The sequence below is a fragment of the Methanoculleus nereidis genome (assembly GCF_032944295.1).
GTDB classification, from domain to species: Archaea; Halobacteriota; Methanomicrobia; order Methanomicrobiales; family Methanoculleaceae; genus Methanoculleus; species Methanoculleus nereidis.
The window spans coordinates 57481-113013 of the sequence record NZ_JABFFQ010000009.1; the positions used below are offsets into that span (position 1 = coordinate 57481).

Below are 55533 nucleotides of genomic sequence, written 5' to 3' on the forward strand. Positions count from 1 at the left end.
CCGGTCCATCAGTTTCGTCACCGATGCGGGGTTGATGTCGACGCAGACGGTCTTGACGTATGACGGAAGGCAATTTCCGACGGCGATCGAGTGGAGGAGGGTTCCCACCATCACCACCATCCCGAGATCGTGGATATGCCGGCGCATGACTTCCTGTGCCTCGACGACATCCGTGATCGTGTCGGGGAGCGGTCCGTCGTCGCGGATGGAGCCGGCGAGCACGAACGGGATGCCCTTCTTCACGCACTCGTACATGATCCCGCCGGTGACAATCCCCTGGTCGACCGCGTTCTTGATGGAGCCCGCCCGCATGATCTCGCTGATGGCGCGGATGTGGTGCTTGTGCCCGCCGGTGACGAGCGTGCCCGTCTTGACGTCCATCCCGAGCGACGTGCCGTAGAGGTTGGACTCGATATCGTGGGTGGCGAGCGCGTTCCCCGCAAAGAGCACGTCGATACAGCCCGCACGGATCATCCGCGCAAGAGCGTCGGCCGCTCCGGTATGGACGATGGCTGGGCCGCCGACGAGCGCGATCTTCTCGCCTTTCTGCTTCGACTTCAGGATCTCGCGGGCAATCTTTGCGATGATCGCCTCGCTCGGCCGCTCAGACGAGACGGTTCCGTGCATGAACTCAAACGTGCTGACCTTTCGCGGCCGCTCGGGGTAGACCACCCGGACGCCGGCCTCGCTGACGACGACTGCATCGCCAGCCTTGATCTTTGAGATCGGGGTGCAGATCGCCCGTTTTTCCTTCTCTTCGACCACGATGTGGCAGTCCATCTCGATGCGCTCGACGGGCAGCCACTCGTCCCGGTATTTCACGAAGGTCGGGTGGTTGGTGGTCGAGTAGAACCCCTTCGGGAGGATCCGGTCGCCCTCTGCCGGTACGAGGGTGACGTCGTCGATCTCGGGGGCCCGCGCGCCGAGCCGGTGCAGCTCAGAGAGGATGGCGTCAAGCTGGTGATCGCTGGGCGCCGTCACGCGCAGCCGTGCGTAACTGGTGTCCGTCTTCAGTCTTCCGACGTTGAACGTGAGGATCTCGAATTCTCCCCCCATATCCATGACTCTGTCAAACACCAGGGTCATGACGCCTGAATCGATGATATGGCCCTCTAGTTCGATTTCCCGGCAGGAATCCATATACAAGAGTGGGTGATAGTTCGATAATACAGTTTCCCCGCGTGCATGTCCCCCAGAACACCGCCCCTGCCGCCGGCCTGTGACGCTACGCTCCCGGATGAGGGGGACGCGCACGGGTTCCGCCCCCGCCCTACTCGCCCCGCTTCCGGCAGAGATACCCCTGCACCAGCGCCAGTTCCTCGCGCGTGTTGATGTTGAAGACGAGCCGTCTGTCGTGCAGGAGGAGTCGCAGTTCCTCCTGGGGTTCGTCGGAACCGCCCGCTGTCAGGATGTTGATTCCGGCGGGGCAGGCCGGCGTGCCATCGATCTCTTCCGTGTACTGTGTGCGGCAACCGTGCTCCTCGCAGAGGTCGCGAGGCACCCACGTCGAACATGCCGGCGCTCCCGCCCGGCGCCAGGCGTCCTCGATGCCGGTGATGATATCGGGTGCAAGGCAGGGGAGGTCGGATACGCAGGTGAAGAAGGGCGTTCCCGCTTCCTCCAGGTCTGCCGCAGCGGCGTTGATATCCTCGACATAGCCGAGCCCTTCCGCTTCGTACAGGACGACGCCCTGCGCCCGGCACCAGTTTTTGGTGAACGGTGTTTTGTGGGAGGCGACCACGACCACCTCGTGCCCCGCAGCCGAAAAAGCATCGATGACGTAGGAGAGCATCGATCGTCCGCAGATGGTGACCAGGGGCTTTTCGCCCATCCGGAGGCGGGACCCCTCCCCCCCGGCCATGATCAGGGCAAGCATGCTTCGAGCGCCTCGATGAGTTGCCTGTTCTCCTCCCGGGTCCGGACGGCCACGCGGATATGGCGGGGAAGCCCGAACGACCGGCAGTCCCGGACCAGGACGCCGCGGGAGAGGAGCCGCTCGACCAGGACCTCCGCCTCCATCGGGACTTCAATAAGGATATAGTTCGCAGACGGGGGCGCATAATCGAGTCCAAGACCGTCCAGGCGGCTGCAGAGCCAGGTCCGCTCCCGGGCAATCCGCTGCCGCGACTCCTCGAGCAGGTCGTAGTGCCGGAAGGCCTCGATCGCGAAGGACTCGGCGAACGTGTTCACGGTCCAGGGGAGGCGCACCGTCTCCACCTTCTCGATGAGTTCGGGCGTGCCGAAGGCGTAGCCGAACCTGATGCCCGGCACGGCGAAGCTCTTTGTGAGGGAGCGCAGCACGAAGAGGTTCTCGTCCGAGACGTCGGCGACGCTCTGGGCCGGGTCGGAGAGTTCGATGAACGCTTCGTCGAGGAAGAGGTACGCTCCCTGCCCGGCGGCCTCACCAAGCAGCCGGAGGATCTCCGGGCGGGAGTGGAGCTTCCCGGTGGGGTTGTTCGGGTTGCAGAGGAACCGAACGGCAGCCCCGCTCTCATCGGCGGTGCACCGGGCGCCGGCAAGCCGGACCGCCATCTCGTACTCGGCAAACGTGGGCGCGGCGATACAGGCAGTATCGCCGGGCCCAAGCAGGGTATAGCAGAACGCGCGGATCAGTTCGACGGATCCGTTGCCGACGGCGACCTCTGCCGCATCGCGCCCGAATGTTCGGCCTATTGTTTCTTTAAGGGCTTCATACCGGTCGTCCGGGTAATCTTTCAGCGCTGAGGGGTCCGGACACCAGGGGATTGCCGGAGGATACGGATTCACGTTCGCACTGAAATCAAGCAGTTCGCCCTTCTCCCGGGTGCGGTGCCAGCGCACCCGGCCGCCATGTTCCGCCCTTTCGGGGAGATTATCTCTCATATTCGTGGCAACTCTTTGAGGATACGTTGTCGGCCGCTATCCATAAAACCGTTATGTCAGACATAGACCTGTTTCGAAAAATATTTATATAATACAATTATTATTATGGCTTATCTGATGCAGTCAGACGAAAAGATTACGCTTGTCTGACAAATGGCAGACAATTGGCTGCTAAATGTCAGATATGAGTGATTGAAATGATGGATCGGATCACAATCAGATTGCCCCGGCAGCAGGTTGAGATGCTCGAGAAGCTGGTGGAGGCTGGCGAGTTCCCCACAGTATCGGAGGCTGTGCGGTACTCAGTCAGAGCGCTTCTTGAGAGGCATGGAAACCGTGTTCTACGCGAGGCCGACCAGGTTTCATTCAACGTTTAGGAGGTATTTAATGCAGACGATCATCAACGAGGCGTTAAAACACGCGGAACGCGAAAAGTATTTGAAGACAGACTCAGCAGAGGACGCAGACGACATCCTCGGCCAGCCACGTATCGTCATCGTAGGATGCGGCGGTGCGGGCAACAACACCGTCAACCGGCTGTACCACATGCAGGTCAGCGGCGCAGAGACGATTGCGGTCAACACGGACAAGCAGCACCTGGACATGATCCAGGCCGACAAGAGGGTGCTTGTCGGCAAGTCGCTCACCAAGGGCCTTGGTGCCGGCGGGTTTCCGGACGTCGGCAGGCGTGCGGCCGAGATGGCCCGGCCGACCCTGGAGACCCTCCTCTGCGACGCGGACCTGGTCTTCATCACCGCCGGTATGGGTGGAGGTACCGGTACGGGGACAGCCCCCGTTGTCGCGCAGATAGCCAAGGAGCAGGGCGCGATCGTCGTCGGGATGGTCAGTTACCCCTTCCAGGTCGAGAAGGCCCGGCTTCTCCGTGCGGAAGAAGGGCTTGAACAACTCTCGGCCGCTGCCGACTCGGTGATCGTGCTCGACAACAACCGCCTCATCAAATACGTGCCGAACCTCCCGCTCGGCCAGGCGTTCTCGGTCATGGACCAGCTCATCGCGGAGACCGTCAAGGGCATCAGCGAGACGATCACGGAGCCTTCCCTCATCAACATCGACTACGCAGACGTGCGTGCCATCATGAGCAAAGGAGGCGTCGCCGTGATGCTCGTCGGCGAGAGCAAGCAGCAGAACAAGGCCGAGAGCGTTGTCCACGAGTGCTTGAACCACCCCTTGCTCGACATCGACTACCGCGGAGCAACAGGGAGCCTCATCCACATCACGGGCGGCAACGACCTGACCCTCCAGGACGCCGAAGAGATTGCAAGTTCCCTGACCTACGAACTCGACTCCCACGCGGACGTCATCTGGGGAGCGAGGGTGAACAGCGATTACGAAGGAAGAGTCCGGGTCATGGCGGTCATGACCGGTGTGAAAAGCGCACAGATCCTCGGAAGCCACCGTGCCTACGAACCGACAACGCAGCGGTCCAGTGCACAGCCCAGCAGGCGCATGGCAAGGGACGAGAGGAGCGGTGGATCCGTCATCGACTTCCTCTAAAACTCCATACCCTCTATCCCCACCTCTTTGGCCGGAATCGGTTGGCGGCGACGCGCCTTCCGGCCCCCCTACGAAATACTTAATAGTACAGATGACGTTTAAAATATAGACGTTCTTGTATAATCCCTCCAGCACGGGGCGTATTGTGCAGGGCGCAGATCTTGTGGGTCTGCGGTTGCCAAGTACCGGGGTTGAACACATGAGCAGACAGGTGAACGACGGTCTCGAGCACGAGTCCGGAAGACGTCTTTTCTTGTGGTGTAGCCGCTCCATAAGCCTCCGGCATCTCCCTGCGGCGCATGGGAGCGGCCTTCTGCTGGCGGGGATATGAGACAGGTACCGAATGTCGAGGATTGGTAGAGAATGCTGAACGATCTGATTGAGAAAAGAAAAAAAGTCCTTGCGGAGTCTGAACAGCACAAAGACCGGCGCAACGAGTTGAACGCACTTGCCAGCAAAAACGCCCGCGAGCGCAACACCTTAAACACGCAGACCCGCGAATTCGTCGAGGAGGCGCAGCAGCACAAGGAGCAGCGGGATAAGATCAACGAGGAAGTCCAGGCGCTGAAAGACCAGAGGAACGAGTACAACGACAAGGCCAACGCGCTCTTTGAGGAGATTGAGTCCTTCAAGAAAGAGCACGGCAACCTCCAGAACCGGGGCATCAAGGAACTGCAGAAGCAGATCGAGCACCTGGAGTTCAAGCAGCAGACCGAGGTCTACAGCACCGACAAAGAGCGTGAACTGATCGAGAAGATCAAGCACCTCAAAGCGACGGCGAAGGACCAGGAAGCCGAACTCGAGCAGAACAAGGAGATGCGGACGAAACTCACCGATGCCCGTGAGTTCCGCAGACTGGCCTCGGAGATCCACAAGGAGGTCACCGAGAAGGCCGAGGCTGCGCAGCAGCACCACGACCTGATGGTGGAGTCATACCGCAAGGCCGACAAGTCCCGCGAAGAAGCCGACCACGCCCACCAGCAGTTCGTTGAGGCCCAGGAGGCTGCGGACGAGGAGCACAAGCAGTTCATCTCCTGCCAGAAGGAGCTCCGTGACTACGATAAGGTGATCTCGGGCCTTCGGAAGAAGACCAGGAAGACCAAAGTCACCAAAGAGCAGAAAGCCGTCCGGAAAGAGGCGGAACGCGTTTTCCAGCAGTTCCGTGACGGTGAGAAGATCACGACCGACGACCTGCTCCTGCTTCAGCGCGCAAAACTCATTTAATACTTTTTTACCCGCCTCTGCAAATTATTTAATAGATTCGGGGCGATGTTCTATTGCATGGCAAAAGAGCGGACGCTCGTCCTCTGTGTCGATCGCGATGATGATCTCGGGTTCAAAGCCCGGATCGATGGTCCCATCGTGGGCAGAGAGGCATGCCTCCATGCAGCGACTTCTCTTGCCCTGATCGACCCCGAGGATTCCGACGTCAACGCGATCTTCGAGACGATCAAACTCTACGACGAACTTACCGGGCGGGGGGAAGAGGTTGCCGTCGCCGTCATCTGCGGCAACCATATGAACCTGCTCGAGGGCGATCGGCGGGTGGCGTCCAGCCTCGATACGATCCTCTCCGTGACGGACTCCACTTCCTGCATCGTGGTGACCGACGGTGCCGAGGACGAGTACGTCATGCCGATCATCCAGTCCCGGGTGCCGGTCAGCAGCGTGCGGAGGGTCGTGGTCAACCAGATGCCGAACCTCGAGGGGACGTATTATATCCTGAGACGCCTCCTCGACGACCCGAAGGTCTCAAAGATCGTGCTCGTTCCGCTCGGCCTCGCCATGCTCCTCTATGCCGTGGGCTACCTGCTCGGATACCCCGAAGGGGCGACCATCGTCGTCGTCGGTGTCATCGGCACCTACCTGCTCTTCAAGGGTGTGGGCATAGACGAGATCTTCGGCTACCTGATCACCTCGCTGAAGACGTCGCTCCACGGCGGCAGGTTCACCTTCGTCTCCTATATCGCTGCAATACTGCTCGGTATCGTCGGGGTCATCCTCGGGCTCATAAGCCTCCTCGACTACTATACTTCCGCCGGCATCTTCTTCCAGATACTCGCGTTCATCTACGGCTCGATCGCATGGTTCACCGCCGCCGGCCTCGTGGCGTCGGTAGGAAAGATCATCGACGTCTTCTTAAACGAGCGAGAGACGATCCAGCGGGTGGTCGCTTTGCCGTTCTTCGTGCTGGCGATCGGGGCCATCGCCTACGGAGCAAGCACCTACATCCTCTCGACGATCAGCGACATCTCCGGGTTCCCCATAACGACCGATGTCGGGGTGATGTACATCATCTTCGCCACCATCGGGGGCCTCTTCTGCGCCTTCTTCGGCGTCTACCTCCAGTCGTTCCTCGGGCGGTGGGCGGACGAACGCGAGCCGGTCATGCTGAAGAGAGAGGCGTGAGCACAGGCCGGCCCTTACATATCGACGACATAGCGGATGAAGCGTTTCGGCCTGATGCCGGCCAGATTGAGGAGCATCACCAGGATGTAGACGGCGGTCAGCCGGTACTTCCCCTTCAGGAGATACCGCCGCGGCGATACGATGATAGGACGGCCGACCTGGACAAGCCTCCCGTGCCGGCGTGCCGCCCGGGAGAACTCCACGTCCTCCAGGTAGGGAAGCGGTTCGTAGCCGCCGATCGCAAAGAACGCCTCTTTGTCTACGAAGATCCCGAAGTCCCCGAAGAAGGTCTGCGTCCGTGCCGCCAGCAGGTTCCCGAACCAGTCCGTCAGGCAGAGCAGGGGGTCGCGGTTCGCGAACGTGTGGAAAAACCCCCCGCCGATCACCCCCTCACGCTCCAGCGCCCGGCCGATCACGTCCGGAGCGTCCGGCGGTATCCTGCAGTCGACGTGGAGGAAGAGCACGGCGGTCCCCGCGGCGTGCCGGGCTCCGGCGTTCATCTGGACGCCCCGTCCTCGCGGGGAGGAGACCACGACGATTCTATGGGGGAACGATCCCGCCGCCGCTTCGAGTGCCCGGCACGTACCGTCCGTGCTCCCGCCGTCGACGACGATCAGCTCGAGCGGGCCCGGGAGACTCCCGACATGGGCCAGAAACCCGGGAATGTTCCCCTCTTCGTTGAGCACCGGCGTGATGATCGAGAGCATACGCGACGCCCTGTAGCCGTCACCCACTTATATCATGATGCTCATGGTTGGGTGTGTTCTGCAATAGCGTTGCCATGGATGCGGGAGGACAGAATGTCGATACGGCCGATACAGCCATCACCCGCGGCTGCCTTCATCCCGCTACGGGCGAGGCGATGCGATATTTCGAAGAAGGGCGGGTTTACTCCCTGCAGATCGAGTCGACCCTCGCCTGCCCGCAGGGCTGCCGCTACTGCTACGCTCCGGCCGATGCTTCCCGGACCACCGGGCTCTCCACCGGCGACATCACCGCCGTCCTCGCCTCGGCGGCGGCGATGGACGTGAAAGCCGTCGACTGGCTGGGGGGCGACCCGCTGGTCCGCGAGGATTGGTACAATCTCGCACTCCACGCCCGCGACCTCGGGTTTGTCAACAACATCTGGTCGAGCGGCATTCCGCTCGCCGACCCGGAGGTTGCCGGGCGTGCTGTCGATGCAACGGCAGGCGGCTTCATCTCCGTGCACCTGGACACCCTCGATCCGGCCATCTACGCCCTGCTCCATGACGGGGACGCGGGGGAGAAGATCCGGGCAATCCTCCGCGGCATCGAGAACCTTATCGACTGCGGCAAACCTGCGGACGAACTCGTCAACTGCATCACGTTCACGCGGCCGCTCGCCGGGGACGACCTTACGCAGACGATGCGGTACTTCTCCGAGGAGGTCGGGACGGCGATCTGCCTGACGCAGATGTGCACGGTCGGCCGGGCATGCCGCCACCCGGAGTGGGCGCCGACGCCCGGGGAGGTCCGGGACGCCTGCCGGGCACGGGACGCGATCTGCTACCCGGACTCGTCCCACTCGTTCGGGACGATGGACGTCAACAAGTTCTACTGCGGGAGCATGGTCTGCGTCACGGTGGACGGCGACGTGACACCCTGTTCGGTCATCAGGAAGGGGTTTGGGAACATCAGGGACCAGCCGCTCTATAAGATCGTTGAAGACCACCGTGGCGAACTGCTCTTCTTCGGGATGAGGGAGCCGGGCCCGAACGCTTCCCCCTGCACCCGGTGCGACCAGAGCGCCGTCTGCTGGGGATGCCGGGCGATGGCATACTACGAGACCGGCGACCTCTGTGGGCCCGACCCGAAGTGCTGGCGAGCGGTGTCCGGGAGGTGAAGTTGCTCGATATCACCATCGCCGACGTCACGGCCGCCTACGAGGGAGCGGTCGGCATCATCTGGGAGATGCTGATGGGCGAGCAGATCCATGTCGGCGGCGGAGAAGAGACCGATCTCCTTGCGAGGAGGGCGGGGGTGCATGCCGGCACGCGGGTGCTGGACGTCCTCTCCGGTCTCGGAGGACCGGCCCGGCACCTGGCACGCACCTACGGCGCGACGGTGACCGGCCTTGATGCAACGGGGCGGATGGTGAGCGAGGCGGTTTTACGCACGAAGAACGCCGGTCTCGGCGACCGCGTCGCCTTCCGGCTCGGGAACGCCCTCGATATACCCTTTACGTCGGAGACCTTTGATGTCGTCTGGGGGCAGGACTCCTGGTGCTACGTCACCGACAAGGACCGGCTGATCCGCGAGTGCCGCCGCGTGGCAGTCCCCGGCGGCACGATCGCCTTCACCGACTGGATACAGGCCGGGCCCATGCGCGATGACGAACGGCGCAGCCTCAACGCCTTCATGCTCTTCCCGTACATGGAGACCCTCGCGGGGTACGAGAGACTGCTCCGGCGGCACGGGTTTGCCGTGACGGAATGCGAAGACCTCAGCGAGGACTTTGCGTCGCACATGCACCGTTACCGAAATGCCCTCACCGGCGACCTGAAGGACCGGATCGTCGAACGCTTCGGGACAGACGCCTTCCGGGAGATGGAGCACGGCATCGCGCTCTGGGTGGACGCCGCCGACGAGGGGAAGGTCGGAAGGGGCCGGTTCGTGGGCCGGAAAGCGTGATGCAGGCGGCTGCCATCATGGCCCGGATGCCGGTTCCCGGGCAGGTGAAGACGCGGCTCGTCCCGCCGCTCACGCCTTTTGCGGCAGCGCGGCTGTACGCCGGGTTCCTGCAGGACTCGATCGACCGGCTCGCCCGCATCGACGGCATCCGTCCGTTCGTGGCCTACACCCCTTCCGGTGCGGGCGAATTCTTTTCCGGGATCGTTCCCCCGGAGTTCTCCACCGTCCCCCAGACCAACGGAGACCTGGGTGAACGCCTGGCCGCCGTTTCAGAAACGCTCTTTTCCCGGGGGGCGACAGCGGCCGTGCTCTGCGACAGCGACAGCCCGACCCTTCCCGGCCGGTATATCAGGGAGGCGTTCCAGAGACTCGATGAGGCCGACGTCGTCATCGGTCCGTGCAACGACGGCGGCTACTACCTGATCGGGATGCGCAGGCACATCCCCCGCCTCTTTGCCGGCATCCCCTGGAGCTCGGCCCGCGTGACGCAGCGGACGATCGAAGCCGCCGAACGGCTCGACCTTGGGGTCTCCCTGCTCGAGCCCTGGCACGACGTCGACACGGGTGCCGACCTGGACCGCCTCTGTCATGAGGTCAGGGCGGCGGCGCCGGGCGATGAGACCTTCGCCCGCCACACCCGCCGTGCCCTGGCAGAGCTCGGGCTGCTGATGTAAAGCCGGACTATCCCGGCCGTTACGCAAAATAGCCGAGACCGTCAGAGAACTCGCTGACGTTCTCGAAGTGTTTGATGCCCTGCGGGGTGACGACGGTGAGTGAGGGCACGACCACGCCGAACCTGTGCGCGGGGAACCAGTATGACCCCTGCCCGTAATCGTTCGCCGCGTTATGGACGCGCACCTCGATGCGGTCGAGGTCGAGGTGCTGAACTTTTGTGTCGTTGAAGTTCAGGATATCGAGCGCCTTCTGCTTCAGGTCGGACTTTCCAATGAGGAGAACGAGGAACCCGATGCCGTCATCTATCGTGTAGTTCATGGTGACGACGGCATCCGCTTTCTCGAACGTTACAGTGACATCTTTGACCGTGATGTAGCCGTACCGCTCCTCATCCGCCGCCAGCGCGGGAAGAACGAGAGCAGATACCAGCATCAGCACTATCCCGACTGTCACCCACTTCATCCTACAATGATTGCAGTGGTGATCATAAAGCCTTTATGGTCGACTACAGGGCAAAACGACCGCATATCAGACCGTCTGACAGATGGCATCCGCATGGCCGGATTTTTTAATGCTTCGGAAACCCACACCGCAACGTGCCTTGAGTACCGGCACAACAGGAGCCCTCCCGTTCGAGAGGGGTCCGCATTACCCCCACCCGCGGTGCTTCTCCAGAGAGTATCAAAAAGAAGTGCTTTGGGATTTACTTTGCCTGCATAAGGACGATCTCGATGCTCGATACGTTTGTCTTCCCCGTGTCGGTGTCGATCATCTCGGTCGATGTGAAGATCTCTTTCTTGTCCACGTTTGCCAGGAATCGGTTGAGGGCGATCTCCGCCGTATCGACCGCGCGCGAAATAGCCTTCCCCCGGGCCTTGATTGCAACCTCCTCCGCTCCATTGTTGAACTGGGTGACCACCGCGAGCACATAGTTCATGACCGGCTTGTTCCCCACGAATACTGTGTTGTCTTTTATCATTAGCCCACCTCGTCTAAAGGTACTTCCTCGAGTAGATCAGTTCTGCGTTGAGAACGGATGCGCCGGCAGCCCCACGAATGGTGTTGTGACCGAGCGCAACGAACCGCAACCCTTCGCGGATTCTCCCGACAGACACCGTCATGCCCCGCCCCCGGTTACGGTCGAGCCGTGGCTGCGGACGGTCAGACTGGTCGAAGAGCTCAACGGCCTTTTCCGGCTGTAAGGGTAGATTGCTTAAAGGTGACTTAAAGTTTGCGTAAGCTTTTTTCACTTCGGCAACCGGTTCCTTCACGTCGACCCAGACCGCAATGGTGTGCCCGTCGATGACGGGAACACGATGACAGCTGGTACTCACCTTGAACGGAGCCGGGATTACCTCAGAGCCGTTGAACTCCCCCATGATCTTCAACGTCTCGGACTCCATCTTCTCCTCTTCGCCGCCGATGTAGGGGACGACGTTGTCGTAGATATCCATGGCGGGGACCCCGGCAAACCCACCTCCCGAGATCGCCTGCATGGTCGCCGCACGCACATCATGGAACTCAAACGACCGCAGGGGTGCAAGGGCCAGCACAAGGACAATCGTCGAGCAATTCGGGTTGGTTACAATAAATCCCTCGCTCCCGCGGTCCCGCTGGACATCGATCAGGCCCAGATGGTCCGGATTGACCTCCGGGATCACCAGCGGCACATCGGGGTCCATGCGGTGCGACCGGGCGTTGCTGCAGACGGCGATGCCCGCGCCGGCGATCTCCTTCTCAAGGGACGTCGCCACATCGGCAGGCAGCGCCGAGAAGACCAGGTCGCAGTCCTTCAGGCTCTCGACGGTTGTGGGAGTGACGACGATATCGCTGACGTTGTCCGGGTACGGCGCATCGAGGCGCCAGTTGACCACGTTACCATACGGTTTTCCTGCACTCCGCTCAGATGCGGTCAGGGTCTGGAGATGAAACCAGGGATGATCCGCCAAAAGCTGAACGAAGCGCTGTCCCACCGCTCCTGTGGCACCAAGCACTCCTACATTTATCATAGACAAAAGTATCTCTAGTGCAGATGGTATTAAAAGAGTTGGTTTTTTATTCCATTGAGATCGCTTCAGACGGGCATTCGTCGACGCAGGTCTCGCAATCAACGCAGAGATCGGCGTCGACCTTTGCTTTTCCGTCCTCCATGCTTATGGCGGCAGCCGGGCAGACATCCACACAGGTCTCACAGGCGGTACACTTCTCAATATCAACAACTGCTGGCAATTTTGTTCCTCCGAACGTACATAGTTTATGAATGCATCAAAGATAAACTTCGCTTCTCCTTTCACAGCCCGAGGACTTCCTGCATGGAGTAGATGCGCGGCTCTCTCCCCTTGACCCAGCCTGCGGCCCGGACCGCGCCCTGGGCGAAGATCGCCCGGTCGTAGGCCCGGTGGGAGACTTCGATGCACTCGAAGTTCCCCGCGAAAAGAACGGAATGGTCGCCGACGATATCGCCCCCGCGGACGACGTGAACGCCGATCTCATTCTTCCGTTCGGTCTCGCCGACGCGGCCGTAGGCCTTCTCGCGGCCCCCGAGTTCCTGGTCCAGGATCTCGAGGATGGTCTTTGCCGTGCCGCTCGGGGCATCCTTCTTATAGCGGTGGTGGGCTTCGGTGACCTCGATGTCGTAGTCACCGAGCTCGCGGGCGGCTTCCCGGACGAGTTTCCAGAAGATGTTGACCCCGACCGAGAAGTTGCTCGATATCACCGCAGGGACATGCCCCTCGACGGCGCCCCGGATCACTTCCCGCTGTTCGGGGGAGAACCCGGTCGTCCCGACAATGAGCGCCACGTTGTTTGCGGCGGCCGCCCTGACGTTCTCGACTGCAGCGGCCGCAACGGTAAAGTCGATCAGGACGTCGGGCTTCTTCTCTTTCAGGAACGCATCGATCCCGGCCGCAGGGACCACTTCCGTCCCGAACAGCGTTCCTTCCCGTATATCGATGCCGCCGACCAGTTCCATGTCGGGAGCCTCGTTGACGATCCGGCCGATGGTGGTACCCATTCTGCCCAGGGCGCCGGATACGGCTACCTTAACCATGGTTCACCAGCACCTGCCGAAGTTGTTGCGTCTTTGCTTCATCCAGCTCGTCGAGCGGCAGCCGGACCGGCCCCGCAGCCATCCCGAGGATCTCCACCGCCTTCTTCACGGGGATGGGGTTTGTGTCGATAAACATCGCCCGCATGACCGCCCCGAGTTCATGGTGGAGATCCTGTGCGCGGGCAAGGTCGCCTGCACGGAAGGCCTCGTACATCTGCACCATCCGCCCGGGGTCGACGTTTGCCGCCACCGATATCACGCCGGCGCCCCCTACGGCGAGGACGGGGAGCGTCATTGCGTCGTCGCCGGAGAGCACGATGAAGTCCTCATCCTGCGTCCCCTCGATGATGCGGGAGATCTGGGTGATATCGCCGCTTGCCTCTTTGATCCCGACGATGTTCGGGTGCCTCGCCAGTTCGATCACCAGGTCGGGCTGGAGGTTCTGCCCCGTCCGGCCGGGGACGTTGTAGAGGATGACCGGGAGATCGAGGTCGGCGAGCTTCGTGAAGTGCTTGATGAGCCCCGCGCGGTTCGGCTTGTTGTAGTACGGACTGATGATGAGCGCGCCGTCGGCGCCCGTGTCCTTCGCCGAACGGGTCAGGCGAACCGCTTCTGCGGTGTTGTTCGACCCTGTCCCTGCGAGCACCGGCACCCGCCCGTTGACGACATCGATGGCCTCACCGATCACCTGCTCGTGCTCCTCGAACGTGAGCGTCGCGGATTCCCCGGTCGACCCGCAGGGCACGATACCGTGGACTCCCTGTTGGAGCAGCGATTCTATGTTGGACCGTAATCCTTCAATATCGAGGCTCGCGTCGGAGTCCCGATGAAAAGGGGTAATGATTGCCGGAAGGATTCCCTCAAACATATAGTGAGGTTTACCGCTTCCTTGTATTTATCTTTCTTGAGATGTACCCGGCAACCCTGTTCCGGACACCCTTGCTGTCAATCACGGCGACTTCGGCGACGGCATGCTTATTCTCCTCGAAATCTCCGCTGAATCGGTCACGGTGCTTGACGAGGAGTTCTTCACCGAGGTTCTTGATATATGATGGTTTTATTCCCATGTGGACCTTCCCTTATAATTGTGCATACGTAATGCGATTTGACAGCTTAAGAATATTGTGTGCGACCATGACCGGATCCTCCCCTAACACCCGGATCATCGGCTCTTTTCCCACGGCCCCACGGTCGTAGATGATGTCGGGCACGCTCTCCCTGCAGCATGAAGCGACGCCCCAGTCCATTGTCTGCACGCCCGGAGGTTCTTTCTCCCGGTCGAACGAGCAGACCTCGAAGAGGAGGTTCTCGAGTTCCGGCAGGATTGTTTCCGCAAAGCGGATGTTTGCCGCGCTCCGGATAGATGGGTCAAAACGCATGGTCGTAATGACGATCCGGGCCATGTGGTCACTCGCCCCGAACGCGATCTCCCCGACGGGGTGGACCGCCTCACCGAGCCTGACGATCCGGCCAAGGACTCCCGCCACGTCGGCCTTGCTCCGCGCGTCGGGCAGGGCGTAGACGATGTTCATCCCGACCTCCGGGATGAGCCGGGCGTCCATCCGCTCGGTGAGAAGCGTTACGGCCTCATTCAGGCGGCCGATCACCGCCCCACGGTCTAGTGTCATGCAGTACCCCTCATTCCGGGTGCCATATATCGGTTGCGCTCAGGTAAGGCCGATATCGCCGCGAACCTCCTTGAGCCCCTCGATCGCGAGGCGATAGAACGTCTCGAGGTCCATGAGGGATTCGATCATCCGGATGCGCTCCCGCTCGCAGCCGGCGGCGAACGCCTTCTCTTTGAACTTCTTCTTCACCGTCCGCGGCGTGACCTCGTCGATCGCCCCGCCCTTCACCAGGGCGCAGGCGATGATCAGGCCTGATACGCTGTCCGCCGCCTGGAGCGCAACCTCGACCGGGCGCTCGTAGCCGGACGTGAGCAGGTGGTTGTGGCGCCTGACGATATCCGCGATCTCCTCGGAAACACCGTTATCGATCAGGATGCGGCATCCCTCAACGCCGTGCCGCTCCATGTCTCCCCCGACGATATCGTAGTCGATGTCGTGCAGAAGGCCGATGACCTCCCACGTTCCTGCATCCTCGCCGAGGTGCTCTGCGACCTTCCTCATGATTGCCGCCGTGGCGTGGCTGTGCGCGATGTGGGACGGCGACGCCACGCAGCGCCGGAGCAGCGCCAGTGCCTCGTCTCTCTCCATGCGAGAGGGGTTGTCAATCGCCCCTGATAAGCGTGTGGGTCACCCGTCCCGGGGATAGAGATATACCTGCACCAATCCCACTCCTGTACATGAATCTACGGGTTCTTGAGGTGCTGGTCGCATTCGGGTGCCTCGCACTGTTCATCGTGCTCCTGGTGATGCTGCCCACGCTGATGGCGGGGATGGAGGGGCTTGCATACATCGTCGCGCTGGTCGTATTCATCGCCGTGCTCAGTACAGCGGGCTATACGATCGATAAAATGGCGGCTTAGCCCCGCTTTTTCTTTATATTCTTCTTAAGCCGGTAGTAACTCAGGGGATGGCTGACCCGGTCGCAGTCCTTATCGCGGTTGGCGCAGAGCCCGAAGGTGCGCATGGTGGCGCACGACGGCGGAGTGTACTCGGTCCCGCCCCGGCCGGAGATGTGCTCCACCTGGTACATCGTCATGTCCGGGTCGAAATCGGGCGCCCGCGCGAATACATCCGCTATCTGGGCGACGTTCATCCCGATGGTATGGAGGAACGACGTGATGGCGAACCGGCCCATGTGCGTCAGGTTCGTTCCCGCGGTGATCGCCTGGATGAGCGCGCTGATGCAGGGCGGGAACGCCTCCTCCTTGATCTCGCCGAACTGCTCGAGGACCTGCTGCTGCCGCAGCGCGACGATCTCACCTGTCACCGGCCCAAAGCGCTCGCAGATCCCGGGCGGAACCCGGAGCGGGAGCTGGTCGACCAGAATGGCCCGGATCCGTTCCCGGATGAGTTCGTCGATCTCCCCCGGCTCAAGGGCCACGCTTCCCCGCTGCACGTCCCTGTTGACGAGCCGCCAGCGCTTATCGCGCAGGTGGGGCACCAGCTCCACGTAGCCGGTGACCGGCAGGGTGACGGTCCCGGTGTTGATGCCGATACTCCAGGCAACGAACCGGCGTATCTCCGGGTCTTCGGCCGCGAGGAAGAAGGATGCGCGTTCCGCCTCGTAGCGTGCAAGGCGGTCGATGAGCGACCGGTCATTGATGCAGGAGACCAGCATCCGGGCAAGCGCATAACTCGCGATCTCGAGCTCGGGTTTGAGGTTCTGCGTAGTTTCGTCGCCGAACTCTTTCTTGAACGTGAGCGCAGCGATGACCCGCTCCTTTGCCCGCGCGAGCGCCACGGCCCCGGGACTGCTCTCGAGGAATTCTTCAAGCGACTCAACGTGCCGGCGGGCCAGCTCCTGCGATTCTTTCAAAAATGGATATTTTATGAGTTCTTTACGGTCGAGTACAATATCCATCAATCGGCCTCGATCCGGGGAGCAAGGAGATACTCCACGCGGCCGTTGCCGTTCGCAATCTCAAAGGCAAACCGTACCGGGTGGTCGATACCGAGGTAGACTTCCACCTCATCCGCGCGTGCCATGACCCGGCCCATGTCCTTTAAGTAATCGATCGAGAAGAGGGAGCGGGCCCGCACCGGGTTTAAGGCGACGAGTTCGTCCTCGCCGAGCGCGAGTTTGATATGGTCGGTGTCTCCCTCCGCCTCCATGTAGAACGTCATGGCATCGGGGTCGATCCCGAGCGCTATCTTATCGGAGATGACGGCTGCTGCTTTGATGGCGTTATTCAGCGCGTCTCCCGGGATGACCGCCTTGCCGGGCAGGTCGATCCCCGGGGGGTTCGGGTCCTTCCGGATGGTGTTGACGTCAAGGAGCGTGATCGAGTAGCGGTAGCCGCCGAAACTCAGTTCCAGTTTCCGCTCTTCGTCGAGCAGGTTCAAGGTCAGCGCGTCGCCTTTTCCCATCATCCCGATGATATTCTTCATCTTTGCGATATCCAGGCCCAGTTCCCCTGCCGTAGCCGAAAAGGAGTTGAACGCCGTGCTCTGGAGTTCCAGGGAGACCATGGCTACGTTTGCGGTATCGACAGAACGCGTCCGGATCTGGTCTTCGGCTGTGTGGAGACGGCATTCCGTCACCAGTGCGGCGATCGCATCGATGGATTCCCGAAATATTTCTGCGTCAATCGTTGCCTTTAACATTGTGACCCCTTATTAAACTCTCGTTGAAAGTATATAATCACCCTATTCGTTATAGTGCTTTACGATCAAACCTGCCGGAATGCCATGGCGCCGGCCGGGGAAGCGGTCACGAACGAAGGCGATCACCCGTACTCCGGAACCGTATCATTCATGTTTAACTGCACCGAATACTATACATAATCTTCTTGATTGTGCCGGCGGTGCAGGCAGTCAGCCGTCGACCTCAGGTGGAGGGTAATCTCCCAATGGGTTCTCAATGGACAAAGGATAGCGTCTATCGAAAGGCGATGAAGGCAGGGTATCGGGCACGCGCCGCCTACAAACTACTGGAGATCCAGCAGAGGAACGGTATCATCAGGCCCGACGACAACGTCGTCGACCTCGGGGCGGCGCCGGGCAGCTGGCTGCAGGTGCTCCGCGACCTGACCGATGGGAAGGTCATCGGCGTGGATCTCAATCCGATCGCGCCTATGGAAGGTGTCACCACCATGGTCGGGGACTTCACCGATCCTCTTGTCCAGGAGCGTATCCGCGAGGAGGCCGGCGGCGTCATCAGCGTCGTGGTCTCCGACGCCTCGCCGAAACTCTCCGGCCAGAAGAGCTACGACCAGGCCCGTGCCATCGGGCTCGGCGAGGATGCCCTGGCATTCGCGTGCACGATCTTAAAACCCGGCGGTAACATGGTGATCAAGTCGTTCCAGGGCGAACTCTTCGGGGAACTGATCGCTGAGGTAAGAAAACACTTCTATTCCGTCCGGGGATACAGGACGAAGGCGTCGCGGAAAGGAAGTGCCGAGACATACATTATTGCAAAAAATTTCAAAGGAACATGCGATGGTGCTGAAAGACCCCTATAACCGGACCGTGACCAACCTTCGAATCAGCCTGACCTCCCGGTGCAACCTGCGGTGCATCTACTGCCACGCAGAGGGTGAGGTGAACCCGAAGGAGCAGATGAGCGCGGAGGATATTGCTGAGTTGATGCAGGTGGGCGTGCAGTTCGGCATCAGGAGCATTAAGTTCACCGGCGGAGAGCCTCTGCTCCGCCGCGATCTTGCCGACATCGTCCGCTCGGTGCCGCCGGGCGTCGAGGCTTCCCTGACGACGAACGGGACGCTGCTTGCAGCGCAGGCCGCGGAACTCAAAGAGGCCGGGCTTGCCCGGGTGAACGTCAGCCTCGACAGTCTCCGGCCCGAGCGCTACCGCGAGATCACGGGCAAAGACTGCCTCGCGGATGTCCTCGCGGGGATCGATGCGGCGATCGAGGTGGGGCTGACCCCGGTCAAACTTAACATGGTCCTCCTCGACGGCATCAACGAGGACGAACTGGACGACTTCATGGCGTTCGTCCGGAACAAACAGGACCTCATCCTCCAGGTCATCGAGCTGATGGAGTTCAACGAGTGCAAGTTCCACGGTGACGTGGACAGCGTCGAGCAGGAACTGGACGAGCGGGCAACCCGGGTCGTCACCCGCAGGATGCACCACCGCAAGAAATACTGCCTCGACGGCGCCGAGGTTGAGGTGGTCCGCCCCCTCCACAATACGGAGTTCTGCGCATTCTGCAACCGCCTGCGCGTGACCTCGGACGGGAAACTCAAGCCCTGCCTGCTCCGGAGCGACAACCTGGTCGATACCCAGGGCAAGCACGGCAAGGAACTCGAGGACGCCTTCCGCGAAGCCGTCAGCAGGCGCAAGCCGTTCTTTGATTGAAGCGATGTTCAGCCCGCAGGGCTGAACGGAGCTCGAGCACCGAAGGTGCGAGCAGCGACGCGTGCCCCGTTAGGGTGTGACGGACGGAACGTCCGGAGCATGAGCACCATCAGGTGCGAAGGCAGGCGGAGCTTGAGAAACCATCAGGCTTCGAAGGCGACGTGTGCCTTGAAGAGGCAACCAAAGCCCGTCCGCGCCCCGTATCGCCGCCACTGTTGCGCGGAAGGAATACTTTTTGTACCTCCCTTCCCAATAGGAGAGAGTATGCTGGAAACAAACGAGTACGTTCGCGTCATGCACAAATTGTATGGCAAATCGCTTATTCTGGAGAGCCCATCCGAGTTCCACCCGGTCCTGCACTTTTACTTCACCGACGCCCTCGCCCACATCGACTACACCGTCAGCACCCTGGCTTACAACTACATGTCGCCCCGGAACATCTTGAGCATGGAGTATATGCGGTGGCGCCTGGACGAGGAGAAGGTCGGCGACCGGGTGCACTTCCCCGGGTTCATGAACTGGCTCAAAGAGAAGGCCCCGGAGAAGTACGAGGAACTCCCGATGCTCTGGGCCGGCGTCTACGACAGCGACGACCCCGCCCAGTACCGGAGTTTCCGGATCGTGCTCAACCCCGACGACAAAAAGGCGATCCCGGCCGAGTACCTCTCGACGTTCATCGACGAGTTCTTCGACCCGAAGTTCGTCAAACAGCTCTATAAAACCTCGTCGCTCGCCCGGCTCTTCGACGAGTACGTCCAGGGCAGGTCGGCATAAGGGGACCACGTTATGGATGTCGCCCAACTCACGTCATCGCTTATCCGGATCAGGAGCGAGAACCCGCCGGGGAGCACGGCCGATGTCGTCGCGTTCATCGAGGAGTTCCTCGACTCCCTCGGGGTGAAGAGCCGCATCGTCTCCCACCCGGGCGGGCGGGACAACCTCGTCACGACCGGGGCCGGTTCCCGGCTCCTCCTCTGCGGCCACGTCGACGTGGTCCCGGCCATCCCCGACGACTGGACGCACGACCCCTATAGCGCGGAGGTTGCCGACGGCTACGTCTGGGGGAGAGGCGCCACCGATATGAAAGGGGGGTGCGCCGCCCTCCTTATCGCCTACCGCGACGTCATCGAGAGCGGTGTGGAGCCGAAGGTCCAGTTCGCCTTCGTCTGCGACGAGGAGACCGGCGGGGAGCACGGCATCCGGTCGCTGCTTGCACAGGATCTTCTCGAACCCCGCGAATGCCTGATCGCCGAACCGACGCCGGAGACCAGCCCGGCGATCGGCCAGAAAGGCCTCTACCGGGTCGATCTCTCCTTCCGCGGCAGGCCGGGCCACAGTTCCCTCTACCCCCTGGTCGGGAAGAGCGCCGTCATGGCGGCGTTCGACCTCCTCGGCTACCTGCGGGAGGTCCACGCCCGCCCGTTCCCCGTCGAGGAAGACCTGCAGCCGCTCATCAAGGAGGGCGCCCGGGTCTTCTCCGAGATCTTCGGGATCGAGGGAGGGGAAGACATCCTGACCAGGGTGATGTTCAACCCCGGCCGCATCGAAGGCGGCGAGAAGGCGAACATCGTGGCGGAGCAGTGCCGGATGGAGCTCGACATCCGGGTGCCGTGGGGCTGCTCTCTCGACGATCTTCGGAAGGGCATCGCCGAACACGCCCCGGACGCCGTGATACACGAGATGGATGTGGCCGAACCGTCCCTGACGCCCCCGGACGCCCGGATTGTCCGGACGGTCACTCGCGAGGTGGCGCGTGTCTACGGGACGGCAGCCCCCTTCCTCCAGTGGGCGGCAAGCGACGCGAAGTACCTCCGCGATAGGGGGTTCGAGGTTCTGGAGTACGGGCCGGGGGAGATCCCGACGCTGCACGCGGTGGACGAGCGGGTTTCAGTTGAGCAGCTCGAGCGAGCGGTGGACGTCTACCGGGGCGTCATCCGGGCCTACTCCGGGTGAACCCCGCACACTGTTTTACGCCCTCTTCCACGTGTAGTGCCTGTTCGCCGTATAGTTCCAGGCAAACGCGGCCAGTATCCCTGCAAGGTTTGCAACGAGGTAGTAAACCTGGAGAACGTCCGCAAGGAGGTAGAGGACGCCCAGGTTGACGGCGAGTCCGGCCATCGAGACCGCCTGAAACGATCCGAACCGCGAAACCTTCCGCTCGACCCTCAGGTCTCTCGCGGACCGAAACGTCCAGGCGTCGTTTAAGGCGAAGTTGTTCACGATCGAGAGTTCGATCGCGATAGCGGCGGAGATAAGATAGTAGAGGCCGGCAACCTCGGTCAGGGTGTAGAGGAGCCCCATGTTGACGAAGATGCCGGAGAGCCCGACGAGCCCGAACCGGACGATCTTGTTCCACTCGTCAGAGACCGATCCTGTCCGGCGCGTGACCGAGAACCGGACGATCCCGCCGCACTGCCGGAGGTAGTCGACCATCGTGTCGGCCCGGAGTTTGCTTTCTCCCCCTTCGCGGTCTTTGAAGACGAACGGGATCTCGGTAAGCGTTTGCCATCTGCCCCTGCCGAGGACCTCCATCAGGATCTTGTAGCCCCGGGGCGCAAGCGGGGCGCCGGCGACGACCTCGCGGCGCACGGCAAAGAACCCGCTCACGGGGTCGGTGACCCCGGGAAAGAGGATGCGCCCGAACGCGGTAGCCGAACGCGATATGATCCTCCGCTTGAGCGGCCACGCCTCGATATCCCCGCCCTCCATGTACCTGCTCCCGATGGCGATATCCGCTCCGCCCCGTATCGCTTCGTACAACAGTGGGATGAGTTTGGGCGGGTGCGAGAAGTCGGCGTCGATGACGAGCAGGATATCCGAGCGCGCCGAGCGGAACCCTTCGACGACCGACTGCGAGAGGCCGTGATCCGCTTTCCGCACGATCAGGCGCACGTTGTCGGTTTTGCCGGCGATCTCCCGGACGATGGGGATCGTCCGGTCCTTCGAGCCGTCGTCCATCACCAGGATCTCGCCGCGGATGCCGCTCTCTCTGAAAGCGCCTTCGACCGCCCCGATCATCGCGGCGATGTTCTCCTCCTCGTTGAAGGTCGGGATGATCACCGCCAGATCGCAGGATTCGGCCATCGTGTCCTCCTACCAGGACGATACGAGAAGGTTGATCCCCGTGTGCTGCCCGACGACCCGTGTATTTTCTTCGAGCCAGCCGGCCGCATTCCCCGAGGGGTCTGCGGCAAAGATGTCCGCGGTCGCCACGTAGAACGCACGCCGGCCGGGGTAGCGGTCGCGAATCGCCTCAAGGTCATCTTCTGTCGTCGCCCCCATCTCGAGGGTCCCGTCGGTCGCGTTGCTGTAGTAGTAGTCGAGCGGCTGTGCGATGTAAGGCGGGAGCACGACGACGAGATCCCCTTCCCCGGTCATCGCGCCGAGTTCCGCGGAGAATCCTCGCCAGTCGTTCTTCTGGGGTATCGTGTAGTAGGTCGAAAGAAGCGGGACGGCGACGAGGACCGCCGCCGCGATGAAGATGGCGACCGCCCACCTCTCCCGGACGAGGGCCAGGAGCGCAGGATACGCCGACGCGATGCCGACGAAGTAGACCGGGAGGAGGTAGATGAGGTAGCGCGGGATCATCGGCATCCTCGAGGAGAGGACGAGGCTTGCCGCCAGCGGAAGGGCCATCATCAAGACGAGGAGGAGCGCTCCGTTCCGGTCCTCGCACCAGGTATAGGCGACACCCACCAGGAAGAGGATGCCGAAGAGCACCATGTTGAGGTCGCCGGACCCCGTGATCTGGAGGAAGGTATGGTAGATGAGGGAGAGCCCCTGCATGCCGAACGTCGGGGCGGACGACGTCCTCACCAGGAAGAGATTGACCGTGACGATGAGGAGCGGGAGGGTGGCAACGACGAAGGCAACGAGCGCGAGGGCAGGATTCTTCGCGTTCCTGACGTCTTTCCGGATCTCGCCGGCCCGGGTGACGAGGGCGTGGAGGATGAGGACAGCGACCGGCACGACGGCGTAGAAGTGCATCCAGAAGGCGGCCGCGGAGAAGACTCCGAAGAGGACCCAGGAACGGGTCTCGTCCGACCTGCCCGCCCGCACGTAGAAGAGCAGCGCGAGCGAGAAGAAGAAGAGCATCGGAGCGTATGCCCGGGCTTCCTGGGAGTAGAAGATGTGGAAGGGCGAGAACGCGAGGAGGGCGGCGGCGATGAGCCCGACGTTTCGGTCCCGAAACTCCCTCCCGATGAGGTAGACAACCGGGACCGTCAGGATGCCGAAGAGTGCGGGGAGGAGCCGGAGCACGAACTCGCTCTCCCCGAAGAGAAGCATCCCGTGCTCCAGCCAGTAGAAGAGCGGGGGGTTGAACTCTCCAGCGGCGGTGGTCTCCCAGATGCCGGCGAGCGTTTGCCGGGCGAACGTGAGGGTCGCGGCCTCGTCGAGCCAGAGCGAGTTTCCGCCGAGGTTGTAGAGCCGCAGCAGGGCACCGGCGGCGGCCAGGCCTATGAGAATCCAGGATACCGAAGCACCGTAGCGGGTTTTTGCGCTCTCGCAAAGGTGCCTGCTGTCTTTTAGAATACGCGTATCGGCGTCTCTGTACTCCGTCTCCTGTCTCTCCGGAACCGTCATCAGCCGGAGCGATAGAGGTACGAATGTCCGATAAAAAGGTTCCCCTCCCGCCACGCGTATGATCGGCCTCTCCCGGGATCGTCTCATGGTGGCCCGCCTTTTTCGATCAGGCCGCGCACCTGCTGAATCGTGCCGCGGAACCGGGCCGGTTTCCAATGATATTTTTGCCGGTTAATAATCAGTGAATAAAATATTTCTCTGAGCATTCAAGGGTAAAAGCATAAATACCCCTTCGCATAATCCATCTACGGTGACCAGGGTGTATAAATCGTTCTTTGTCGGTGCAGTGATGATCCTGATCCTCGCATCCGCCGGGTGCGCGGAGCTGCCTCCCGACGGCGAGTCCGGGTGGTCCGGCTTCCTTTCGTCGGAACCTGAGGAGACGCCGGGAGAACCAGATAACGACCCGGGGTACCTGACGCCGGCGACCCCGTACCCCACGGCAACGAAGGCCATTGCCGGCCCCACGCTCAGCAAGCCGCCGGAGACCGCGCCGACGCAGGACCCCTACGTGACGCTCTTCAACAGGACGAAGGTGTTCAACCTCACGCAGTCGACAGATGCCTTCGCTTTTAACCTGACCAGCCCCCCGCTCATCATCGAGTTCGACGTGGAGCCGAAGATGGTCACGCGGGAGAAGTACGCTACAAGTAAATACAAGAATATAAAGAGCGGCATGGTCAAGCAGACCTACCCGAGCGAGAACTCGTGGTTCACGGCGACCGTCAGGGACCGGGAGTCCGGCAGGATCGTGGCCGAGGACGGGTTCGGGAAACGCTTCAGCGCGGATGTCCATAAGCGGATCTTCGTGGGCCAGATGGGGGACTTCTTGATTCAGTTCTCCGGAAACGAGGTAAAAGTGCATGTTCTGATGCGGGCGGGTGGCGTATAGGTCTGCGCGTACCGCTGAACTACACCGATGATCGGGATCTATCAGGGGCAATTCCGGGCCCTTCCCTTCTCCCCGCGGCGCCCCGATCTGTTGGTGAGCAATCCTTTTTAACCAGAACGACGTAGTTATTAGGGGAAAGGCACTCATTCTCGTGTCCCGGTAGGGTAGTGGATATCCTAGAAGCCTGCGGAGCTTTTGACCCGGGTTCAAGTCCCGGCCGGGGCGTTCTTCGCTTTTGTGTTTCTTATCTGTGGAGTATTTTGCATCCACCGATACAGGAGATCATTTCCGGACAGCCGCCGGCACCGGCCGCCACGAAGGCCGGGAGCCGGTGTACCGCGACCTGCGTTCTTCGTGCCTGCCCGCTATCACCGAGGGGGGCTGGTTGTATCAAAACCCCGATCCGATATACGCAACGGATCTTGTGTATACCAGAGTATACACAAACCATTCCCGGAGAGCGGTTGTGGGACACCTATGACCCACACCAGAATTTGTGCGACACGAAGTGGGGTTTCATGTCGCACAAAATGTCTTGTGCGACTCCGGTGACGCACAACAGTCGGACCCGGCCGGCCGCCGGGACCACGGTCCGCGGCGCAGGGGTGGCGGCATGAGCACGGGAGGTGACAGGTCTCACCACTCATGGCGCTCATGTTCTTGCCGCTCCAGCAGTCGTTACTTGCGCCTCGCGGGGCTCAAGTTCCGGATTCGCATCTTCGGTGCTCAAACCCTGGGTCCAGCGAACCGTCGTTACCCGCACCTCACCCCCGCCCGGCCGTTCCTCTCCCGGACCAGCCGGGCGTAACATCCCTCGCAGATATTCGTCTGCGCCTCGCGGGAGCGGTAGACCGCTTTTCCGTTGTCACAGATATCGCATCGGCCGATCTCCGCCCGCACCCGCTCAAACATCCCGGGGTTCAGCACCCCGGGCAGGGGCACGGTTCCCCCCGCACCTGTTTCCAGCAATCCCCCTCTCCTTTCGGTGATTTTCTGCAGGTTACGGAGCCCGTTGAAATCGAACGGCCGTATGACGTTCCGAGAATCCCCATTTGGGGGTGTTTCCAGCGGCATTGGGGTTGTGGTTACAGCATCCCGGGATTCGCACACACGCACACCCCCAAAGACCCGGGAGCCGGTCGAACTGTGTGGGTCTCTCGTTTGCTGTATGTTACGATCAATAGAGAGAGACGCGTCTCTCTCTGTACCAGTATACTCTGTTTCAGCGTCGTTCGGCGGAGATCGATCCTTACAGCACCTGCTGGAATCCTGCTCCAAACCTGCTGTAATGCTGAAAGAGTCGCCAGGGTCGGGACCACCGTCCCGGTCCTCACCATCATCGAGCCATACTTCAGCCCCGCGTGACCACTGCCGGTAGACCCCGAGGTCGAACGAGAAGAGGTGCTCCCGCCGCCGCACGGTACACCCGCAGGCATCCTCGGTGAACTGCGCATCAACGTAGCTGACCGCCGGACACTTCTCCAGGAGGCCGGAGTAGGTTGCCCCCCGGCTCACGTAGCCGTGGAGGATCCGGTAGGTCTGCTGATACGACAGCCCGAGCGCCTCCTGGAGCATCCGGACGGTGAACTGCCCCCAGCCCATCGTGACCACCGTCGCGAGCGCCGCCGCCTCGTTCTTCGTCAGTTTGGTCTCCTGGCCCCCGGCCTCGCCGTTGATGGCGCCGTAAAGCCTGGCCGCCGCCGCAAAATCGTCCAGGGTTGCCCGGATCCCGCCGGAAGACTCCTCCCGCTGGAACCGGAAGAGGAGAGCGTGGCACTTGATCAGGTCAAAGAGGAACCCCGGGTTGCGGCGGTTGCCCGCGCTGGAGAACTGGATGCTCCTCGCGTAGGGAACCGAGACATGGAGCATCTTCTCTTTGAGGATCATCCAGATCGCCCTGGCAGTGAGGAGGTCGTCATGCACCTGCTCGTCACCGGCGCCCTCCCGGGCTTCCACCCGCTTGAGGTGCTCAAGCACCCGTGCGTCCTGCTCGGCCGAGTCATCGATCCAGACCGTGAATGTGATATAGTCTCTTCGATCTGAGGGGAGATACAGGCTATTTAGGTCATATAATTTTCCTGCTGGGGGAGAGAGGCGGGTTTACGCAATACATATTCCAAGGTAGCACCTCTCTCTCCAGCAAAAGTCCCCACGATGAGATAATCGTGTCCATCGACCACCTGAAAAAGGTGGTTCCTCTCTCCTTATCCACCAACGGCGCTCATACGGTGGTATGGGTGACTTCGTCCTGACAACTCAGGGTTCTGACGTGTTCACGCACCCAACGCGGCTTCGCAACGCAGCCGGCTGCTTCCCGCGCTCAGCTCCTCTCACATCTTCGTTCGGTACGCCTGCATCGGGTGCCGGGGATTTTCGGGAATCGTATACTCAAGAGTTCCAGCGCGAAGTAGAGGAGAGAGATAACTCCGGAACACCCACTTTTTGTTTCTCCGGAGGAGCACCGCGAGTTCATCGGCCGTATACGCCCGGATGCTGCAGAGTTCGGTGATAACCTGCTGAACCTGCCCCGGCGGACTTCTCTGCCCGAGGTTTCGGATAGCCTCCGCAAGCTTGGCAGGTAAGTAGGCAGGTAAGCCCTCAGGCATGGTAGGTAAGCCCTCAGGCATGGTAGGTAAGCCCTCAGGCATGGTAGGTAAGCCCTCAGGCATGGTAGGTAAGCCCTCAGGCATGGTAGGTAAGCCCTCAGGCATGGTAGGTAAGCCCTCAGACACAGGGTGACCTCCTCCAATGGCTCCCCCTCCTTCAACTGTCTTCTTTTCCTCTTCCCCCGGATGGAGCAGCCGCCGGGTAGGAGTATAATACGTCGCCGATGCGTGGGAGTGCTGCACGAGCAGCCCCAGGTCTCGGAGCCGTCGTAGCGTTCCACTTGCCGTCAGCGTGTCAAGACCCGTATAATCCCGGCAAATGGCATTATTGACGGAACCGATCTCCCGGGCATGAATAAGTATCCTTGCCTCATCAGCGCTGAGGTTTGCATCTTTAAAATGCTCAAGCCACTGAAGATCCTGCTGATCGAGGAAGTGATGCATGAGGAAGGTTGCCGTGAAGAGATCCTGCTCGCGCTCAGATTCAAAGGTCGGTGGCGAGAGGCGTGCACTCTTCATAAGCTGACGCATGACCCGGATTCCACTCCCCTTGCTCTCTGCAAACTTCGTTTCGTGCAGGACACCGGCGATCGTCGGGTTGCGTGGTTTTGAGCCGGGCTCACCGAGCGACTCAACCGGCTTGAGGGAGTGCCCGGGATTTCGTATCTCAAGCCGGTTTGCATATCGGATAACCTGCACCGGACTATGGATGAGGTAGCTTCTGTGCATCAGAGCATTGACCAGCGCCTCACGGATGACTCGCGGTGGGATGCGAGGCTCCTCCTGCCGCATGAGACCGTCGGATGTAAAAGTGAACGCACGAGGAATATCATCCATGATTGCCGCCAGTCCTCGCGACAGAAGGTGAAAAAGCGGCTCACGCATCTCAATTGCTTCAAAGGGATGATCTGGGTCTTCAACCCAGTTGCGACCGGGAACACGGAGGTAATCCAGACGCATCATCGGGAAAAACTTACGGAGCGCTTTTTTCGATCCGAATAGAATGAGGCCGGCAACAGTCGGCCGGAGCGTGTTTTCACGCATCTTGACGCAGTGGAGCGACTCAAGAAGCTCGGCGTCGCTCCAGCGGAGTTCCTCCGCATCAGGGTCAACGCCGGTGCGGATACGACGGTACTCAGCAATGGCGTCGCCGTCCAGGTCATCAAGCATCGCATCGGCAACGATGGTTTCATCATACGGGCGTATCCTCCCCTCCTGATACATCTCCTGAAGGTCGTCGTCGGTACACTGCTGATTCGTTGAACCGATCCGACGGAAAGCACCTTTTGGCAACCCTACTTTCTTGAAGAAAATTGGCTTATCTCCTGCTTGTGCCTCAGGAACAAAAATGCCGACAACTGCTTTACCTTCAACGGTTTCGACGAAACACTCCGGACGGACCACTCGGTTAAAACGGGAAGCACATTGTTCGGCAATATCACGCTGAATTTTATCAGGATTGTCGATACCTACGACGCAGTACTTTCGATCCCGGGGCTCCTCGCATTCATGGATGCCCAGCAGGAGGAAGCCTCCGGAAAGCCCCGGCTCGTTGGCATAAGCACATATCGTCTCCATGACCGATGTGCTGACTTCATGTGCGGTTTTTGCTTCAATGCGTGGGTGTTCATCAAGCTCATTCAACTGGTCGAAAAGTTCGGAACATCTCATCAAATTACCTTCTCAAGCAGCACTGCAATTTCCAGTTTGACTTCGTCAGATTCCATCTCAATCACTCTCAAATGCCAGAGGCAGGACACAGATGAAGTGGTTGAAGTTAATCACACAACTGGCCCCTCGTAAAAAGGAGCATTTTTTCACTCTCCAACGGCGCGGGGCATTCGTTAATCTCTCCTGGTGAGAGATTATCGGTTCACGGACGATGAGCGTTGTTATTTGAACCGGTGAGGGCAACGGATGGCGCGGATCCGGGCGCTGGAGGGCTGGCGGGCGGAGAAGGCCGGCGAAGAGAGGAGGGTTTTGACGATCAGCGCCGGGGCCGGCGGGGTTGTGGGCGGGGTGGTGGCGGTGATTGTGCGGGTGCTGGGCGGGGGGTAGGGGGGCAGGGAACCGCCGGGTGCTGGACATGGTATCGGTGGGCACCGTCACCACTCCCATCCGGGGTATCACTCCACTCTTTCCAGACGCCTCTTTCCCATTTCAGTCAGGCGGTATTTCTGTGTCGGGCTTTTGGGTGAATCAGGCTGCGTCATTTGAACAAATCCCGCCTGAATCGCCGGCTTCAGATAATCGTACAGGAATGTGGGCCGGTGACTGAGTCCCAGGCATTGCATTGCGTCTCTCGCTCCCGATGGCTTCTCCTTCAAGCAGATCAGGAGGCGCCGTACTTGTTCGGTTACTTGTTCGGTTACTTGTTCGGTTACTTGTTCGGTTACTTGTTCGGTTACTTGTTCGGTTACTTGTTCGGTTACTTGTTCGGTTACTTGTTCGGTTACTTGTTCGGTTACTTGTTCCTCCGTCTCCTCTACGGCTTCGCGCTTAATTCCGGGTGAGATCTTCTCCGCAAGAAAAACAGTAAACCGAACTTTCATCCCGATCTCCTCGAGCACAGGCTCGGGCAGGTTCTGCTTCTCTGCCTCATCCAGAATACGGCAAAACCCGCTACCCCATTGCTCGATCAGACCCAGTTCCCGAAACACACGCGCGATGACGCGGTTGCGAATTTTAGATACGCCCTGTTTCACATCCTCAATGGTCATGCCCGGAAGCAGGATGCCCGGATTTTCTATCTCCACCCGGTCGTCATAGATAGCAACCCGCAGAGGCGCACCGATCTGCGAATAATCGGCATGTACTATAGCACCTGCTCTGGTTTCGAGTATTCACTGCAACCATGGATGAGCCCATTATGGGCCAATTGATGATCCCTTTTGACCTACGTTGATCCTCTACGATCCCTCTACCGTTGCATACCTCAGCGAGTAGCGCACGCCCGCTCCTGCCGTCCCCTCTTTACGGAAAATGCCTCGTTAAACAAGATCTGTAAGATCCCGCGTTGCAGTCGACTTCTTACCATTGTAGAGGTGCTGATACTCCTGATTTGAGATGGAGCCCCCGCTCTTCAGGTAGTGCAGGGAAGCAATCTGCCGCTCATTTAGCCCGAGCGAGTCGAGGCACTCTCCATATGCGGAGGACGGTTCTCACACCCGTGGTTATGGAAATAGTTATCTTTCTCCCCGGCGACCGTAGAATCATTGAAATGAAATAGTACTCCGGTGGAGGCTACCTGAATGAATTTGCGGCTCACTGATGATGAGATCGATGCGTTACTCAGAGAGGCCAAGCCGCTGCCGGGAGATTTCTCCAGGAGATTTCGCCCTAAAGAGAAGGGCGGCCATAAGGAGTACGAGATCGGTATAGAGGGTGCGAATCAATCCCGGTTCAGGTTAATATTTCGGCAAAGTCTATTCAACTCGCTGGACTTCTCCGTGATCCTCGGCTATATCATTCCAAACACAAACCAGGTGTTCCGGCTACGCCGATATAACGGGAAAAGTCACGAACACACGAACAGGCTTGAGCAGGAGAAGTTTTATGATTTCCACATCCATACTGCAACAGAGCGTTACCAGACCGCGGGCTGGAACGAGGATGGGTATGCGGTTCCGACAGACCGGTACCCGGATCACCACGGCGCGCTGAAGAGCATGTTCAACGACTGCGGGTTTGAGGGTTCAGCGGTAACCACGAAGGATCTTACCGACTGGGGGATATAACCGATGGCAATCGAGGCGATCGAAGAGGAGTTTCGGAGGAAGGTCTGCAGCCAGATCCATCTCCACCCGGAGGGTATCAACCGGTATCGGGTCTTCACACCGTTTGTCTTTGATGATGGGGATAACCTCGCGATCGTCCTGAAGGATGAGGACGGCGCCTGGACGCTGACGGATGAGGGGCATACCCTCATGCACCTGACCTACTCGATCGATGCAAGGGAGTTAGAGCGGGGAACCCGCCAGAAGGTGATCGCGAGTGTGCTGTCCCGGTTCGGGCTGGAGAACAACCGGGGCGAGCTCGCTATTCGCATCACGGGCGACCGGTTTGGGGATGCCCTCTGGAGTTTCATCCAGGCGCTGATCCGGATATCGGATCTTACGTATCTGTCGAGATCGCGCGTTTACTCCACGTTCCAGGAGGATCTCCGTGCGCTCATCGAGGAGGCTGTCCCTGAGGGGCGCAGGGAGTTTGACTGGCACGATCCCGAGCATGATCCGGAAGGGAAATACACCGTTGACTGCAGGATCAACGGCATGCAGAGGCCGATCTACATCTTTGCACTCGCGAACGACGACCGGGTCCGTGACGCGACGATAAACATCCTGCAGTTCGAGAAGTGGGGGCGGCCCTTCGTCTCGGTCGGCATATTCGAGGATCAGGAGGAGGTCAACCGCAAGGCCCTCGCGAAGTTCAGCGATGTCTGCGATAAGCAGTTCTCAAACCTGCCGGGGAACAAAGACCGGATTATGCAGCACCTCCGGGATATGGCCGGGACGGCTTCCGGCTGAGGTTGCAGCGGCGTCCCGCTCTGCCCGGGGGAGGAATCCCCCATTCATCACGTGATAAAACCCCTGACCCGGAACGTCAGGCCGTCCCCTCCACGATTGCGATCTCCTCCTCGGTGAGCCCGTAGAGTGGGTACGCCAGTCGGTCGTGAGCGGCGGGGTGGTGGCGGTGATTGTGGGGGGGCTCGGGGGGGTGAGGCTGCTGGACATAATGTCCCTGGTCCCTGCCGCCCTCATTGCACCTTGTTCTAAAAGGTTTTTCCGAGGGGATTGGATGGCACCTTACTTATTCGGACCGTTGTTATCGATCAGATGTTTCTGACGTTCTAGATCCAAAATTCAGGAGAAGAGACACCTCAAAAGTCAGATCGAAACCGCAACATTAATTATAGCCCTTGCAAAGGTCTTCAATAATCAGGTTCCGTGATTATATGCAGGTAAACTCTCCCGATGTTCAGCCGTTCAACGAATTACCTGAAGCTCTGGTTGAAGAATTGCTCGACCAGTGCGGATCGATGGGAGAGACACTTTCACATTCATTCCGAAGTTTATTCGATAATAAGGGCTCCATCCGGAACGATCTGGTTGAGAATGGTTTACTGAGGCATGACTCGGATCTGCTCACAAATCAATCATATCCAACAACCTGTGGCGTCGATGGTGCGTATACGCTGGAGAGGCTGCTTTCAACCGATATGGTTGCAGTAGCAGGAGTCGCCGTTGAAGGGCTGACCCCCCCAAGCGAGACCAGGCACTGGGAATACCCCCATCATCTCTGCGAGGTGCTGCCCGCCAGACACCACGATAAGACGGGCCTTGTCTCAAAGGCGATCATGCTTATGATGGAACTGGAACTAGCCAGTTCAGCTCCGCACGACGTCATTTTTCTCGACGGGTCATTCACCACGCCTCTCATCAATATCCAGCAAGCACTGTACACCATCGATGGAGTCGATAACCATCTCTCAGAGATCCTGCTCGAACGAGTGAAGACGACGATGGAGGCATACGAAACAATCGTCCATTCCCGGCGATCTGACCAACAATTTGTCAGCGTGCCCAAGTACACATCCCATAACCAGATAACTAAGATTCTCCTGAAAGAGGGCGTATATGAGGACCGGGCGCTCCTCTCCTTTGTACTGCATGCCGGCGAGTATATCCGGCCGTTTCCATTCAAGGTCCCGGATGGCTTGTGGTCTTTTGCAGAACCCCTTCTCAAGGAAACGGGGAATCTGAAGGCCATCATTGACGGCATGAGCAATCTCTACGTAGTGTACTACCGCCCGTATCTCCATTCGCCAACCTTCAGGTTGGAACTCCCCCGATCGGTTGCGACCGAAAAAAATCGCCTGAGTATGGTCTTCGAAGCGATCAGGTTGCAATGTGGCACTCCCGGGATCTTTGAGCCCTATCCCCTCTATCTGGCGGATAGAATGGTGAAACAGATGGGAAAGGTCATTCCTGCCATCAGGAAAGCAACGACACAGGAGATGCTGCAATTCTGGGACCAGGCAGAGGCTGAGGTGTATCTGCTGATGCACGGCTATCGAACGGAAATTGGACGCTGAGCTGATACCATGTCAGAGATCAAGGAAAATTTTGACCGCACAGAGAAGATCGGAGTCGTCGGATCGCCGTCCTCAACAGCGGGACTGAATATCGATATTCTCGGTACTGCGGTGAAGAAGCGCCTTGTCGGTAGTCTGAGTGTGTTTCACTACACGCAGGACGGTGAAGATCACTACGCTATGGGTCAGATCACCGAAGTGCAGATGCAGAACGTCTGGACCCAGGATCCGACGATGCGAGGCATTATCCGGCAGAAAGGCAGGGTGGATCCGATAACGGAGCGGCAGGACGTCCACACCGCCAATATGATGGTAAGTTCGGTCTTTTCGGATGGGAGCAAGGGGATCGAGCCGAGCTCGCTCGGTACGGTCCCTGCGACGGGGACATCGATCCGGCTGCTGGATCAGCCCTCCATGGAGTCTCTGTTCACGAACTATCGCGATGAGATGTTCTACTTAGGAAATGCCTACGGTACATCGATTCCAATGCCCATGTGGCTCAAGCATTTCGGGAAGTCCCAGGCGGGCAGCGGCGGTGTCGGTGAGGCATACCATATCGGGGTGTTCGGAAAGACGGGCTCCGGAAAATCAGTTCTTGCAAAGATGATGGTGATGGGGTATGCGAAGCACCCGTCAATGAGCATATTCATCCTCGACCCCCAGGGGGAATTCGCCGGCGATCTGGCAGAGGCTTCTCCTCTAAGAAAAATATTGGTTGAGAGGTTGGGCAGGAACGTCGAGATCTACGACCTTCACAACCTCGTTCTGGACGATAAAGAGTTGTTCAAGAGGATACTGGCCAATTCCGGATTTTTTGAAGAGCTCGGCATAATCATGGACACAAACCGGTATCGTGCAGCGAATGAGGTGCTGAAAGCGCTCCAGCCAAAGAAACGATCGGCAAAGAAGGGCGGTCTGAGCTCATTTGGTATCGATACAGAATCGTCGTCACCTTCCGGGAGCATCCCACTCCATCAGGCGCACACCCGCGAGGCGTTCGACCGGGTGTGGGATGCGCTCGGCCTGGAGCAGGTTCAGAATAACATTTACACATCAAAAGATACCCGGGAGAGGCTCAGCCAGAATTACGAGACTGCCGATCCCGACGAGTTCTACGAGCGCTGGAGAAAGGTTGCCAACCTCTTCTCGTATGAGCATAAGGTTCGCGGGGTGAAGATCCAGGATCTGGTCAAGAAGATAGGTGAGCGGCAGGGAAATACTATCATCATCGACTTCTCCGAGAACAACATCCCGCCGGACACCTACTGGAACGATTCAATCCGGTTCATCCTGATCGGGGAGTTCCTCAGGACGATCAAAAGCGAGGCGGAGGCGTCATATCGAGCGAAGCAACTGCTCAACTGCCTTGTGGTCATCGATGAGGCCCACCGCCTTGCACCACGGGAAGATCCTGAGACCGAGGATATGAATGTCGTAAGAAATTCACTCATCGACGCCATCCGCACGACACGGAAGTACGGCCTGGGCTGGATGTTCATCAGCCAGACACTCTCCAGCCTGCACCGTGAGATCATAAGCCAGATACGGGTCTACGTCTTCGGGTTTGGCCTGGGGTGGGGGACGGAGCGGTATGCCCTGACAGACATCATCGGGGGTGCTGAGGATGCGATCCAGCTCTACCAGATGTTCCGCGACCCCCAGAGTTCCCTTGGCGAACGCACGTACCCGTTCATGACCATCGGCCCCATTTCGCCGCTTTCGTTCTCAGGGACGCCGCTGTTCTTCAATGCATTGAAGTATCCGGATGAGTTCTTGAGGATGAATTTTGAGTGAATTTTAATCGAGACTACCCCAATGTTCACCGAGACATGGATTCCAGGCCAATCTCCCCCTCTACACCCTAGAGGAACGTGGCAGCGAGATGTATTCGTTGTATAGTATCAGATCTGTTAATTTCCGGTGTTTCTACGGTTTTCACGCCCATTGCCGCGGTACTCAGCGGGTCCAATCAATTCAGGCAAAAGAAACAAAAAAACAAGAAATTTAGATCTGCATTAAGGACTATTGTAGCAACGCAGAAAGGCTCTTAATGCGCTCTTCCAGAGAATCCCGGTAATCTATCGGGAAGACAGTATAGCCCATCAGGTCAAGTCTATCCCTCTTTTGTATATCATCCCGCTTCTGAGCTTCCTGCTCATGATCCGGTCCATCAACAAAGATTACAATCGAGTGACCGTTTTTCTGGTAGGTAAAATCCGGACGGGCAATCATCTCATCTCCTTCTGCAATGACCTCCTGTCCGCTATCCGGAAGAGGAAGACCTGCCTGATAGATCGCCTCAAGAACCTGCTTTTCAAGAGAAGATTCACACCTTGACATAAGTTCATCGAGTCGGTTCTTCGCCGAGGGAGAATGGTCGGGGATGATGCTGACTTCTGCCATCTGAAGAGAACGGAGGAGAGGAAGCACAAGTTTTCGGTCAAGGATGTCGTGGTCGAACTGGTTGTAGTAGTTGCACAGACATTCGTAGCACGCACGGTCACACTTCTTCTCATCATATTCGTGGATGATAGTCAGCGCCTGTCTGATAACCTCGTGGAACGTGGAACGATCAGCGATGGACTCGAGTATTCCGGCGCCCCCTTCCGAAGTCTCGTAGAGAATGATGCTTGACTTCTTCCTGTTCTCGGGATCCGACATCAGGAAGTACCGGATCTCATCTACATCGACGTTCATGCTGATCTGGACGCCCTCGATGATCGCCTGAGCAAGGGTGGTAAAGAACGATCGATACAACTCCTCATCCAGCGGATTTCCCTCACCATCAAGCGGAACGGGCACATCAATCTTGACAACGTCGTGTCGGGTGTTCGTGTAGAGAATGATATTCCTGATGATATTTTCCTCAGTTCCGTTCCTCCAACACCTCTTCATCTCATTCGTTGAGTCAAGGTGGTCTTTCACCCCGTCCTTCCCGAAGATCCAGCGGTTGCATGCCGTGCAGAGTGTGAAGCCCGACTGTGGTTCATCCTTATCGGATGGTATCGGACCGTGGTTGATGCTGACGATCTTTCCCGAATGGTCGTAGGAGAGGGTGAGCAGCGGTTCGCCGGGGTCTCCCGCCACGTAAAATTGTCGTGCGCCTGAGGGGGCATAGTGGCGGGTGACCTCATAGCCGAGACGTTGCCGTTCTTCCTCGTCGCTCGTGATCGTCGATCTGGACTCCGCCAGCTGGTCGGGCATCTCAATTGAATGTTGAATCACTGCTGCATTTTCCAAGGACGCACCACAGTTCCTGCAGGCGCCACCGGTCATTGAGATCTCCTTCTCGTCCAGGAAGACCGCTTCACAGTATGGGCAGATGAGGACGGTGCTCATCGCGGGCTGGTTGTTCTCGGTCCTGAGCCGGGGAGTCCTGACCGAGTACCGGTTCCCGCTGAAGTACACGCTGTTGCCGGGTGCGTACTCGACCAGCGCGATGTTGCGATCCCGCTTCAATTCCGCCTCTTCCGACCCGAAGACCCCCTTGTAGTTGATTGCAAGGGATGTAACCTGTGTGGGGAAGCCGTAGTTGGGGAGGAAACCCTGTGAGCCAAGATACCGATAGGTCGTGAAGTCCCCGCCGCCGTTCCGCATATCGTTCAGTTTCTTCTCGATTGAGTCCCGTCTTCGCTTATAGACGCCTCTCTGCCGATCGGAGATCCGACCTCTCTGCAGGAAGATGTTAATTTCGTCCAGTTCTTTGAGGAGGGCTGAAAACTCACTCCTGAAGAGGTTGAATGCACCGTCAAACGAGGAGACGAACGAATCGACGGTCTGTATGATGAAAGTGTCGTCAAGCCAGTCGAGTGATTGCTTCTCCTCCGCAAGCACCTCGTTGATTGCGTTCAGGATCTGCACCCGGTGTTCCTCGATCATCTCGCCGAGGCGGGTTCTGCTGAGGCCGTTCTCCACATCCGGGGCGCTTTCCGTGAACATGGGGAGGTTATCCTTCTCGAAGTCGAGGATCCCATCGATCTTCTGCGGGATCTTAAGGGTGATGATCTCAAGGATGAGAGCATGGATGTGTGCACGGATCAGCATCCGGTTGTCCATCAGGAATCGGGGGGAGGCGATCTTTCCGGAGATCATCTTTGCTGGATACCGGTAGAAGTACTGGTCATGAGGACCGCGGCGTGATCCGACACCGCAGAACGTGAGGATCATCGAGGCCTGCGACTTCCGTCCAGCACGCCCGGCACGCTGTGCGTAGTTGGAGGGCGATGGGGGAACGTTTCTCAAGTAGACAGCCGAGAGGGTTCCGATATCGATACCCAGTTCCATAGTAGGGGTGCATACGATTACGTTCAGGCTATCCTGTGAATCCCGGAACCGGGTCTCAAGCAGTTTTCGAGTCTCCCCGTCGATCTGTCCGCTATGCTCCTCTGCATGGAGCTGGACCGCTTCCCGGAACGACCTTGTATACTCCTGCCGGAAGTAGTTGTTGGAGAGATCGAGCGAGATTAGGTCGGTGCAGTTCGGGTTGATGCAGAGGTTGAGTTCATGGAAGTGGGTCACCTGCCCGCATTTCCTGCAGACCTGCACCTCTCCGGGAGGAGCGAGCGAGAGTTCGATGATCTCGGGGTTGATCATGGAGAGAGTTCCAACCCGGTCGATACGCTCCTGCTTCAGCCCGCCTTCGCCTGCAAGCACTGCTTCTACATGTTCGACGATCTGTTGCGCTTCTTCAGTGGTCTCTGTTCCCAGCGACTTCTTTGTCCAGCGAACCAGCGACCCGTTCGGGTGGGTGAGACGGAAGACCGTGGCCCGATAGGTCTCTCTCCGCGCGTTGTCGCTGTACCCGGTTGGCCGCGTGGAGAGCAGCTCGTTGTGGAATATGAGATCCGGGTTCAGGAACCGCTCAATCCTTTCGGCAAACTCAAAGGGCCGCATGAAGAAATCGGAGGAGATGGCAAGATTATGCCGCATGATGTCCAGGAACCCCTTTAGGTAATCCTCCCGCCTGCGAGGACCTACCCGCGAGAGTTGAGATACGCCTTCCCAGAGGCTGTCATCCTCGGCGAGGCTGTCCAGCCCGGCATAGGTGACTCGCAGCAGGCCAACATCCTCAAGGTTCGGCTGGTTCTTCTGACGGGTTGAGCCCATTTCGAGGATGGTATTCAGCAGGAGGTATTTCCTGTACACTGGTTCAGCCTGTGAGCCCCTCCGCATTCTGCCCTGACCGGGATCCTTCTCGTATTGAGGGAGAGCACCGTCTGCACGATATTGCATAAAGGTGTCAAAGATGGCGTCACCTGCCTCGGTGAGAGGGAGGGAGTCCTCGGCATGAGCCAGGGCATGATACAGGCCCCGCCTGAAGTGGATCCGCTTCTGGATATTGTTCATGTGGGCGGCCTGTAGGGCTGTATCCTGCCGGTTATCGGAGAATGCGATGACTTTCTGCTCCACTTCAGGGAGGGTGGTGAGCATATTCGAGACTAAAATGTCGGTAGCGGTAGATCTCCCCACAGTGCCGAAGGAGAAGAGTTTGTTGAACTCCCTCCGCGTTCTCAGGTCATATGATACGCCGCAGCCTTCACTCGGACAGAACCGGAACGGCATCTCGATGAGAGTGACGCGGAGTTTCTCCGGGCACAGGCAGATCTCTCCATCTTCTCCATCAACAGTCAGTTTGTTACAGTCCGGGCAGTAAGTGCCGGTCCGCGGAGTGGCTATGGTGCGATACCTCTCTTTGACCGCTCCGGAATCGGTGCACCACCACTCCGGCGGGGATGCCCTTTCCTCGCTAAACTCTCCCAGATAGAGGTACAGGGCTTCTCCCTCCTGCGCGGGAGCATCCAGATCACGTGGTCTGACCGTTCCGTCGGTCAGGAGTTCGACACTGTAGTACTCCTGGCCGCAAGCCCGGCAGAAGACCATGGGGAAGGTGATCCGTGTTCGCCCTCTCTCCGCACAGACCGGGCAGGTGACCTCGCCGGCATCGTGAAGGTGGGGGCCGTCGCGGGAGAGGCAACACTTGATCTCTCTCCCCTGGGAGAAGTACATGTGCATCTTGGGGATGAACCGTTTCTGGAGGGTATCCCCAACAGGCACCTCGCTGAGCATCCCTGCAATGAACGCAGCCTCGATCTCCCGGGCAGCCTCTTCATATGTAGCGTCCTGCCTGACGGTCACGCGATATATGCGGATCAGGTCGGGAATGCTCTTTGGTTCGTCGGCAAGTTGATCCTCGATGAACTGGATGGTCTTCTGCGACCCGAGAGTCTCCCCGAGGTAGGCGGCTGAGGGATCCTGAATCCCGATCGGCTCGCCGATGAGTTGTTCGGTGAGTTCCTTCAGGTAGTCCCTGCCAGGCTCCTTTACCCGGAGCAGGTCGTCGCCGACGAGAACCCTGTCGGGAAGTTTGCTCTCCGTGCCGCGGGGCGGAAGGAGGAATGTCTCTCCGATGACCGATGTGCTGTCAAAGAGTTCACCAAAGAGTTTTGCGGCGAACGCGGCGATGGCCTCTCCTGCCCTCTCACCCTCCCCCTCTCTCACGGTCGCACTGGTTCCGATGCACCGGAGCGTGCCGGTGGTTCCGGTGTGCTGCTTCAGTCTCCGGATGAGGTATGCGGTGTCGGCGCCTTTCTTCCCGGTGTAGGTATGGATCTCGTCGAGGACGAGGTACTTGAGGATGCCGAGGTTCTCCGGCGGGAAGAGGATCTTGTCCTCGAACCGGGTGAGGATGTACTCGAGCATGACATAGTTGGTGATCAGGATGTCCGGAGGGGTTCGCTGGATCTCCTCCCGTGAGATGAGCTCGCTGTCGTAGGGAGCGTCCCGCGCGGTCCGTTCCCGGTATGTGATGAGCGCTTCGTTGTAAGTGTGCGGTGTATCGCCGGTGTAGATGGCGACCTTCAAACCCGAGCCGTCCAGGCGGGCCGCGAGGTCATCGTACTGGGAGTTTGCGAGCGCGTTCATCGGGTAGACGAGGATTGCCTTGATGCCCCGGAGGCCCCGGTCCTGCATCTCAAGACACGTGGAGACGACCGGTATCGCAAAGCAGAAGGATTTCCCTGAGCCGGTTCCCGATGTGACGACGGTGTTCTTCCCGGAGAGTATCGATCGTATTGCGTCACTCTGGTGCCGGTAGAGGCGGACCGGAGAGGAGGATCGGTCTTCCGGGTCCCTGGTGAAGTACTGCGAGGTTTCTGGATGGAGGATATGCTCTCCGGTGAGGGTCACAAATGAGTCTCCATCGGCATACCGGCGAGCAAGCTCGATGTACGGGCCTTTGTAGAGGAGGGTTCCCTCCTCGATCTTTCTGTCGATCCATTCTTTGATGACGGGATTCTTGAATTTCTGGAAAGAACTGACAAAGGTTCGATATGCGCCGGCAACTGTATCGAGGGCTGTTACCGGGTCAAAACTGGTATTTGTCATGGGACGTAATGGATCATCTCTGTTGCAGACAATAAGGTTTATGATAAGGATTGTGTGGATGATGATCGCGGGGCATTTAAGAAGCAAACCCTTTTCTCTATAAATTCCTTACAGTAGGTTAGCAGATATGAAACGCATCCAGACTCTCCAGGGTTTAAAAGAGGTGTTGCAGGCCGGTTTTGATGACAATGAAGCGCTTTTAGAGCAGTACGGCCAGACACACATCACGCAACTTAAAGCGTACCTGCTGGAGACTAATCGTTCCATCGACGAGGTTGGTTGCCCTCTCGGGAGCTGGAAGAGTCTCGATGCCAGCGGCTGGTATATCAATCATGGTAGCCTATCGCCGAATACTCTCTTCCTGGACACTACTCGTGAGCGGGTCTGGATACTTTACACGATACTCGATGCGACCGAAGCAGATGCGGTCACCGATAAATGGATCCGGAATTTGCAGGGCCTTGATAGGTGCTGGTTGTCCAGAAACCATCTTCTTCATTACGATGCTAAGGAATCGTGGCAACAGCGCGGCCTTGGGCTAAAATTTTCCGATGGGCTGGCATCTGATGAAGAAGCAGGATACTTCAGCCTGAAGGCCTGGTATGGAGCAACAGAAAAAGTACATGGTCTGGCAGAGGTACTGGAAACAGCGAGAGAAAATTTTGCAATATATAGCAGTCGTTGGCAGAAACTAAAGGAAGATTCGGTGACGCTGGCTGTAGAGTGGTATAGCAGCGGAAAGGTAACCGTCAACAAAGCAATTGATCTTGACGAGGTTATGTTATCGATCTCCGATATGGCGAATCGGTACGAGGATGCACTGGTTGAGGCGACAACTCTGAGGAATGAGAGCCTGGGAGCTTTTGAACTGAACTTCACCCAGAATATCGACCTGGAAGCATTTTCTAAAGCGGTGTCGATGGGTAAAGGAAGGATGAATCTCTGGCTCATTGAAACCGAGACGGAGCCAGATTTCAGGCGGTTCAAGGGTGTGGACCTGCATACCTGGGATAGGGTCTTCTTGGATGTCGGATCTGACTTTGCGTACCTGACGGTTCCGGGTAAGGGATGTGTCAATGCGGCACCCAGGATAGCAACAATTCAGGGTGAAGACAACGCTGGCAAAACCTCAATTTTCTTCGACGGAGTGGAAGTTTTTGATTGAGGCGGACAGGAGGATCATCCTCTGGCGTAATACGATTGCTCTCTTTCACAAGTTGAATAAACCGGGGTTTGTCGGACCGTTTCGAAAGGCAGGGTATGCCTATCGTGTCGAACCGATATTATCGGTGCGGAGGACGGGAGAGGAGAAAAGCCCCGATATCGTGGCAAGCAGCCCTTCAGGGTGGTTGCTCCTCGAGTTAACCTGCAACGATCACTCAAAGAGGGACAAGCTGGATTCCTACAGACAGATTGATCCGCGAAGTTTGAGCCAGTATGGACTGCAGGTGCATCAGAGTGCTCCTGACACGATTTGCAGCAGGTTGTCTGAAGTTGATGATGGGGGGCACTGCCAGATAATCGTTAGAGATACTGTTCTTGTCAGAAGATTGGACTGCCTGAGCGATACGAATCTCAAATCGGCTCTTCAGGAATTTTCCGGGACGGAGTTAACCAGACTACCCAATATTGCGATTAACCTGCTGCCCGAATCCAAAAACCATGAGGTCCGGAGGGGGTTAGTTGACATCGTAATGCAGATCTTCCAGCCGGGCAGTAAAGGGAAGACTGCGTATCAGATAGTGGAAGCGGGGCTGGATAAGCTATCGGATAAAGTCAGCGCAAGTAACAAAACCGCGATGATGAACAGGGTAAAGCGGGAGATGGAGGTTTTGGTTAATCGTGACCTTAAGGGATATCTCGAGCTGAGGGAGGACGGTACATACGTTCCCACAGATAAGTTCAAGCCGCATCCAAAGGCGCTTGAACGCATATCTTCAAGACTGAGGGAGTGGGCGGATCCCACGCAACGAAGTCTGAGCTCTTTTGAACCCTGCAGTGATGGTGCCCGGTGCGATGAACCGGGCGCTGGTGATGGCAGTTAGTGCTGCCTGCCAGGCGGAGGCATGTATTCAGCCAGAGAGGGGAGATCTCAGGTAACCGGCGAATCTTTGTAGCGCTACATGAGAGGGCCTCCCCCCGCTCATTCCTCCTCACCCGCGTCCGGATCCCCGGCCCCGCCGGACTTCCGCCTCTCTATATACTCAAGCGCTTCACGCATCGAGAGCTTCCGCGACGACGACATCCCCCTGATCCAGAACTCGTCGTCGCCGTTATTCTTCACAAACACCGGCTCGTTCACAGGCCGGACCTCGACCACCCAGAACACCTTCCCGCTATCCTCGAGCGAGTGGATCATGATCCCGGGGAGGAACCGGTTGCCGAGGTACTGCTTCACCAGGTCGTCGAACCGGAGCCGCAGGCCGTCTTCGTTCTTCCGCTGGGAGAGTTTCAGGTCGCCGTCGAGTCCGACGATCGTCCCGGCATCATCGACACCGACGAAGAGCACCCCACCGTGGGTGTTCATGAAGGACGCAAGGGTTCTCGCGATGGTGTGCTCGAGCGCTTTGTTGCGCTGCTTTTGCCCCCGGTCCCATGATATCGACTCCTTGAACTCGACCCGCTCGCTCTCGCCGCCGGCGATGAGCGCGGTCCAGTCAGGCTTCCCATCCTTCTCCGGAAGATCCGCCCGCATCACGCGCACAAACTCCGGGGCAAGGTCGTCGTACTTCCGGAGGATGACCTCCTTCGTGCGGTACCTCCCGTACGCCGCCTCGTCCCTGCGCTTCACGATGGGGAAGGTCTCCATGATGTGGTCGACGTCGTCCCGCGAGATCTCGTAGAGGTGGAAGTAGAGGGCGTCGAGGTCGCACCGGAGGTCGAACCGCCGCTCTTCGTCCCAGACGAACGGCCGGGGCGTGCCGTCCTCACGGACGGGGTTCTGCGGGAACCAGGCGTTCCACTGTGCCACGCCCACCTCGGCGAGGACGTCGCGGGCGAAGGGTTCGAGGTCCCGGGCGGTGTAGGTGAGCTCGATGACGCGGGGGGCGATATAATCTGTAAGAGTAGGAGTATAGGTATTGGGTGGGAATACAGGGAGCTGGTTTAAATAATGCCCTGCAAGATGATTTCCTGCAACTTTTTGCCTTGAGATGTAATCCAAGGTATATGAATTCAAATTACTCAGCAAACACAGGTTATGCATTAACGGTTTACTGTTTGAGATCCAAGGTACAGAGTGAGTTAATCCAACACAAGGTAAAATTGCTGCAATTGTTGTTCTTTCATTTGTTACCCCGGTGATATCTTTAACTACCAAATACCAATTCCGAACGCTTCCGGATTTCTCTTTAACTATTTCCTTATCTACCCAAAAGAGTGGTTGGGCTAACACATTCGGATTCTGGTGTTCCTCGTAACTCAACTCAATTGGTTGGTTCCTTCTAACCCGATTTTCGGGGTTAAAAATAACACTAGATGAGCGATGATCATATAAACTAACCATTTTCCCCTCATAGAGGGGTATCCAGATTAAATTACCATCTCGAAAGGTATTTCCCTCAAGTTTTAGCCCTATTGAAATTAATTCATCTGCTGATCGGTGTGATTTCATCGAAGAGTTCATCATAAACATTAGAATTGTTTTATTTTTCCATCCGGAATCTGCTTGATCAACAAGTATGGGAAGATTTTGATGAATTTTTTTGACAATAGAATAATCTCTAATCGATTGGAATAGAGGGGCGGTCAATGTTAGAGGGTTTACTATGGCCAAATCGGACTGATCCAATGCTATATGCCTTTGATCATCATTTAGTTCATCTACAGAGCGAGCAAAAAAGACAAAATCTGTAATCGTATGAATATCTTGACCGCATATAGTTATTAATCCAAATTTTGCACTGAGATGAACCGATTTAAATATGCCACGTTTATTCTCAAAGTCATAAAAGCTGGCTATTCTCCCATGCCCATGCAGATAATTAAAGTGTTTTTGAGAATAATACGCTGAAACAAAGTCTGAAGGGATAATTGCACCGATATACCCGCGTGGCTCAATTAAGTAGTCGTACAATTCTACAAACATACGATAGGTATTCAACCTACCAACTGATGACAATGGGAACTTTTCACTGGAATGAATGAACTTCTTGAAACAATCGATGCCTTTAGTATATTGTAAATACCTGTTCCAAAGCTGGGGATTTTCCCTTTGAATTTTAAGGTAAATTAACTTCTTATCTTTAGCACTTTTAACCGATAAAATATCTGGATATAGTGTCGAGAAAAACTCATTATCTTTTACCTCGCTCATTTCCCACGGTGGGTTCCCGAGCACGCAGTCGAACCCCCCGTCCGCAAAGACCTCCGGGAACTCGAGGTGCCAGTGGAAGAACCGGTGCTCGTTTGCAATACGCCGTACCTCGGCCAGCGTATCCTCAACGAGCATCCCTCCCCCGCTCGCCTGCACCATCCGCACCGTCGCGGTCGTCGGGGCTGTCCTCGCGTACTCCGCATCCAGCGGCCAGAAGAACGCGGCGCACCAGCTGTCTGCGGCCAGGCGCTCCTTTGCATACTCGGACGAGGCGATGAGCCGCTCATACTCGGCCTTCTTCGCCTCGACACTGTCGGGGTCGTCTTCGGAGGCCTCCGCGAGCGCCGCAAACCGTCCGGCACAGGCCTCTAGGACCCTCGACCGGGCGGAGAACTCCTCGAACGTCCGGGTCTGCCGCTGCTCCCGGTTTGCCTTCTTAATCCTGTTCGCGACCTCTTTTGAGTCTCCCTCCACCGGTGTGTAGGCCTCGTCCGGGATGCCTCCCGCGATCAACTCCGGCGTCGCCCCAACAAGCGAGTTCCCGCACTTGATATGGTGGTCAAGGAAGGAGAGCGGCTTGTCCCCGACGAGCGCGTTGATCCAGAGGGAGACCTTCGCAAGCTCCACTGCCATCGGGTTCAGGTCGACCCCGTAGATGCAGTGTGAGAGCACATCTCGCCGGGCTGCCTGCACCTCCGCTGCGGAAGGGAGCTCTGTCCCAGCCCGGATCTTTGCCACCTCCCGGCCGAGCCGGTTCGAGGCCGCGATCAGGAACGCACCGCTCCCGCACGCCGGGTCGCAGACCCGGATCGAGAGGAGCGCCTTCTCCCGGGCCGCGGGGTCCGGCCCCGCAGAAGAGAGCCGATCAGCGATCACCGGGTCAAGAGCGCTCTTGATCAGCTCCGCGATCAGGTCCGGGTTCGTGTAGTACGATCCCGTCGTCTTCCGCTCCGAACCGTGGGGGTCCAGCATGAACTGACCCGGCCGGTACTCGCGCCCTTCAACCTCTTCAAAGCCAGTGGTTATCCGCGGCGTGTAGTCGAGCAGGCTCTCGTATATCGCCCCGATCTCCTCCACCGAGAGGTCGGCGTAACTGATCCGCTGGCGACCGTGACCCCTCTGCCGCCTCCCTCCGGTCTCTGAGACTGTCCAGGTCAGCGAGCGGATCGCGTTCATCAGCGCCGTGTTCCGACACTTCGCATCCTTCAAGAACCGGGCCCCGTCGTTTGAAAAGAGCATCCCATCAAATGCGTTCACCCCGAGTTCGGGCACCCCCTCCTCGAGCATCCGAAACGTCACAGAGAGCCCTTCCCAGAGGTCGGTGTTCCGGTCGTCCCGCCCCTCAAACGCATCCACCCGCTCCCGAAGCGACGTGATCGAGTACTCCTCAAGGAAGAGGTCCCCGTGGTCCCCGCCGCCGCCGAGCATCCCCCGCTGCTCCGCAAAGAGCATGAAGATGATCCGGTACACCACCATCAGGACCTCCTGATAGTACGCCCGGCAAGCCCCGTCATCGCCCCGCAGCCGCTCGATCAGCGCCCCGTCCAGGAACCCGTTCCCGAACTCCTCGATCGCCTGAACCACGTTCACCCGCAGGCTCTCACCGATCTTCTCCCCTGCCTGGCGGCTGACCTCGTAATACTCCTCCAGCGGCTCCTTGCCGCTCGCAGGATCGCGGACGAACCGGCTCGCGTGGCAGAGCCGGTAGAGCGCAAGGAACTCAGGGAAACTCCGGTTCAGGAAGATCCCCTCGAGATCGAACTCGATGTATCCGGGGACCGTCGTGTGATGGTAGTCCCGCAGGATCCTGATCACCGTCTCGTTCATCAGCACCGCCCAGGTCGCATCGTGCCGGTTCAGGCAGTCCTGCAGGGCATCGTGGGGTGAAGGCTCCCCGCGGGAGGGACGGACGTCCGGGTCTGTCCCCGGCGCCAGGATATGGATCACCGGAGGTTTCGGGATCCCCTCGCGGGCGAACCAGCCCCGGTGGGAGAACCGGTACTTCAGCCGGTCGCTGATCACGATCTGCTTCGTCGTGGACGTCGGCTCGAACCCTAGCGCGTCCAGCACCGGCCGCTGCCAGAGACGCCTGACCTCCTCCGCACTCATCCTCCCGGCCCAGATATCCCGGAACTTCTCATCAAACCGGCGGAGGAGACGATCCCATACATCCCTGACCTGCGCGAGGAACTGCGCCTCATCCTGCGGCGGAAGATCCTCCTCCCGCCAGGGCCGCACGAACGTCACCGGCCGGGCATACTCAAACCCGTGCTTCTCGTCCTGCAGCAGGGAGGCAAAATGCTCCGTGACGATACCGCCCGAGACGCGGACAAAAGACTGCTCCCTGCCCCTCATCGCCGCACCCCCGCCGCCGGCACCGGCTCAAGCAACCGCAGCGATATCAGGTCGTGGGAGGCGACCGAGACCTCGGCAGCGCCGGAAAGCCACTCGGGATTGGGGTAGACCGCCGCGAGCTGCTCCCGGAGTGCCTCCCGTTCAGCCACTAATTCCTGGCGCCGGGCCTCGATTCGCCCGGCAAAGACCGACGACCACGTATCCTCGGCAAGCGCCCGGGCAAGGTGCTTCATCACGCTCGCCTCGCGCCCCGGGGGCAACGGCACCATCTCCACACGGTCGAGACCGGCGGCCTCCTCCTCGCCCGGGAAAGACCCCGTGACCAGGTCGCAGGCGACCGGCACGATCTCCTCCACCAGCGAAGGGCGTGCCCCGCCGATGCTGTAGCGAACGAGGAAGTGGTATAACGCCGTCACGTGCGCCACATCCGGGGTCGCCACCACGCAGACCCTGCCGTACATCTTCGTCTCCGGTGAGAAGACATCGCGCTTGACGAGCTCGATCAGGCGGCGCACCACCAGATGTCCCATGTTCAGTTGCTCGATACCGGTCTCCTGAAGAGCGATCCGTTTCTCGAACGTAGCCTTCTCGATCACCTTAACATCCGGCATCACCAGATCGCCGGAGAGCAGGATCCGCAGCGTCCGGTTGCGGTCATGGTTCTCCGTGATCTCGCAGCCGAAGCGGACAAGCCCATTTCTTACAAAACGCTCGAAATCCTTCTCTGTCCCGATAACCTGCTCCGAAAGTGCCATCCGGGCCCGAACATCCTCGAGATCAACACCGGTCTGCCCGTAGAAACTCTCCCTCTTGATCTTCTCGATAGTCTCCTCGCTGAACGGATCGACCCGCTGCCCCGAACCGGGCCTCTCCTGGTACGAATCAAACAGCGTCCGCTGCGCCGGCGGCAGATCGACATCCAGCCCCATCTCCCCGATAAGAGAGATCACGTCTGCATCGTCACCGAAGAACGGCGGAGAGAATCCATAATCCTCCCGGATCTGTTGGGCCTTCTCGTACAGCACCCGGAGAATCTTTGCATCGAGCGTATCCCGCATCACCAGCGTCCGTATATGCACCTCGGGCTCGGGCTGCCCGTACCGGTCCAACCGGCCGTTCCGCTGCTCAAGCCGGTTCGGGTTCCACGGCAGCTCGTAGTGAATGACCTGGTTGGCCATATGCTGGAGGTTCACCCCCTCGCTGATGCAGTCGGTCGCGACCAGAACCCCATACTCCGCCTCGATGAATGCCTCCATAACCTCGTGCCGGTTCTTCTCGTTCAGGTCGCCGTACACGGCAAACACATGTGCAGGATCGATGCTCTTCAGCTTCTTCGGTATCTCTCTCGCGAGATAGTCCAGCGTATCCTTGTACCGGGTGAAGATCAGGACCTTCCGCGGGCCGTACTGTCCTCGCATCGCCAGGTCCAGGTAACCGTTTCTCCGGGTGAGCTCCCGGAGCTTGCTGTCCTTTGCCGGGGTCACGTCCCGTGCCAGTTTCATCAGGTCCCGGAGACGCTCCGCTTCCGCTTCCAGTGCCGTCAGGCTCCCGTAAACCACCTGGTCGAGACGCTCGGACGCCTCCTCATCCGAGAGATCGTTGTCCCCTTCTTCATCAAGGGCGACCGCCTTCGCATGTCCCTCCGAGATTGCCTGCTCCTGCCTCTCGTCCTCCTCCCGGATCTTCTCCTCGATCCGCTTGAGCCGGTTCTCAAGCGATATCTGTAACGCACGTGGGGAGGAGAGCCCCCGGCGGTGGAGGTGCAGCACCACCCACCGGGCCATCGTCCTGACTTCAATACGGTCATCCCGTTCTGCGAGATCGAGCAGACCGGTTCCGTAGTTGCTGAGTTCGTTTATGATCGTGTGTTCCTCGGGGAACGCCAGATCGACGGCAACCTCCTTCTGGTCGCGGGCGGGGAACGGATTATCTTCAGCGGCGTGGGAACGGAACCAGTCAACCACATCTTTTCGCCGCCGCTGGCAGACATGGTCTTTCGCCAGGGCCCGGTTGATCACCGGCTCATGCGGCGGGCCGGTTACAATCCCGCAGTCGAGCATGGTAAGGAGGCTCGCAAAGGTGTCGGTATAGCCGTTATGGGGTGTTGCTGTGAGCAGCAGGAGATGTTTTGTCTTCTTCGCGACCTCTTTCGCCAGGGTGTGCCGGAGCATGCCAGTGCTCTCCTTCTCGGAACTCTGGTGGGGTTTTGCGGCGAGATGTGCCTCATCGATGATCACAAGATCCCAGCCCGCGCTGATCGCAAAGGGGCGGACCCGCTCGGATTTGATGTAATCGATGGAAGTAATGATGCACGGATAACAATCCCAGGGGTTCGCCCCCGGTGGAATGCCCCTCTCAAGGCCGCGGAGATGCACCGACGAAAAGATCTTTGCATCAATCTGGAAGAAGAACCGGAGCGCATCCTTCCACTGCTCCCGAAGGTTCTGCGGGCAGATGATGAGGATCCGGGATGCCAGGTTCCGGGACTTCAATTCAGAAACGATAAGCCCGGCCTCGATTGTCTTACCAAGCCCGACGTCGTCGGCGATCAGCATCCGGACTCGCTCCCCCTGGTTCAGGGCCATGATCACGGGAGCCAGCTGATACTCTGTCGGGATGACCGCACTCTTCCGCAGGCTCATCAACGGTGCAGTCCCGTGCACCATGGAATACCGGAACGCCTGCACCAACAGGCGGTTGGTGGCGACATCTCCGACAATCTCCGGTTCCGGCGGATGAATTCTCCCCCTCTCAATCCGTTCAAACGGTGTGAAGAAACGATGCTGCTCTGCGGAATCGCTGTCGATACAGGTCGCACAGAGGATGTCCCCATCGACCAAATCAACTCGCCAAAGGCGCCTCCTTAACGATACAATATCTCCTGAACGATATCCCATATGCTCACCAGTTTGGGATGCCTCAAAGGGGCAATCAGAGTTAGAGGAACAATCTTTTTCGAAACACCATAAGCAATTCTCTTTTATCCCATGAAGGCAAAGGGACTCTTATGGAGCACTGGCTTGCAATATCCAACCGGGACAATTCAAAGGTTGTAATAAAGAACCATATCTGGGGAGTTCCCAAACGGCACATCAATACAATCAGTAAGACGAAACCCGGTGACACTCTTCTCGTCTATGTCGGGCAGCAGGTGATCGATAGGGATACCACGCTTCCGCCGGCGATCACTGGGTGTTTCGAGATCACCTCAGAAGTCTATGAAGACACAAAGCCAATCTTCACCGCACCCCCGAAACTCGGAGCCGAAGTATTCCCGCTCCGGATCAAGCTCAGACCCATCAAGATCTTCGATCCTCCGATCGAATTCAAACCACTTATATCGGAATTGAAATTCATCACCAACAAGACACAGTGGTCCGGGCACATTCGGGGCCAGGCAATGCGGATCATCCCCGAAGAAGACTACCAGCTGATAATGAACCAGCGATAACAGAGGAAGAACCATGAGCACTATCACCGGTGTCACCTTCCCGGTCCCGAAACACCTCATGCCCCGGTTCTTTGCCGAAGGCAAAACCGTCTTCATCAAACCCGCCACCGTCTTCAAGGAACTCCGGAGCGGGATGAAACTCGTCTTCTACCAGTCCCACGAGGATACCGGCTACGCCGGGCAGGCGACGATCAGGCGGATCGTCATCGAAGACGACCCCCTCGCGTTCTTCGAGACCTTCGGCGACGCGATCTTCCTGACAAAAGAGGAGGCAAAAGCCTATGTCGAGAACCAGGAACGGTGGCAGGGGGTCCGGGTCAGGAAGGAGGCGCCCCGGAAGCGGCCCTGGATGGCCCTCGAACTCGAGGATGTCCAAAAATACGATACGGTGAAGAAGCCGGAGCGGTTTGTGCCGGTCGGGGGGAAGTACCTGCGAGAGTGAACCCATGGGCGACATCCGCATCTTTCGCATAGACGGGCCGGAAGCCTGCGAACTTAAGGGGTCTTCGGTCGCACTCGAAAAATCCCTCCAGGTCTACATCGAGAAGAACCTGGAGCAGCTGCTCGGGATCACGTTCCTCGAGAGCGAATACTCCACCGGAAAGACGCACGGCGGCCGCATCGATACCCTGGGGATCGATGAGAACGGCTTTCCGGTCATCATCGAATACAAGCGGGCCATCAATGAAAACGTCATCAACCAGGGTCTCTACTACCTGGACTGGCTCCTCGATCATAAAGGCGAGTTCGAGTTGATGGTTCTCAAAAAGCTGGGCAAAGCCTACGACGAGAAGTTAGACTGGAGCAACCCGCGGCTCCTCTGCATCGCCGGTGACTTTACGAAGTACGATGTCCATGCAGTCCAGCAGATCAACCGCAACGTCGAACTCATCCGTTACCGGCAATTCGAAGACAACCTCCTGCTGTTAGAACTCGTGAACGCGACCGCTGCACAGAACGCCGCTACTGCCCTGAGCACCACCACAAAATCCAGTGAGGGCACCGGGCTGAAACCGGCCCGCACTGCACCGTCATTCTCTGAAAACCTTGAACGTTCGGATGTAGCCCTTCAGGACCGCGTCGAGGCGTTGAAGGCTTACATCGAGGCGCTCGGGGACGACGTCCAGACAAAGGTGCTCAAGTTCTATGTGGCCTTCAAGCGGATCAAGAACTTTGCCTGTATGACCATAGGCGTCCAGAAAAGAGAGATTGTCATCTGGGTAAAGATCGATCCAGATACAGTTGAAATTGAGCCGGGATTCACCCGGGACGTAAGAGAGATTGGTCATTACGGCACCGGAGACCTGGAAATACTGATCCGATCGGATGCAGACCTGGAGAAAGCAAAGCCCCTGATCCTGCAGAGTTACGAGGCGAACTGATCACAAGGAGCAGAGGTGCACGACCATGCGCTGCCCTGGGCCCGCTTCAACAACCCGGGCTATAAAGAGAAGGTATGCCACAAGTGCGGGACCAAGCATACGACGACAAAGACCCGCCCGGTCTGCAATGACTGCTACAAGACCTACTATCGGTGAGGGTAGACGATGAGGGAGAACTCTCCGCCGGCAGGTGACTGCTGCAACGGCCTCTTCGATGCGTTTGAGTTTACGCGGTTTCAAGATGCAGAACCGCCGAAGCGAAAAGGAGTCTACGTCATCCGGATTCACCGGCGTGGAACTCCAGTCGAAGAAGTCCACGATAAGGCCATCGCTCTGGCCGAGTCAATCGGCTGGGATGTGGCAGGCCGGTTTCTTTGCAGCCGGTTCGACCGGCTCTCAAAGATCGGCGACTGCCCGACGATCTACATCGGGTCAGCGGGGACATACGCCGGAAGCAAGAACACCCTCAAAGGCCGGTACCTGGAACTTGCGACCCGTCATACCGCCAAATATCCGATATGGGCGCTTCTCTCTTCTGGGTGGGAGCTGCAGTATGGGTGGATGGTCGTCGACGAGAACCCTGGAACTGCCGAGGAGGCTTTGAAAGGGCAGTACCGAAAGGCGCACGCCGGGGAGCTGCCCGCGCTGGTGAGCCGGTGAGCGGGGCTCGTTGCTCTCGCCTGTAATGGCAAAGACACTGAGGACATTACGACAAATTAGTCCTCAGTTTCTCCTGGAAGATCCGGGCTGATCTCAATTAAGGCCGGAGTTTGACCATCTGAACGTGCTCAGAGATCTCTTTAATGAACTTACTCATAGAAGACTCCTGGGTATACAACACAACCGTCTCTTTGCCCCGGGTTACGGCAACGTAAAAGAGCCTTCGTTCTTCCTCCTCGCGATCCTTTCTACGTCCATTTACTGCAGGATCATAGATATCAGGGTTCTGCAACTCGCAGGGGAAGCCATAAAGGCCCTCATCAACGCTTAGAATAATCACTACGCGAGCCTGCAGCCCCTTGCTCCTGTGTACCGACATAAAAGGCACGGAATTGAACTTCTGTGTCTCAGTAGATATCGGTACACCTTTTGAGCGTGCGTAGCGAAGGATCTCATCACGAAGGAGAGGACGATTGAGGATTCGTGATAAGACCATGATCTCACCGGGCAAATAGCCATCATTCAACAAAGATTCGATATAATCAACGCAGTGATGTGCCACCTGGCGATAATATCGATATGCATTTTGCTCTCGCACTGCTATAACCCAGACTGCTACGGTTTCCGATTGATCGAAGGCAACGGTCTCCTTTTTCAACTGAACATCACCATTATGGCATATGATCGCCGCACCTGTTTTGACGATGGATGCGCAACTGCGATAATTGACTGTTAGATCAGTCCTCTGGGGATGAGCGAAATAATCCGAGAATCGCACAAAGTAATCCACATTTGACCCGGCGAACCCCATGATGCTCTGCCAGTCATCGCCGACACAGAATAATTTGCAAGCAGGATTCTTGTCCATAAGAACTTTGATCAGTTTATATCGCTGAGCGCTGATGTCCTGGTACTCATCCACCAGAATGTGATCGAACGTATCCCTATAGAGGCCATCATTATCGTGTAACGCTCTTACAGCGAGATTGATCATGTCCGAAAAGTCGATGAAATCGTTCGAGCGAAGGTATTGCTCATAGTCCTTGTAGATCTTCAGAGCGACCCTGGCAAATGCCAGTTGCCTCGAGCTCCACGGCTCATCCTGCAGCCTCTGCTCGATCTCATCCGGTGTTAGATTGTATGTTTTAGCGATGGTGATAAAATCCGCTATTTGTCCCCGAAGTGAGTCGATAGAATCCCGACACTCTTTCCAGACTTTGTCGTAGATGTTAGGATAGGGAAGTGGAGTAATCTCAAAGGAAGTACCCGGGTTTCGGTCGTGAAGTGCCTGCAGTAGTTTTTTTGAGAGTACTTCCTCAACGGGGGTGTTGCGAAGCTCCCAGTGACAGGTCTCAACCAACCCATATTCATCTTGTGAGGCAAACCGCTCCTTTTTCAATGTCATGCCTTTTTGGTAGGCCGCAGACGGATCCTCTCCCTCAAACCAATCGGGAACCCTACCGTTCTCATCCACAGCCCAATGTTCAATGTATAGCTGGTATTGAGGGAGATAGAAGTCAGGTTTGGGAATTGAAATTCCGCCGTTTTCGTTGACATACTGCATCCATTCAGCAGGTGTTTCATACTCAACGGAGATCTCCTCTCCATTAATGGCGTGAGTAAGTAGAAAATTCAAGATACTTCTCTCCGCTTCGCTCTTTACAACGACTCCATTGAGGGCAGTATACGTTAATCCACGCATATACTCATAGAAGTCCTTCCTCTCTTCAAAATCCACTTCATTCTGCAGGACTTCAGCATCATCATAATATTCCATGTAGCGGGTTACCAGTCGCTGGAAGTCTTCCGATTCCAGCCCTTTGACATAGAGGGTTGCAATGAACCACCTATACCCGTGCTCGGGGTTGTCCCCGGAAAATTGTAACCGTGGAACAGCACGGTTGGCATCCAGGTATGCCTTCTCAACAATCTCTTTGCCGAGTGCGTGAAACGTCTTGATCTTCACTTCCGCACCAAAGCGTTCATAGAGTCGATATCGCATTTCACTGGCAGCTTTGTTCTGATAGGCAAGTGCGAGAATTCTGTCGGGATGAATTGTGTCCGGTTTGCGGTCTAGAAGATATGCAATGCGCGTGATCAGAACCTCTGTTTTCCCCGAACCTGCACCCGCGACAATGAGATTGTGTTTGTCGTCGATGATAACCGCACACCTCTGATTATGATCCAATGGAAAAGGAGCTTTTCTGAAGAGGTAGTCATACTCTCGCAATCGCCGTTCGACGAAATGATCGTTAAACTCCCGTATGTACCTTTGAATCTCCATAACTCGCAAGCGTGCCGCTTCCGCTTTACGGACAAAAGCATCTGGAAAAATATCGCTCCAGGTCAGAATTTGGTCGCAGATCTGAAGTTGCTCAGAAACAGTCTCCTCGTACTCAGAGAGCATGACATAAGTCAGGTAAGTATCTCTGGCTTTGATTTGGGCCAGTAGTGACCCCGCCTCCTGAATAATCCTGTCAACGCGATGTTCGGAATCCTGTAATAATCTTTCAACAAACTGAGCATTGAATGCCCTGACCTGTCGTTCAATTTCTTCGATCCGAGAGAGGCACTCGTGGTAGCGTAACGAATCTTCTGTAAAATTGAATTGGCCCTGGATCCAACCTAGATTTGGACAAAGGAGAAACAGGGCCATGGATCCCTTAGCGTTAATCGAAGATTATCTTTCCGATCAGGAGAACGG

General features: G+C 58.1%; 49 protein-coding genes and 1 tRNA gene (1 of these 50 only partly in view). 26 read left to right on the forward strand and 24 right to left on the reverse strand.

The genetic code is table 11. From position 1 onward, the window contains the following. From HL657_RS10840 to HL657_RS10850, 3 genes are all read right to left on the reverse strand, one after another. Positions 1–1140, reverse strand: the 5' portion of a protein-coding gene (locus HL657_RS10840; RefSeq protein ID WP_317296834.1) for an ornithine cyclodeaminase. 90 nt of this gene lie to the left of the window's left edge; only the first 1140 of its 1230 coding nucleotides appear in the window; its start codon is at positions 1138–1140; its stop codon lies off the left edge, out of view. A gap of 130 nt (positions 1141–1270) precedes the next feature. Next, positions 1271–1876, reverse strand: coding sequence for an NTP transferase domain-containing protein (locus HL657_RS10845; RefSeq protein ID WP_317296835.1), 606 nt, complete (start codon positions 1874–1876; stop codon positions 1271–1273). After that, positions 1864–2862, reverse strand: coding sequence for a pyridoxal phosphate-dependent aminotransferase (locus tag HL657_RS10850; protein WP_317296836.1), 999 nt, complete (start codon positions 2860–2862; stop codon positions 1864–1866). The genes HL657_RS10845 and HL657_RS10850 overlap by 13 nt, the downstream gene beginning before the upstream one ends. Before the next feature lie 197 nt (positions 2863–3059). Here HL657_RS10850 and HL657_RS10855 point away from each other — a divergent pair, with 197 nt between their 5' ends. The 4 genes from HL657_RS10855 (at position 3060) to HL657_RS10870 (ending at position 6786) form a co-directional block, all read left to right on the forward strand. Continuing rightward, a complete protein-coding gene (locus HL657_RS10855; protein ID WP_317296837.1) occupies positions 3060–3239 on the forward strand; it encodes a ribbon-helix-helix domain-containing protein in 180 nt (59 codons plus the stop codon). A 10-nt stretch (positions 3240–3249) separates the two neighbouring features. Beyond that, positions 3250–4377, forward strand: a complete 1128-nt coding sequence (gene ftsZ / locus HL657_RS10860; protein WP_317296838.1) for a cell division protein FtsZ — start codon at positions 3250–3252, stop codon at positions 4375–4377. A 363-nt stretch (positions 4378–4740) separates the two neighbouring features. After that, complete coding sequence (locus HL657_RS10865) at positions 4741–5601, forward strand: coiled-coil protein (RefSeq protein ID WP_317296839.1); 861 nt, start codon at positions 4741–4743, stop codon at positions 5599–5601. A 57-nt stretch (positions 5602–5658) separates the two neighbouring features. Continuing rightward, complete coding sequence (locus HL657_RS10870; RefSeq protein WP_317296840.1) at positions 5659–6786, forward strand: DUF373 family protein; 1128 nt, start codon at positions 5659–5661, stop codon at positions 6784–6786. A 14-nt stretch (positions 6787–6800) separates the two neighbouring features. Here the strand turns inward: HL657_RS10870 and HL657_RS10875 are convergent, their stop codons facing one another. Further along, positions 6801–7493: a TIGR04283 family arsenosugar biosynthesis glycosyltransferase gene (locus HL657_RS10875; RefSeq protein WP_317296841.1), complete on the reverse strand. Its 693-nt coding sequence runs from the start codon at positions 7491–7493 to the stop codon at positions 6801–6803. A gap of 53 nt (positions 7494–7546) precedes the next feature. Between HL657_RS10875 and HL657_RS10880 the strand changes: the two genes are divergently transcribed. Genes HL657_RS10880 through HL657_RS10890 form a run of 3 tightly spaced genes read left to right on the forward strand, consistent with a single transcriptional unit; the run spans position 7547 to position 10112 of the window. Continuing rightward, positions 7547–8650, forward strand: a complete 1104-nt coding sequence (locus HL657_RS10880) for a radical SAM/SPASM domain-containing protein (RefSeq protein ID WP_317296842.1) — start codon at positions 7547–7549, stop codon at positions 8648–8650. After that, the gene (locus HL657_RS10885) at positions 8647–9438 is read left to right on the forward strand and encodes a methyltransferase domain-containing protein (RefSeq protein ID WP_317296843.1); all 792 of its coding nucleotides are present in this window, start codon (positions 8647–8649) and stop codon (positions 9436–9438) included. Before HL657_RS10880 ends, HL657_RS10885 begins: the two co-directional genes overlap by 4 nt. Next, a complete protein-coding gene (locus HL657_RS10890; protein WP_317296844.1) occupies positions 9438–10112 on the forward strand; it encodes a TIGR04282 family arsenosugar biosynthesis glycosyltransferase in 675 nt (224 codons plus the stop codon). Before HL657_RS10885 ends, HL657_RS10890 begins: the two co-directional genes overlap by 1 nt. 19 nt (positions 10113–10131) lie before the next feature. Here HL657_RS10890 and HL657_RS10895 read toward each other — a convergent pair whose 3' ends face one another. From HL657_RS10895 to HL657_RS10935, 9 genes are all read right to left on the reverse strand, one after another. Further along, entirely contained in the window at positions 10132–10575 is a 444-nt protein-coding gene (locus HL657_RS10895) for a hypothetical protein (RefSeq protein ID WP_317296845.1), read from the reverse strand. Between the two features lie 241 nt (positions 10576–10816). Continuing rightward, on the reverse strand, positions 10817–11092 hold the full coding sequence (albA, locus tag HL657_RS10900; RefSeq protein WP_317296846.1) for a DNA-binding protein Alba: 276 nt from the start codon (positions 11090–11092) through the stop codon (positions 10817–10819). A gap of 13 nt (positions 11093–11105) precedes the next feature. Further along, positions 11106–12122 carry an aspartate-semialdehyde dehydrogenase gene (gene asd / locus HL657_RS10905; RefSeq protein WP_317296847.1) on the reverse strand — a complete coding sequence of 339 codons (1017 nt, stop codon included), beginning with the start codon at positions 12120–12122 and terminating at the stop codon, positions 11106–11108. 46 nt (positions 12123–12168) lie between these two features. Further along, entirely contained in the window at positions 12169–12342 is a 174-nt protein-coding gene (locus HL657_RS10910) for a 4Fe-4S binding protein (RefSeq protein ID WP_317296848.1), read from the reverse strand. A gap of 61 nt (positions 12343–12403) precedes the next feature. Further along, the gene (dapB, locus tag HL657_RS10915; protein ID WP_317296849.1) at positions 12404–13162 is read right to left on the reverse strand and encodes a 4-hydroxy-tetrahydrodipicolinate reductase; all 759 of its coding nucleotides are present in this window, start codon (positions 13160–13162) and stop codon (positions 12404–12406) included. Then, positions 13155–14030: a 4-hydroxy-tetrahydrodipicolinate synthase gene (gene dapA / locus HL657_RS10920; protein ID WP_317296850.1), complete on the reverse strand. Its 876-nt coding sequence runs from the start codon at positions 14028–14030 to the stop codon at positions 13155–13157. The genes dapB and dapA overlap by 8 nt, the downstream gene beginning before the upstream one ends. A 10-nt stretch (positions 14031–14040) precedes the next feature. Next, the gene (locus HL657_RS10925) at positions 14041–14229 is read right to left on the reverse strand and encodes a 30S ribosomal protein S17e (protein ID WP_292366645.1); all 189 of its coding nucleotides are present in this window, start codon (positions 14227–14229) and stop codon (positions 14041–14043) included. 12 nt (positions 14230–14241) lie between these two features. Further along, positions 14242–14790, reverse strand: coding sequence for a thiamine-phosphate synthase family protein (locus HL657_RS10930; RefSeq protein ID WP_317296851.1), 549 nt, complete (start codon positions 14788–14790; stop codon positions 14242–14244). Between the two features lie 39 nt (positions 14791–14829). Next, entirely contained in the window at positions 14830–15378 is a 549-nt protein-coding gene (locus HL657_RS10935) for an HD domain-containing protein (RefSeq protein WP_317296852.1), read from the reverse strand. A gap of 89 nt (positions 15379–15467) precedes the next feature. Here HL657_RS10935 and HL657_RS10940 point away from each other — a divergent pair, with 89 nt between their 5' ends. After that, positions 15468–15650 carry a hypothetical protein gene (locus tag HL657_RS10940; protein ID WP_317296853.1) on the forward strand — a complete coding sequence of 61 codons (183 nt, stop codon included), beginning with the start codon at positions 15468–15470 and terminating at the stop codon, positions 15648–15650. Here the strand turns inward: HL657_RS10940 and priL are convergent. Then, complete coding sequence (gene priL / locus HL657_RS10945; RefSeq protein WP_317296854.1) at positions 15647–16651, reverse strand: DNA primase regulatory subunit PriL; 1005 nt, start codon at positions 16649–16651, stop codon at positions 15647–15649. The genes HL657_RS10940 and priL overlap by 4 nt on opposite strands. Further along, positions 16651–17394 (reverse strand): DNA polymerase sliding clamp, encoded by a 744-nt coding sequence (locus tag HL657_RS10950; protein WP_317296855.1) that lies wholly within the window; start codon positions 17392–17394, stop codon positions 16651–16653. Before HL657_RS10950 ends, priL begins: the two co-directional genes overlap by 1 nt. Before the next feature lie 245 nt (positions 17395–17639). On the opposite strand from HL657_RS10950, the gene HL657_RS10955 reads away from it, so the two are divergent. The 4 genes from HL657_RS10955 to HL657_RS10970 all read left to right on the forward strand — a co-directional run bounded on the left by HL657_RS10955 (position 17640) and on the right by HL657_RS10970 (position 21060). After that, positions 17640–18251 carry an RlmE family RNA methyltransferase gene (locus HL657_RS10955; protein WP_317296856.1) on the forward strand — a complete coding sequence of 204 codons (612 nt, stop codon included), beginning with the start codon at positions 17640–17642 and terminating at the stop codon, positions 18249–18251. After that, positions 18229–19107, forward strand: coding sequence for a GTP 3',8-cyclase MoaA (moaA, locus tag HL657_RS10960; protein ID WP_317296857.1), 879 nt, complete (start codon positions 18229–18231; stop codon positions 19105–19107). Before HL657_RS10955 ends, moaA begins: the two co-directional genes overlap by 23 nt. Before the next feature lie 264 nt (positions 19108–19371). Beyond that, complete coding sequence (locus tag HL657_RS10965; RefSeq protein ID WP_317296858.1) at positions 19372–19881, forward strand: hypothetical protein; 510 nt, start codon at positions 19372–19374, stop codon at positions 19879–19881. Between the two features lie 12 nt (positions 19882–19893). Next, on the forward strand, positions 19894–21060 hold the full coding sequence (locus HL657_RS10970) for a M20 family metallopeptidase (RefSeq protein WP_317296859.1): 1167 nt from the start codon (positions 19894–19896) through the stop codon (positions 21058–21060). A gap of 15 nt (positions 21061–21075) precedes the next feature. Here HL657_RS10970 and HL657_RS10975 read toward each other — a convergent pair whose 3' ends face one another. Further along, on the reverse strand, positions 21076–22191 hold the full coding sequence (locus HL657_RS10975) for a glycosyltransferase family 2 protein (RefSeq protein ID WP_317296860.1): 1116 nt from the start codon (positions 22189–22191) through the stop codon (positions 21076–21078). Between the two features lie 9 nt (positions 22192–22200). Then, a complete protein-coding gene (locus HL657_RS10980) occupies positions 22201–23691 on the reverse strand; it encodes a glycosyltransferase family 39 protein (protein ID WP_317296861.1) in 1491 nt (496 codons plus the stop codon). 250 nt (positions 23692–23941) lie between these two features. Between HL657_RS10980 and HL657_RS10985 the strand changes: the two genes are divergently transcribed. After that, entirely contained in the window at positions 23942–24583 is a 642-nt protein-coding gene (locus HL657_RS10985; RefSeq protein WP_317296862.1) for a hypothetical protein, read from the forward strand. Positions 24584–24736: 153 nt separating this feature from the next. Beyond that, positions 24737–24808: transfer RNA gene (locus HL657_RS10990), tRNA-Arg, on the forward strand. 528 nt (positions 24809–25336) lie between these two features. On the opposite strand, the gene HL657_RS10995 is transcribed toward HL657_RS10990, so the two are convergent. Together HL657_RS10995 and HL657_RS11000 are read right to left on the reverse strand one after the other, a co-directional pair. Further along, positions 25337–26560 (reverse strand): hypothetical protein, encoded by a 1224-nt coding sequence (locus HL657_RS10995; protein WP_317296863.1) that lies wholly within the window; start codon positions 26558–26560, stop codon positions 25337–25339. A gap of 353 nt (positions 26561–26913) precedes the next feature. Beyond that, positions 26914–28833, reverse strand: coding sequence for an ATP-binding protein (locus tag HL657_RS11000; protein WP_317296864.1), 1920 nt, complete (start codon positions 28831–28833; stop codon positions 26914–26916). 273 nt (positions 28834–29106) lie between these two features. Between HL657_RS11000 and HL657_RS11005 the strand changes: the two genes are divergently transcribed. Further along, entirely contained in the window at positions 29107–29247 is a 141-nt protein-coding gene (locus HL657_RS11005) for a hypothetical protein (protein ID WP_317296865.1), read from the forward strand. 68 nt (positions 29248–29315) lie between these two features. On the opposite strand, the gene HL657_RS11010 is transcribed toward HL657_RS11005, so the two are convergent. Then, a complete protein-coding gene (locus HL657_RS11010) occupies positions 29316–30032 on the reverse strand; it encodes a Fic family protein (RefSeq protein ID WP_317296877.1) in 717 nt (238 codons plus the stop codon). Positions 30033–30440: 408 nt separating this feature from the next. On the opposite strand from HL657_RS11010, the gene HL657_RS11015 reads away from it, so the two are divergent. The 4 genes from HL657_RS11015 (at position 30441) to HL657_RS11030 (ending at position 35077) form a co-directional block, all read left to right on the forward strand. Next, positions 30441–30926, forward strand: coding sequence for a hypothetical protein (locus HL657_RS11015; protein WP_261596659.1), 486 nt, complete (start codon positions 30441–30443; stop codon positions 30924–30926). 3 nt (positions 30927–30929) lie between these two features. Further along, positions 30930–31715 (forward strand): DUF1828 domain-containing protein, encoded by a 786-nt coding sequence (locus HL657_RS11020; RefSeq protein ID WP_317296866.1) that lies wholly within the window; start codon positions 30930–30932, stop codon positions 31713–31715. Positions 31716–32143: 428 nt separating this feature from the next. Beyond that, positions 32144–33283, forward strand: a complete 1140-nt coding sequence (locus HL657_RS11025) for a DNA double-strand break repair nuclease NurA (protein WP_317296867.1) — start codon at positions 32144–32146, stop codon at positions 33281–33283. A 9-nt stretch (positions 33284–33292) separates the two neighbouring features. Beyond that, positions 33293–35077, forward strand: coding sequence for an ATP-binding protein (locus HL657_RS11030; RefSeq protein ID WP_317296868.1), 1785 nt, complete (start codon positions 33293–33295; stop codon positions 35075–35077). A gap of 228 nt (positions 35078–35305) precedes the next feature. Here HL657_RS11030 and HL657_RS11035 read toward each other — a convergent pair whose 3' ends face one another. After that, positions 35306–40666, reverse strand: a complete 5361-nt coding sequence (locus HL657_RS11035) for a DEAD/DEAH box helicase (RefSeq protein ID WP_317296869.1) — start codon at positions 40664–40666, stop codon at positions 35306–35308. A gap of 127 nt (positions 40667–40793) precedes the next feature. Between HL657_RS11035 and HL657_RS11040 the strand changes: the two genes are divergently transcribed. Beyond that, positions 40794–41831 carry a hypothetical protein gene (locus HL657_RS11040; protein ID WP_261596664.1) on the forward strand — a complete coding sequence of 346 codons (1038 nt, stop codon included), beginning with the start codon at positions 40794–40796 and terminating at the stop codon, positions 41829–41831. Further along, on the forward strand, positions 41773–42711 hold the full coding sequence (locus HL657_RS11045) for a hypothetical protein (RefSeq protein ID WP_317296870.1): 939 nt from the start codon (positions 41773–41775) through the stop codon (positions 42709–42711). Before HL657_RS11040 ends, HL657_RS11045 begins: the two co-directional genes overlap by 59 nt. 98 nt (positions 42712–42809) lie before the next feature. Here the strand turns inward: HL657_RS11045 and HL657_RS11050 are convergent, their stop codons facing one another. Both HL657_RS11050 and HL657_RS11055 read right to left on the reverse strand, forming a co-directional pair. Next, the gene (locus tag HL657_RS11050) at positions 42810–47336 is read right to left on the reverse strand and encodes an Eco57I restriction-modification methylase domain-containing protein (RefSeq protein ID WP_317296871.1); all 4527 of its coding nucleotides are present in this window, start codon (positions 47334–47336) and stop codon (positions 42810–42812) included. Next, positions 47333–50176 (reverse strand): helicase-related protein, encoded by a 2844-nt coding sequence (locus HL657_RS11055; protein ID WP_317296872.1) that lies wholly within the window; start codon positions 50174–50176, stop codon positions 47333–47335. The genes HL657_RS11050 and HL657_RS11055 overlap by 4 nt, the downstream gene beginning before the upstream one ends. Before the next feature lie 167 nt (positions 50177–50343). Here HL657_RS11055 and HL657_RS11060 point away from each other — a divergent pair, with 167 nt between their 5' ends. The 5 genes from HL657_RS11060 to HL657_RS11080 are packed head-to-tail and all read left to right on the forward strand — an operon-like array spanning position 50344 to position 52829. Beyond that, a complete protein-coding gene (locus HL657_RS11060) occupies positions 50344–50787 on the forward strand; it encodes an EVE domain-containing protein (protein ID WP_014866540.1) in 444 nt (147 codons plus the stop codon). A 13-nt stretch (positions 50788–50800) separates the two neighbouring features. Beyond that, complete coding sequence (locus HL657_RS11065; protein ID WP_261596668.1) at positions 50801–51229, forward strand: DUF365 domain-containing protein; 429 nt, start codon at positions 50801–50803, stop codon at positions 51227–51229. Between the two features lie 4 nt (positions 51230–51233). Beyond that, positions 51234–52169: a DUF5655 domain-containing protein gene (locus tag HL657_RS11070; RefSeq protein WP_317296873.1), complete on the forward strand. Its 936-nt coding sequence runs from the start codon at positions 51234–51236 to the stop codon at positions 52167–52169. Positions 52170–52184: 15 nt separating this feature from the next. Beyond that, positions 52185–52325, forward strand: a complete 141-nt coding sequence (locus tag HL657_RS11075; RefSeq protein WP_317296874.1) for a hypothetical protein — start codon at positions 52185–52187, stop codon at positions 52323–52325. A gap of 9 nt (positions 52326–52334) precedes the next feature. After that, the gene (locus HL657_RS11080) at positions 52335–52829 is read left to right on the forward strand and encodes a hypothetical protein (protein ID WP_317296875.1); all 495 of its coding nucleotides are present in this window, start codon (positions 52335–52337) and stop codon (positions 52827–52829) included. A gap of 97 nt (positions 52830–52926) precedes the next feature. On the opposite strand, the gene HL657_RS11085 is transcribed toward HL657_RS11080, so the two are convergent. After that, a complete protein-coding gene (locus tag HL657_RS11085) occupies positions 52927–55485 on the reverse strand; it encodes a UvrD-helicase domain-containing protein (protein ID WP_317296876.1) in 2559 nt (852 codons plus the stop codon). Between the last annotated feature and the right edge of the window lie 48 nt (positions 55486–55533).

Coding starts and splice junctions, on each gene's coding strand:
- HL657_RS10925 (WP_292366645.1), bottom strand. CDS start 14,229: ATGGGAATAAAACCATCATATATCAAGAACCTCGGTGAAGAACTCCTC.
- HL657_RS10930 (WP_317296851.1), bottom strand. CDS start 14,790: ATGACACTAGACCGTGGGGCGGTGATCGGCCGCCTGAATGAGGCCGTA.
- HL657_RS10875 (WP_317296841.1), bottom strand. CDS start 7,493: ATGCTCTCGATCATCACGCCGGTGCTCAACGAAGAGGGGAACATTCCC.
- HL657_RS10845 (WP_317296835.1), bottom strand. CDS start 1,876: ATGCTTGCCCTGATCATGGCCGGGGGGGAGGGGTCCCGCCTCCGGATG.
- HL657_RS10955 (WP_317296856.1), top strand. CDS start 17,640: ATGGGTTCTCAATGGACAAAGGATAGCGTCTATCGAAAGGCGATGAAG.
- asd (WP_317296847.1), bottom strand. CDS start 12,122: ATGATAAATGTAGGAGTGCTTGGTGCCACAGGAGCGGTGGGACAGCGC.
- HL657_RS11085 (WP_317296876.1), bottom strand. CDS start 55,485: ATGGCCCTGTTTCTCCTTTGTCCAAATCTAGGTTGGATCCAGGGCCAA.
- HL657_RS11040 (WP_261596664.1), top strand. CDS start 40,794: ATGAAACGCATCCAGACTCTCCAGGGTTTAAAAGAGGTGTTGCAGGCC.
- HL657_RS10970 (WP_317296859.1), top strand. CDS start 19,894: ATGGATGTCGCCCAACTCACGTCATCGCTTATCCGGATCAGGAGCGAG.
- HL657_RS10980 (WP_317296861.1), bottom strand. CDS start 23,691: ATGACGGTTCCGGAGAGACAGGAGACGGAGTACAGAGACGCCGATACG.
- HL657_RS10895 (WP_317296845.1), bottom strand. CDS start 10,575: ATGAAGTGGGTGACAGTCGGGATAGTGCTGATGCTGGTATCTGCTCTC.
- HL657_RS10865 (WP_317296839.1), top strand. CDS start 4,741: ATGCTGAACGATCTGATTGAGAAAAGAAAAAAAGTCCTTGCGGAGTCT.
- HL657_RS10965 (WP_317296858.1), top strand. CDS start 19,372: ATGCTGGAAACAAACGAGTACGTTCGCGTCATGCACAAATTGTATGGC.
- ftsZ (WP_317296838.1), top strand. CDS start 3,250: ATGCAGACGATCATCAACGAGGCGTTAAAACACGCGGAACGCGAAAAG.
- HL657_RS11060 (WP_014866540.1), top strand. CDS start 50,344: ATGGAGCACTGGCTTGCAATATCCAACCGGGACAATTCAAAGGTTGTA.
- HL657_RS11020 (WP_317296866.1), top strand. CDS start 30,930: ATGGCAATCGAGGCGATCGAAGAGGAGTTTCGGAGGAAGGTCTGCAGC.
- dapA (WP_317296850.1), bottom strand. CDS start 14,030: ATGTTTGAGGGAATCCTTCCGGCAATCATTACCCCTTTTCATCGGGAC.
- moaA (WP_317296857.1), top strand. CDS start 18,229: ATGGTGCTGAAAGACCCCTATAACCGGACCGTGACCAACCTTCGAATC.
- HL657_RS10850 (WP_317296836.1), bottom strand. CDS start 2,862: ATGAGAGATAATCTCCCCGAAAGGGCGGAACATGGCGGCCGGGTGCGC.
- HL657_RS10935 (WP_317296852.1), bottom strand. CDS start 15,378: ATGGAGAGAGACGAGGCACTGGCGCTGCTCCGGCGCTGCGTGGCGTCG.
- HL657_RS11080 (WP_317296875.1), top strand. CDS start 52,335: ATGAGGGAGAACTCTCCGCCGGCAGGTGACTGCTGCAACGGCCTCTTC.
- dapB (WP_317296849.1), bottom strand. CDS start 13,162: ATGGTTAAGGTAGCCGTATCCGGCGCCCTGGGCAGAATGGGTACCACC.
- HL657_RS11070 (WP_317296873.1), top strand. CDS start 51,234: ATGGGCGACATCCGCATCTTTCGCATAGACGGGCCGGAAGCCTGCGAA.
- HL657_RS10855 (WP_317296837.1), top strand. CDS start 3,060: ATGATGGATCGGATCACAATCAGATTGCCCCGGCAGCAGGTTGAGATG.
- HL657_RS10940 (WP_317296853.1), top strand. CDS start 15,468: ATGAATCTACGGGTTCTTGAGGTGCTGGTCGCATTCGGGTGCCTCGCA.
- albA (WP_317296846.1), bottom strand. CDS start 11,092: ATGATAAAAGACAACACAGTATTCGTGGGGAACAAGCCGGTCATGAAC.
- HL657_RS11025 (WP_317296867.1), top strand. CDS start 32,144: ATGCAGGTAAACTCTCCCGATGTTCAGCCGTTCAACGAATTACCTGAA.
- HL657_RS11005 (WP_317296865.1), top strand. CDS start 29,107: ATGGCGCGGATCCGGGCGCTGGAGGGCTGGCGGGCGGAGAAGGCCGGC.
- priL (WP_317296854.1), bottom strand. CDS start 16,651: ATGGATATTGTACTCGACCGTAAAGAACTCATAAAATATCCATTTTTG.
- HL657_RS10870 (WP_317296840.1), top strand. CDS start 5,659: ATGGCAAAAGAGCGGACGCTCGTCCTCTGTGTCGATCGCGATGATGAT.
- HL657_RS11015 (WP_261596659.1), top strand. CDS start 30,441: ATGAATTTGCGGCTCACTGATGATGAGATCGATGCGTTACTCAGAGAG.
- HL657_RS11050 (WP_317296871.1), bottom strand. CDS start 47,336: ATGAGGGGCAGGGAGCAGTCTTTTGTCCGCGTCTCGGGCGGTATCGTC.
- HL657_RS10975 (WP_317296860.1), bottom strand. CDS start 22,191: ATGGCCGAATCCTGCGATCTGGCGGTGATCATCCCGACCTTCAACGAG.
- HL657_RS10890 (WP_317296844.1), top strand. CDS start 9,438: ATGCAGGCGGCTGCCATCATGGCCCGGATGCCGGTTCCCGGGCAGGTG.
- HL657_RS11035 (WP_317296869.1), bottom strand. CDS start 40,666: ATGACAAATACCAGTTTTGACCCGGTAACAGCCCTCGATACAGTTGCC.
- HL657_RS10950 (WP_317296855.1), bottom strand. CDS start 17,394: ATGTTAAAGGCAACGATTGACGCAGAAATATTTCGGGAATCCATCGAT.
- HL657_RS11065 (WP_261596668.1), top strand. CDS start 50,801: ATGAGCACTATCACCGGTGTCACCTTCCCGGTCCCGAAACACCTCATG.
- HL657_RS11030 (WP_317296868.1), top strand. CDS start 33,293: ATGTCAGAGATCAAGGAAAATTTTGACCGCACAGAGAAGATCGGAGTC.